Here is a 57252-nt window from a genome sequence, read left to right as displayed (position 1 = left end):
GAAATGTCGTAAGAGTTGATCAGATCAGGCGACAGCAGGGATTTCGGCGGCAATCAGGCCCTGACCGGGCAGACGGGCGGCCTGCTCGGGGGTACACAGGATCGGACGAACCGCGCCGGGCGTTTCAAACAATGTGCGCAGCAGCGTGTTGGTCATGGAATGGCCCGACTTGTCACCGGTGAAGTGACCCAGAATCGGACCACCAGCCAGATAGAGATCACCCAACGCATCCAGCATCTTGTGGCGCACAGCTTCATCCGCGTGGCGGAACCCGCCGGGAGTCAGAACCTCGGTGCCTTGAACGACCACAGCGTTTTCCAACGTCCCGCCCAAAGCCAAACCATTCTCACGCATGGTTTCGACGTCAATCCGGCGACAGAAGGTGCGGCTATCGCTGAGCTCGCGCACGAAGGACCCGTTACGCATATCCAACGTTTTCGTTTGGCTCCCAATGGCGGCGTCTTCGAAATCGATATGGAAATCGATGATCAGCCCATCCGCAGGCTTGATCGAGGCACTGGCCCCCTCACGCGACGCCGTCACAGGCTTCAACACTTCGTAGGCCAGAACCGGGCTGGCCTGGCGGCGAACGCCTTTCGCCATGATGCCGCGCACAAAGTCGATCGAGGATCCGTCCATGATCGGAACTTCGGGCCCGTCAATTTCGATCAGGGCGTTGTGAACTCCGCACCCGGCAAGCGCTGCCATGATGTGTTCAATGGTCGAGACGGAAACACCGGCCTCATTCACCAGACGGGTGCAAAGCGGCGTACGCTCGACCATGTCGTAGACTGCAGGGATCAACGCATTGCCCAGCTCAATATCCGTCCGTTTGAACCAGATCCCGTGACCGGCGGCTGCCGGTTTCAGAACCATGACCGCAGGCTGACCGCCATGCAGTCCAACGCCGTTAAACGTAACCGGAGATTTGAGCGTATGTTGCAAAATGGGCCTCAGAGCGTGGTGTCCAGCCTATGCGGGCTGTGTTGGACCCTGAGTTAAGGAAGAGACCCCGAAGGCTCAACTCACTCTTTGCAACTGAATGAAACATGAATGTGACAGATCGGCAAAACCCTGCTCAGGGTTATTTAAGATCCTGTAAATCATGAAAAAAGGGCCGCCTTTTGGCGACCCTTTACGATGATTTTGTTACTGCGATCAGTTGGCTTGACGGCGCAGGAAGGCCGGAATTTCGATGCGATCCTGATCCGGATCAGCCTCGTCCTGGACTGGTGCCGTAGCGTCAGCCTGGCGCATTTGCGGCTGATGACGCGGCGGTTGCGCAGGCGTATCTGCCGCGTGGCCGGTCATCCGGTCGATCAGACGATTGAACCCGAAGCGGGGGCGCTCTTCGTGTTCTGCCTGCGGCTGAGGGGCCGGTTCCTGAGGCCGCGTGGCCGTCAGGCGCTGCGCCGCTGAGGGGACATTCTGAACGGCGGCCTGAAGGCGCTGCAGCGCCTCGGGCGAGGGGGTGCCGGCAGAATGCTGATGTGGCGCAGCGTAGGTTTCGGAGGTCTCTTCAACGGGTTCCGGCTGCGGCTCGAACTCGGCCACGCGCGGTTGGTAGGCCGGAGGTGGAAGACCGTCATCATCTTGCTCAACACGCGGCTGGAACTGGCTTGAGGCCGGCTCTTCCGCCGCTTCGAACAGTGATGGTTCACGGTTTTCGGTCTGAACCGGCGCCGCCTCGGCTGCGACGGGTGCCTCTTCCTGAACCGGCTCTTCTGCGGAAACCGTGCGCGTCAGAGGCTCGGACATCGAGCGGCGCGCGACCGGCTCTTCCAAGGTTTTCTCGCTCGCGTCGATGCCAGTGGCGACGACCGAAACGCGCATGCCACCTTCCATTGCTGTATCCAGCGTCGAGCCGACGATGATGTTCGCCTCGGGGTCCACTTCCTCGCGGATACGGTTGGCGGCTTCGTCCAGCTCGAACAGCGTCAGGTCGTGCGACCCGGTGATGTTGATCAGCACACCCTTCGCGCCCTTGAGGCTGATTTCGTCCAGCAGCGGGTTGGCAATGGCTTTCTCGGCCGCCTGGATCGCGCGATCTTCACCGGTTGCCTCGCCTGTGCCCATCATCGCCTTGCCCATCTCGTCCATCACGGCGCGCACGTCCGCGAAGTCGAGGTTGATCAGGCCCGGACGAACCATCAGATCGGTCACACCCTTTACACCCTGATACAGAACGTCGTCCGCCATCGAGAACGCCTCGGTGAAAGTGGTCTTTTCATTGGCCAGACGGAACAGGTTTTGGTTGGGGATGATGATCAGCGTGTCGACAACCTTTTGAAGCGATTCAACGCCGTCTTCGGCCTGACGCATGCGCTTGGCCCCTTCGAACTGGAAGGGTTTGGTGACAACACCAACCGTGAGCACGCCCAGCTCACGCGCGGCCTGCGCGATGATCGGGGCTGCACCCGTACCGGTTCCACCACCCATACCCGCGGTGATAAAGCACATATGTGCGCCCGCGAGATGGTCGACAATCTGCTCAATGCTTTCTTCGGCGGCAGCGGCACCAACGGTCGGACGGGCCCCTGCCCCCAGACCTTCGGTGACCTTCACGCCCAACTGCACCCGCGCCGAGGACTGGCTTTGCTGCAGCGCCTGCGCGTCGGTGTTCGCGACGACGAAATCCACGCCGTCCAGCTGCTTTTCAATCATGTTGTTGACTGCGTTACCGCCCGCGCCGCCAACGCCAAATACTGTAATCCGAGGCTTCAGTTCGTCGTGCCCGGGCATCGAAAGATTCAATGTCATGCTCTGTCCGCCTGTATTTTTGTTCCGCCAAAGCGGTGTTTTTCTTTACCTATCCGTCTTCGATTCTAGCGATGTGATGCGTAAAGGTCACGTCAAAAATCACGTGATTCCACAAAATATGGACGAAATAAGGCAGCAACCGGCGGCATTTCGCAGGCTTTGCCAAATATAGCGGAAACAACGCGGATCACTACAAGACACAGGAAACCCGAGCAGTGAACGACCTATGCGTCACGCCCCGGATACGAACCAAAACTAATGCGGAAAACTGCTCAATGTCCTGCCGCAAGACCTCTGACGGGTCCTGTGGATATCTTGAGGGATAAATCAGGCCTCCGCAAGGTGTTTTTCAACTGATTGGGGCACTTGGACAATTCAGGCTGTGATTGGTCATGCTGCGCACCTCCTGGATTTCCCCTTTGCCCAGATCTGCCAGCCGGACCATCAAACGGCCCTGATATTCGAACGGCCACCAGCAGACGGGAATGCCGTCTGTATCATCGTCATAGAGAAAACAGATCTGCCCATTCGGTGTTGTGATCTGACCGTAGACACATCCCCCACCCTCGACCCGCCAGACCGAGGTCTTGCGGTTCAGGAACTGCTCGGTTCCCACCAGATCTCCGCTACGGATTTCGTGGAACTGCACCGTTTTGCCAAGCACAGCATCCAGAAACGTCTCAGGTGAGATGACGGACTGCGCCGAAGCGAGGCCGGGCGCAAGCGCCACGCACAAGGCGCGGCGCAGAGTTCTACCAATTGTCACGGAACCACCGAACGGCGCGCTTGAACGGGCGCGCGGCATAGGTGTCGACCGGGATTTCGAAATCCCACCATTCGTCCTGTGGATGCGCCGCAAACAGGCTGAGACCAACGGCCGAGGAAAAGCCCGGGCCGGTCGCAGATTGCGGCAGGCCGTGAACGCGCAGCGGGCGGCCCAGTCGAACGCGCTGGCCAAGTATACGGGTCGCGAGGCCGTCCAGCCCCATGATCTGACTGCCCCCACCGGTAAGCACGATCTGCTGGCTGGGCATATGTTCGAACCCGGCCGCATCGAGGCGGACGCGCACCTCTTCCAGAATCTCTTCGACCCGAGGGCGCATGATCCCGATCAGCTCGGCCCGGCTGACGGTGCGACGATCATGTTCCCAGTCGCCGGTATCGCCGCCGATATCGATCAGGTCGCGATCGTCGGCTCCGGTCGCGTGGACACCGCCATTGAATGTCTTGATCCGCTCGGCCACGGCGGTCGGCACGCCAAGGCCCATCGAGATATCCTGTGTGACGTGATCACCGCCCATGCGCACGCAATCGGCGTAGATCATGTGCTTCTTCATAAAGATCGACACGCTAGTGGTGCCACCGCCCATGTCGATACAGGCTGCGCCCAGTTCTTGCTCATCCTCGACCAGTGCCGAGATTCCCGAGACGTAGGCTGAATTCGCAATCCCTGCGAGCTCCAGATCGCAACGCTTGATGCAGCGGACGATGTTCTGGATCGCAATCGCGTCGACGGTCAGCATATGCATGTCGACGGCCAGAGATTGCCCCATCTGCCCCCGCGGGTCGATCAGGCCCGAGCGGTTGTCCAATGCGAAATTCACCGGTTGGGCATGCAGAACCTCGCGCCCCACCCCGTAATCCGGGACATCGCAGGCGTTCAGAACACGGCCAACCTCGGCCTCGGTCACAAGCTGACCTTCCAGATCGACCTGCGCGTCCAGACCATAGGAACGCGGGTTCGCGCCCGAGAAACAGGCGATCACGTGATCGACGCGGATATCGGCCATCTTCTGCGCGGCTTGCAGGGCGGTGCGGATCGCACGCTCGGTTTCCTGCATGGCCGTGACTTCGCCAAACTGCACTCCGCGTGAGCGGGTGGTCGCAGCGCCAATGACCCGGAACCCGGTCTGCCCGGCCATCGAGCCGATGGTGTTGTCCTCACTCAGCCGCCCAGTGCCATCAAACCGCAGCACGAGGCACGAGATTTTCGAGCTACCTACATCCAGAATGGCGATAACGCCCCGCTGCATCGCTTGTCTGCGCATTTGTCGCATGGCGCGTTGGGACTGATAAAGATCGGTCATCATGGTCGTTACTGCCCGTTACCCACTGTCACTTTTGTATTCCACCAGTCTTCGCTGGCGGCTTTGGTCATTCTGATAGTTGGCCGCTGTCCGAGGCGCATATCCACCACGGCCACGTCACGCTCCAACAGGTCCTGCACTTCGTTCACGGCCAGCACCCGCTCGAGCGCGCGCACTGACCGGTCCGTCGGCAGCATGATGCGCTGGCCGCGATCCAGCACCAGATCCCAGCGCCGCTCGCCAATACGCACCAAGCCCCGAACACGGGTGCCGAGGCTGCGCGAGGTGCGGAAAATCTCAAGCGCTTCGGCGACATGCTCATCCGCGCCTTTGCCCGCGATCAAAGGCAGGTCGCTGTGATCCTTGCGTGAGGTGATCAGGTCGACATGAACGCCGGTCTCATCCAAAAGCTCGACAGACTCTCGGGTGCGCCACACGATGACAGGCTGACGCTCGACAACGTCCACCTGCAGGATGCCACCGGGCCGAATGCGCACTGTGGCCGATTTCACCGGATCAAGCCCGGTAATCGTGTCGCGCATCTGTTCGACATCCAGATCCCAAGAGCTGATCGGGAAATCCAGCGGCACCACTTCGCGAATGTCATCCGACAGGCCGGGACCTGCGCCATCAATGGCCATCAGATTGACCATGAACTCAGGACGTTCCTGAATCGAGGTGCGTATGTCGGCGATATAGGTATTGAGCGCCTCGCGCCGCTCCTCGGACGCAAAGTAAAGACCAACGGCAGCCGCAACGGCGCAGACCGGTAAGCCCAGCTTGACGCCCATGCGGATGCCCGGTGTCAGCATCCAACGCTGGAACCGGTAGCTGAGGCGCGAGGGTGCCGGGTCAGACCGCCGCGCGGTGCGGTTGAACAGCTTCACACCGCCCAAACGCAGAACAGGCTGCGTATCATGGGATTCGGTATCGGCGGATTCGAAATCGGCATCCGGCCCGGCCAGAGGTTTGGCCCGATGGATCACTGGCGCGCGGGTGGCTCTTAGCGGTCGCATGAGGCGTCCTCCACCATCCAGGCACAGAGCTGGCCGAACGTCATACCGCAATGTTCCGCCTGTTCCGGCACAAGAGAGGTTGGCGTCATACCGGGCTGCGTGTTGGTTTCCAGCAGGAACAAACCATCCGCGCCCATGGTGTCGTCCCACCGGTAGTCGGTCCGGGTCACGCCGCGACAGCCCAAAGCGTTATGCGCTTTCAAAGCGTAGTCCATGCAGCGGTCGAAGATATCCTGCGGAATGTCCGCGGGCAGCACATGCCACGAGCCGCCGGGCTTGTATTTGGCATCGTAGTCGTACCAGCCGCCGTCGGTCATGATCTCGGTCACGGTAAGGGCGCGATCACCCATAACGGTCACCGTCAATTCACGTCCGGCAACGTATTTCTCGACCATGATGTGATCGGGCATATCCTCCGACAATTGCGGAGGACCATTCGACCCTTCGTGGACGATGTAAATACCGACGCTCGACCCTTCGTTGTTGGGCTTGGCGACGTAAGGCGGCTCCATCACGTGAACCTCAACCACCTCGACCTTGGGCACGATCACGCTGGGGACAATGGGCAGCCCTTCGGCCTGATAGACCTCTTTGCTGCGCTGCTTGTCCATCGCCAACGCCGAGGCCAAAACGCCTGAATGGGTGTAGGGAATACGCATCCACTCCAGCAGACCCTGCACGCAGCCATCCTCGCCCCAGCGGCCATGCAGAGCGTTGAAGACCACATCCGGCTTGATATCCAAAAGGCGCGCGTAGAGGTCGGGACCTGCGTCCAGCTCAACCACTTCAAAGCCTTCTCCCACAAGGGCGGCTGCGCATTCGCGCCCAGAGCTGAGAGACACCTCGCGTTCCGCCGAGGGGCCGCCCATCAATACCGCCACTTTGGGGTTTGTCCTGCTCGACATACCCAACGTGCGCCTCAATGTCCCCGGACCTTATGTGGTGGTCCGTACTGCGTTTATGCCTTTGATCCGTCGCCGTTAATTGCCTGTTTTGGTCTGACGGTTGGGGCTTTATTCTTTCAGCGGATCACCGACCCGCATGATTTCCCACTCTAGCGTGATGCCGCTTGTTTCGTAAACCTTTTTTCGCACCTCTTCACCCAAACCTTCGAGGTCCGCGGCGGTCGCCTCGCCCGTATTGATCAGGAAATTCGAGTGCTTGGGGCTCATCTGCGCGCCGCCTTTCATAGCCCCACGCATGCCCGCATCGTCAATCACTTTCCATGCCTTTAGGTCATGCACATCATCCGCCTTCCCGGTCGAGGAGAACCCGGCCGGATTGCGAAAGGTCGAACCGGCGCTGCGGTCTTTGGTGGGCTGGGTCTCGTCACGCTTTTGCAACTGCGCCGCCATTCGGGCATGAAGCGTGTCGGGTTCACCTTCAGGGCCTTCGAAACTTGCCGAGATCAGCACTGCGCCGTCAGGCAGATCGGATTGACGGTAGCGAAAGTTCAGGTCCTCGGGGCCAAGGTCCATCACCTCTCCCTGCCGCGTCACTATGGTGGCCTTTTTCAGAACATCCGCCGTGTAGCTGCCATAACACCCAGCATTCATCCGAACGGCCCCACCGACCGAGCCCGGAATCGTGCGCAAAAAGGTTAGATCCACACCAGCATCCGCCGCTTTACGCGCCACATGCGCATCCAACGCCGCAGCACCTGCGGTGACCGAAGTGCCCTCGATCTCAATCCCGTTGAAGCCCCGCCCCAGCCGGATCACCACGGCGCGCAATCCGCCATCGCGTACAATAAGGTTCGACCCGACGCCCATCGGGAAAGTCACGACATCATCGGGGAGTTCGCGCAAAAAGCCCTGCAGGTCTTCAACATCCGCAGGTTGGAACAAATAGTCAGCCGGACCGCCGACACGCAGCCATGTCAGGTCGCTGAGGCTTCGGTTTTCGGTTAGTTTGCCGCGAGGAACAGGAAGAACAGTCATAGCTGCTAACTCGCGGATTCAGAGGGAGTTGGCAACCTGTATCCGCAGTGAAGCGGTCAAATCCGCCGACGCAGCCACCGCCCCAGATAAATCACCGGCCAGCGCAAGATCGACATACCCATCACCAGCACGATCAGCCCGACCCAAGGGCCGTTCTCATAGGTGACATATCCAAGCAGAGGGATCCCGACCGCGATCAGGACGTAGGCGCGGGTCCAGTGGTTGTCCCTGCTGGGGATCATCGCCAGCAAGTTCGCAACAATGCCCCAAAGGGCTGCGAGGGCGAGAGAGAAGCTCATTCCATCACCTCTCCGCGCACCCATTTGCGCCAGTAAAAGCGGATCGGTCTGCGGAACATCGAGACGAATCCTCCAAAGGCCAGAACCGACAAGACCCATCCATGGTCATAACCCAGCCAGATGATCATCACCGGCGCGCAGAGCAACAGGACAATCCCCGGAGGGAATTGCAGTCGCATCGGCAACAAGGCCACGATAGTGGCGCTGATCACCCAAAGGGCGGCAAATATGGTCGAATAGTCCATTGTCCCCTCCTGTGACGTGGTCTTGGCAATAGGTCACACACCCTCAGGTTGTGCAGTAAATAAGATCAGCCGTCAAACAGCCTGTTTTCGTTGCAACCGCTCAGGCAACCCGTTCGCCCATGCGCTGATGGTCCCGGCACCGAGACACACGACCATGTCGCCCGGGCGGGCTTGTTCGCGGACCAGACGCTCCAGATCGTTTTCGTCCAGCAAGGCCCGCGCATGGCGGTGACCGTGACGGATGAGGCCCTGCACCAGATCATCGCGCGACGCACCCTCAATCGGATCCTCTCCGGCAGCGAAGATATCGGCGATGGCAACAACGTCAGCGTCGTTGAAGCAGGTGCAGAAATCATCGAACAGGTTGGACAAGCGCGAATAACGGTGCGGTTGGTGAACGGCGATCACGCGGCCCTCGGTGGCTTGGCGGGCCGCTTTCAGGACGGCAGCGATTTCGACCGGGTGGTGGCCGTAATCGTCGATGATGGTGACGCCGTCGATCTCTCCGACCTTGGTGAAACGGCGGTTGACGCCGCCGAAATTGGCCAGAGCCTCGCGAATTTCGGATGCTTTCATGCCCAGATGACGTGCCACCGCAACTGCCGACAACGCGTTCGAGACATTGTGATCACCTGGCATCGGCAGAGTGCAGCCTTCTATCACCTTGTCTTCGTATTGCAGGTGGATATCGAAATGCGCGACGCCGCCCTTGTAGGTCAGGTTTTCGGCCCGCACATCGGCCTGCGCGTTGAAGCCATAGGTGCGCACGCGGCGGTCGGTGATGCGCCCGACTAGCGCCTGCACTTCGGCATGATCCGTGCAGCACACCGCCAGACCGTAGAAAGGCAGGTTCGATACGAACTCATAGAACCCGTCGCGCAGCGTATCGAAATCACCCCAATGCTCCATATGCTCGGGGTCGATATTGGTGACGATGGCGATGGTTGCGGGCAGGCGGTTGAAGGAACCGTCGGATTCGTCGGCTTCGACCACCATCCATTCGCCCTGCCCCATGCGCGCGTTGGAGCCATAGGCGTGGATGATGCCGCCATTGACGACCGTAGGGTCGAAATCTCCGGCCACCATCAGCTCGGCCATCATCGTGGTCGTGGTGGTTTTGCCATGCGTCCCGGCGATCGCGATGTTCGAGCGCAAGCGCATCAGTTCCGCCAGCATGTCAGCGCGACGGACAACCGGCAGGCCCTGCGCACGCGCTTCGTCAAGCTCCGGATTGCCCGGTTTGATCGCGGTGGATGTGACGACTACGGCAGCGTTTTGCAGATTTTCGGCCTTCTGCCCCACAAATATCTCGGCCCCCAGAGACGCCAACCGATCCGTGATCTTCGACGCTTTCAGGTCAGACCCCTGCACCCGGTAGCCAAGGTTCAGCAACACCTCGGCGATCCCCGACATCCCGATCCCGCCGATCCCAACGAAATGGATCGGTCCTACGTCCTGCGGCAGTTTGGTTGCGGGGGTCATGTGGTCTCCTTCTGCGCCAATTGCTCGACAAGGGCGACCAGACGCTCGGTGGCGTCGGGGGCTCCGGTCGAGAGGGCGGCATGGGCCATTTTCTGTGCGGCTTCGGGGCTGGTCAAAACCGTGGTCATTTGCTCGGTCAGTGAGGGAACGTCAAGCGCCTTTTCGGGGATCATGATCGCCCCACCCGCTTGCACCAGCCCTCGGGCATTGGCGGTTTGGTGATCCCCTGCAGCGGCGGCAAAGGGGATCAGGATCGACGGGCGGCCGATGACCGAGATATCGGCCACGCTCGATGCGCCCGAACGGCTGACGATAAGCTGCGCATCCGACATGCGGCGCGGAACGTCATCAAAGAACTGCTGAACATCCGCGCGAATACCGTGATCGGCGTAGAAGGCCGTGACCCTCTCTCCATCCTCGTCGCGGGCCTGATGCGAAACGCGAATGAACCCGCGTAGGAATTCGGGCAAAGCGGCAATTGCTTCGGGCACCACGTCGCTTAGGATACGCGCGCCCTGGCTGCCACCCATCACCAGCACCGACATCGGATACTCGCCCGGCGGGATATAGGGCGCACCGGCCCGCTCCAGCACCGAGGCCCGGACCGGGTTACCCGTGTGAATGCCGCTGGACCCTTCGGGCAGATCGGTCGGCCAAACACCGCAGGCCACTTGGGCCACGCGTGTGGCGAAGAGCTGGTTCACACGCCCCAAAACGCCGTTCTGTTCATGGATCATACGCGGCAGTTTCAGCAGTGTTGCCGCGCCCAGCGCCGGGATCGACGGGTAGCCGCCAAAGCCCACAACCACATCCGGACGGTCGCGCAACATCTGCATCGCCATGCTGGTCACGCCGCCCGCAATCTTCGGCCCCACCAGCGCCTTTGCGGCCAAGCCGCCGCGTGCGAAAGTGGCCGATGACGCCTCGACAATCTCGGTCGTGTGCGGGAAGCCCCCAGTATAGCGAGCACCCCGGGGATCGGTCGACAGACGCACGCGCCAGCCTTTTTGCAACATCGCTTCGGCCATAGCCTGCGCCGGGAACATGTGGCCCCCGGTGCCGCCAGCCGCAATCAACAGGTAAGGTTTGCCCATCAGCCTCGTCCGCGCAGAATATCACCAAGCTCACCCTGTGGGCGCGAGCGTGTGAAGGCCAGCAACATGCCGACCGCAATACCGCCCGCAATCAGGGATGAACCGCCATAGCTAACAAAGGGCAGCGTCATGCCCTTTGCGGGCAACAAGCGCACGGCCACACCCATATTGATCATCGCCTGAACGCCAAACATACACGCCAAGCCAGTGCCAGCCAGACGGATGAACATGTCCCGCTCACGCATCAGGCGCATCAGTGAGCGCACAACGATAATCGAATACAGCGCGATGATGATCAGCACCAGGATCAGCCCATATTCCTCGGCCGCCACAGCGATGATGAAATCCGTATGCGCGTCGGGTAGAGACCATTTGACCTGCCCCTCCCCCACGCCAACACCAAACAAACCGCCCTCGCGGATGGCGTTGGTCGCGTAGCCCAGCTGAGTGGTCGGATCGACCTCTTGGTTCAGAAATCCGTCGATGCGGCGGGCAAAGTGGTCCGAGTTGGAATAGGCGAACATCCCACCCAGAACGACCACTCCGGCCATGCCAACCAGCAAAAGCATCGGCGCTCCGGCCACGAAATACATCACGCCCCAGCCAAAGAGGATCAGGCAGGCTTGCCCGAAATCAGGCTGCATCACCAGCATGCCAACAATCGCCATACACAGCGCAAAGGACCACAACCGCCCCGGAGGGCCGTTAATCTCTTGCGAGGCTGCCAGCAGCCACGCCGCAACGACCACAAATCCGGGCTTTAGAAACTCGGACGGTTGCAATGAGGCGAAGCCCAGTGAGTACCAGCGCACGGCCCCTTTTCCGAAATCCGTCCCGAAGACCGGCAGGAACGCCAGCGCCACGAAGGCCCCCAGAAAGCCCAGCACCGCCAGACGGCGCAGCAGTGTCGGAGACATCATCGAAGTCAACAACATCGCGATCAGCGCCAATCCGCCGAAGAGCGCCTGTCGTTCGACATAGTGGAACGGATCGAACCCGTTGCGCCCGGCCAGAGGCGGCGATGAGGCCAGCCCCAGCAACAATCCGATGACAAACAGAATCAGAACGCAGGACATCGTCCAGCGATCAATCGTCCGCCACCACTTTGGTAGAATCGGTTCCCCGCGCTGGTCCTGGACCGCGCCATACACCATCTCAGTCATGAGATACCGCCACTTACTGCCTCACTCGCGTCCCGTTTTCGGGATCTGTGTGAGAGTCTACAGGGAAATTGGCGTTTGGGCTAGGGAAATGAGCCGTGCAAACGAAAAACCGCGCCTTAACGAGATGTCATCCGCCCCTGCTAGCCTGAGCCTTTCTTTGAACCACTGGCTTACCGTTTTTCACGTGACGCTGCACCAGATTGCGCATTTGGCGCCCACGTCTAGGGACCAGTCGCGCATGTTCAGGCTCGTGGGTGTCTAAAAACAATTGCGGGAAAATTTGCCGCAATTCTTCGACCCCATCCTTCCCGATCGCCCTAAGCGCTTCGGGACCCGTGAACAAGCTTTCCGTCGGCGCGCCCTCGGCAAAGATGACCTCATGGCGGTCAAGGAGAAGATGGATATACGTAACCGTCGCGCCGCTTGTCTGCACTGAAACACCGGGCAGATCGAGCAGTTTGCAAGCCGGAACGAAGACTTCATTTTTGGAGAACATGCGCTCAGCAATGGCTGACCTGACCAACATGCGGTGTTGTGGCGAGACGCAAAGATCACGCGCAGGCACTCCCTGCCCCAAAGCACCCTTTGCGATATGGATCGGCCTTAGCTTGGGTTTCAGCGTCAGATCTATTTTGTCGAGGCTTTGCTTGCCAATCCAACGGATCGGTTGAGCGCCGTTGTCCTGGGTAAGAACAAAATCACCCGGGTCAAGATCGTCAATTAATCGCGGGCCGTCGGGTGTATCGATCAAGGTGCCCGAAACGAAACAAGGTACTACCGTATCGACATCAATATCGGGGCCGTTATCGATAACCCCGTTGACCGTCAGAGGTGTGTTCAGCGGTGGAACAGAGCCATCAAGAAACCCAATGAAGAAACCGGATTCCGCATTGATGACGTTCGAGTTTCCATTGCCGTCGATGTCATAGTCGAAAATACCGATCTGGTACGTATTGGTGCCGTCAGTGACTTCGATGGTAAAGTCCCAGAAGATCACATTGCCGTTGAAGGTCTGCGTTGGATCGTTTGGAAACTCGTTGTTCTGATCATCACCATCGATGATTGTAGCGTCGGCCCCATCCCCGATGGTGATCTGGCTGTAGGCCGAAATCTCGAAGACAACGCCTGTCGGATCGAAGGTAACGTCATTCGCAGACAGATCAGTATCGGTTCGGAACGCGCCGAAAACATTGGTCGGCATGGTTTGGATACACTCCGTAATACGGGAAACAACTCGGAACTTGGCACTTTTCTACCGTCACATAGGCCAATGTAACAGATGGTAGACCTCACACTGACTCAAAATACACGAATCTGTTGCTGTTCAGGCGCTCTCGGCTGCGGAAACTGCGCCTTTCGCCTGATACAAGCTGGCCTTTGTACACGCTCTATTTTTGCGCAGGTGTCTTACCAGAGCTTGCCATCCGGGCTAATCCGCGCCATGCGCAGCGCATGACTTACAATACGATCATCCTTGGTGCCGGAGCAGCTGGCATGATGTGCGCCGCGCATTGCGGCGGGCGCGTGTTGGTGATCGACCACGCGAAAGCGCCGGGCGAGAAGATACGCATCTCGGGCGGCGGGCGTTGCAACTTCACCAATATGTATGCGGGGCCTGCCAATTTCCTGTCGCAAAACCCGCATTTCTGCAAATCCGCTTTGGCGCGCTATACGCAATGGGATTTCATCGATCTGGTCGGGCGTCACGGCATCGCATGGCATGAGAAAACGCTGGGGCAGTTGTTTTGTGACGATTCCTCGAAGCAGATCGTTCAGATGCTGCTGGATGAGATGACCCGCGCAGGGGCTGACTTATGGCTACGGACCGAGGTCAAAGCGCTGCGCAAGACCGAAGCCGGGTTTGCGCTGGAGGTCGATCGCGAAGGTGCGCGGCACAGCCTGACCTGCCACAACCTAGTGCTGGCCACCGGCGGCAAGTCGATCCCCAAAATGGGTGCAACCGGTCTCGCCTATGACATCGCGCAGCAATTCAATCTGCGCGTCACAGATACCCGTGCTGCGCTGGTTCCGTTCACTTTCTCGGACGGGAGGTTCAAGGAACTGTCTGGCGTCTCTCTGCCCGCGCGGCTGTCCAACGACCGCAACAGTTTTGACGAAGCACTTCTGTTCACCCATCGCGGCCTCAGCGGGCCATCAGTGCTGCAACTCTCGTCATATTGGCATGAGGCAGAAGCGATCCGCGTCAATCTGATCCCGGACCTGCCCTTGTTCGATCTTCTGCGCGATCAGCGACAAGCCGGAGGGCGCAAGGCTCTGACCACCGAACTCGCCCGGCACTTGCCATCGCGGTTGGTGGATCACCTCGCCCAACATATCCCGATGAAGGGCAACCTTGCCGATCAGTCGGACGCGGCGCTGAACGATCTGATCTCGGCACTGTCAGAATGGCAGCTGACCCCTTCAGGGACCGAAGGCTACCGCACCGCCGAGGTCACTCTAGGCGGGATCGACACAGATGACCTATCGTCAAAAACGATGGAGGCCAGAGATGTCCCCGGCCTCTATGCGATTGGTGAAGCGGTGGATGTCACCGGATGGCTTGGCGGCTATAACTTCCAGTGGGCTTGGTCCTCGGGCCATGCCGCCGGAAAGGCCATTTCCGCGCGTTAGCCGACGCGATCGATTGCGCGGCCCTAGCCGACGACGTTATAGCCGCGTCCGCGCATGCAGTTGCGCACGATGACTTCCTTGTTCTGGTTCTTTGCGATCACGTCAGCCCCGGCCCCGATCAGAGCCCCCGCCGCAGCAGCGCGACCCAGATTGTCACTGCTGTCCTGAATGATCGCCGTGGTCGCCGCAGCACCCGCCGCACCGATCGCTGCGTTGCCAGCCGTCGCCCCGTCAACCGCCGCCTGAGAAGCCGCCAGTTGCTGACACTGCAGCAGGTCTGACTGATAATTAGGGCCAACCGGGCCATCAATAACGGGCACGTAGTTTGCGCCTGTATTCGTGCAGGCCCCAGCCAGCAGCAGCGCCGGGACGATCAGAAGGGATTTCGGGTTAGGCATATCCATGACCTCTTTTTGAATTTCCGAGCAGAAAAGCAAATTCTTAAACGGCTTCAAGCCGATACCCGCAAACTGTCGCCCAATCGGCAAGGAATTGCAAACGGGCTAGGCGTTAAGGTGTTTTTGAACCTGCGCCGCGAAGTCATCCCCGCGTTGCTCAAAATTGTCATATTGGTCGAAACTGGCGGCTGCAGGGGCCAGCAAGACGGTCTCCCCTGCCTTGCTGTCGGCTATGGCCTGCTCAACGGCAGCGGCCATTGTGGTGCAGACTTGCGCCTCGACCTTTAGCTGCATGGCGAAACCCGCCGCCTCGCGCCCAATCACATAGGCCTTGATCACCTGATCCGAGGCACCGTTCAGGGCGTCGATGCCGCCTTCTTTCTCCAACCCACCGCAAACCCAGCGGATCTTCTTGAACGCGCTCAGAGCTTTCACCGCACTGTCCACATTCGTCGCCTTGGAGTCGTTCACGAACGTCACCCCACCCGCTTCGGCGATGATCTGACTGCGATGCGGCAGGCCCGGATAGCTGTGCAAGGCATCCTCGATCACGCGCGGCGCAAGACCCAGAGACCGGCAAGCGGCATAGGCAGCACAGGCGTTTTGGTGGTTATGCGCCCCTGGCAACCCCTTTATGCCGCGCAGATCAATCGAGCCGGTCTGCCGTCCTTTGCGATACTCCGAAAGAAAGCCTTTGCGGGCAAAAACCTGCCATCCCGGACCGGTCAGTTTGCGCTCAACCGAGATGCGGATCACCCGATCATCCGCCGGACCCTCGGCCAATTGCCCCGCCAGGAATGCGCCTTCGGCTTCATCAATGCCAATCACAGCACGGTCTGGCCCGCCCTCGGCAAAGAGGCGTCTCTTGGCGGCGAAATACCCACCCATTCCACCGTGTCGATCCAGATGGTCCGGCGATAGGTTGGTGAACACCGCTACGTCAGGCGTCAATGCGCGGGCCAACTCGGTCTGATAGCTCGACAGCTCCAGCACCACGACCGATCCATCGCCGCCGGGGTCTATATCCAACACGCCACGCCCGATATTGCCCGCCAACTGCGCCTCACGCCCCGCCTCGGACAGGATGTGATGGATCAGGGCTGCCGTGGTCGATTTGCCGTTCGACCCGGTCACCGCGATCACGCGCGGCGGCGTGTCGTAGTTGTTCCACTCCGGCCCCGCAAAGGATCGAAAGAACAGGCCGATATCGTTGTCCACCGGCACGCCAGCCTCCAATGCAGCGGCGACCACCGGGTTCGGTTGAGGGTAAAGATGCGGAATACCGGGCGAGACGATCAGCGTGGCGATCTCATCAAACGCCCCGTGGCGCCGCAGATCGAGGCATTGAAACCCCTCCCCTTCAGCGGTTTCGCGCGCTGCCGGATTGTCGTCCCAACAGATCGCCTCCGCCCCACCGGCACGCAACGCACGCGCGGTCGCCAAACCCGACCGACCAAGGCCCAAAACGGCGACCTTCTGCCCTGAGAAACCTTTGACCGCGATCATGCCGCCCTCTTCTTTTCAACTTGAATGCGCGCCACACTGCACCGAAGAAAAACCCGATGGCAAGGGCGCTTTCAGGCTCGCGCGCCAGCGCGAGCCATGCCCAACAGGTGGCAAGAGGGCCGCAGGCCCTCTGAACCTGGCGGGAGGGCTACCGGACCTTCAGCGTCGCCAGACCGATCATCGCGAGGATCAGCGAAATGATCCAGAACCGGATCACGATGGTGGGTTCCGCCCAGCCTTTTTTCTCATAGTGATGGTGAATCGGAGCCATCAGGAACACGCGCTTGCCAGTGCGCTTGAAGTAGAGAACCTGTATGATCACACTCAGCGCCTCGACCACAAAAAGGCCGCCGACCACGGCCAGCACCAACTCGTGCTTGGTCGCCACGGCAATCGCACCCAGCGCGCCACCCAAGGCGAGCGACCCGGTATCGCCCATGAACACAGCCGCAGGCGGGGCGTTATACCACAAGAACCCAAGGCCACCGCCGAACAGGGCCGAGGTGAAGATCAGAATCTCGCCCGTTCCGGGTACGTAGTGCACATCCAGATACTCAGTAAAGTCGACGCGACCCACCGCGTAAGCGATAATCCCCAGCGTCGTGGCCGCAATCATCGCGGGCATGATTGCCAAACCGTCAAGGCCATCGGTCAGGTTTACAGCATTGGCAGAACCCACAATCACGATAACGGCAAACGGGATATAGAGGATCCCTAGATTAACCAGAGTATCCTTGAAGATCGGCACCGCCAGCTGGTTCTGCAAAGCCTCCGGATGATGCAAAGACGCCCAGAAGGCGGCCAAAACGGCAATGATTATCCCCAGTGCCAGGCGCATTTTGCCAGACACACCCTTGGTGTTCTGCTTGGAGACCTTGGCATAGTCATCCGCAAACCCGATCGCCGCGTAAGCCAGCGTCACGAACAGCACCATCCAGACGTAGGGATTGTCCCAGCGCGCCCAAAGCAGCGTTGACGTGACCAGCGCGCCTACGATCAGCAAGCCACCCATTGTTGGCGTTCCGGCTTTGGAGAAATGCCCCTCGGGCCCGTCATCACGGATAGGTTGGCCTTTGCCCTGCTTACGGCGCAATACGTTGATCAGTGGTTTGCCAAACAGAAACCCAAAGATCAGCGCCGTCAAAAAGGCCCCACCCGCGCGGAACGTGATATAGCGGAAGAGGTTCCAGAAATCCCCTCCGTCCGACAGGGCGGTCAACCAATACAGCATTACAGTACCTTTCTCACACGAGGCGCACGGGCGCGTTACCCGTCAAGCGCGCCCCCTTGCCCCATTTTCCGCAGACCGTCAACAATCCGGGCCAACGCCATGCTGAGCGAGCCTTTCGCCAGCACGGTATCGCCGCTTTCGATCAAATCCGGCAGGTGTTCGGCCATCTCGGCGCTGGTTTCAAACCACAGGCCTTTCTTTGTATCCGGCAAAGCCTCGTGCAGCGCTTTCATCAACGGACCAATACAGTGAACCTGATCGACCTGCGCCATCGCGCTTACCTCGGCCATGCCAGCATGCATTGCGGCCTCTTGCGGGCCCAACTCCTTCATGTCGCCCAAAAAGGCGATGCGGCGCCTTCCGTTCGAGGCGGCCAAGACGTCCAGCGCAGCCTCCATCGAGGTCGGGTTGGCGTTGTAGCTGTCATCCAGCAGTTCGATCTGACCGCCACTCGCCAGCGGCAGAGTTTCCCGAACCCCGCGCCCTTTGACCGGGGACCAGCTGCGCAAACTGTCTATTGCCTGATCCAGATCGACACCCATCTCAACACAGGCTGCCAACGCGCCCAGCGCATTCATCGCAAAATGAGTACCTGCCGATTGGACGTCGAAGTTAAACAGGGTGTCACCAACTTCAGCCCGTGCATGAACGGAGTCTGGTCCAGCTGTCACGTTGGTCAGCTTGTAATCTGCAGCCTGCCGACCGAACTCAACGATTCCGGCGCCGAGGCCTTGTGCTGTCTGACGCAATATACCCGCATGTTCGACATCAGCGTTCACGATGGCTGCACCACCGGGCTCCAACCCTTCAAAGATCGCCGCTTTCTCATGCGCGATGCCAGCGACAGACTCGAAAGCTTCGAGGTGCACAGCCGCCACGGTCGTCACCAAACCCACATGCGGGCGCGCCTGACGGGCCAGAGGCGCAATCTCGCCCGGATGGTTCATCCCGATCTCAATAACCGCAAATTCAGTGTCTTGCGGCATCCTCGCGAGCGTCAGTGGCACACCCCAATGGTTGTTATAGCTGGCGACACTTGCATGGGTTTTTCCCTGCGTTTCCAGAATGGTGGCCAGCATTTCCTTGGTTGAGGTCTTGCCAACACTCCCTGTCACTCCCACCACACGCGCCTCGGTCCGGGCCCGGGCGGCCTGTCCGAGTGCTTCCAGTCCGGATTGCACATCGTCGACAATCAACAGAGGCGCATTTTCGGACACCCCTTCAGGGATATACGACACCAAGGCGGCGCCAGCGCCCTTCTCCAGCGCCTGAGCTACAAAATCATGGCCGTCACGCGCGGCCTTCAACGCGACAAACAGGTCTCCCGGTTGCAAAGTCCGCGTATCAATCGACACGCCATCCACAGTCCAATCACTGGTGGCGCGCCCGCCGGTTGCAGAGGCGGCCTCCGCCGCAGTCCAGAGCGTCATGCGACCCTCCCGTCCAGAGCGGCCACGGAAATGCTCGCCTGTTCCACATCATCGAAGGGTAGCACCTGATCACCTACGATCTGGCCGGTTTCATGGCCTTTGCCTGCAATCAGCAGCGCATCGCCGGGTTGCAAAGCGTCAATACCCCGCAAAATAGCCTCAGCCCGGTCACCTACTTCGGTCGCCTCTGCCGCGCCCTCCATCACAGCGGCGCGGATAGAGGCCGGGTCTTCGCTGCGCGGGTTGTCGTCAGTGACAAAGACGATATCCGCGTGATTGGCGGCGGCCTTTCCCATCAGCGGGCGCTTGGTTGCGTCGCGATCTCCGCCCGCGCCAACAATAGCGATCAGACGGCCCATCACATGCGGGCGCAGCGCTTTCAAAGCCGTGGCGACGGCATCAGGCGTATGGGCATAGTCCACAAACACCGCCGCGCCGTTGTCGCGGGTTGCGGCGAGCTGCATGCGACCCCGGACCGTTGTCAGATGCGGCAGGGTCTCGAACACCCGCTCAGGGTCGTCACCTGCTGCGATAACCAGTCCACAGGCCAGCAGGATGTTTTCGGCCTGGAACCCTCCGATCAAGTTCAGGCGCGTCTGGAAGGTCTTGCCCTGCCACGAGAACCGCAAATCCTGCCCGGTCGAGTCAAACCGCTGGTTCATCAAGCACAGGTCGGCCTCGCCCAGTCCGACGGTCAGAACAGACTGTCCCCGCGCCTCAGTGATCTTGCGCACCTGCGCACCCTTCGGGTCGCTGAGATTGATGACTGCGGTGCCGTCCTGCGGCAGAACCCGGTCGAACAAGCCCATTTTGGCCGCGAAATAGGCCTCGAACGTCTCGTGATAGTCCAGATGATCCTGCGTGAAGTTCGAAAAGCCCGCTGCGGCCAGATGCACCCCGTCCAGTCGCCGCTGTTCCAACCCATGCGAGGACGCCTCCATCGCCGCGTGGGTCACGCCATTCTCGGCGGCCTCAGACAGGCAGCGATGCAGGGTGATCGGTTCGGGCGTGGTATGGGCCAGCGGCGCGGTCCATGCGCCTTCGACCCCGGTGGTGCCAAGGTTGACGGCGGCGTGGCCAAGCTCAGCCCAGATCTGGCGGACGAATGTAGCGACCGAGGTTTTGCCATTGGTCCCAGTGACCGCAACAATCGTCTGCGGTTGCGTCCCGAACCAAAGTGCAGCGGACCCAGCCAATGCTTGGCGCGGGTCTTCAACCACCACCAAGGCAGCGTCGGATGCGGCCAGTTCGGCCTCGGCGATCTGCGCGCCTTCAGCGTCGGTCAGAATAGCAGCAGCGCCCATGCGCAGAGCGAATTGGATAAACTCACCCCCGTGGACGCGCGTACCGGGAAGCGCTGCGAAAAGGAAACCGTCTTTGACCTCACGGCTATCGACGGCCAATCCGGTGATGTCTGGATTCGCGCCTCCGCGTGCTGTCAGGGCCAGTTGGCTGAGTTTCTTTGTTCTTGCGCCCATGACCCACCTGTTCTCTGGCACCCTAATTCGAGGTCAGGGTTATAGCAGCGCTCGCCTCAGGCTCAAGCCGGGGACGCAGGCCTAACAAGGGCGCGACACGGCCGATCAACTCAGCCGCCACAGGCACCGCGGTCCAACCTGCAGTCCGACGCTTTTCGCCATAGGCCAGAATGGATGGCTCGTCCAAAGTAACGACCAGCACATATTTCGGGTCGTAAGCCGGGAAAATGGTGGCAAAAGTGGCGATCACCTTGTCATCATAATACCCGCCACGCGGTTTGGGCTTATCGGCGGTGCCGGTCTTGCCCGCAACGTCATAGCCTTTGACCTCAGCAAAACTGGCCGTGCCGTCGGTCACCACTTTGCGCAGCATCTTCTGCGCCTGACGCGCGGTGTTTTCGGACATCACACGTGGGCCGTATTGAGGGCCATTGCGGCGTAGGATCGTCGGGCTGACATAGTGCCCGCCATTGGCAATCGCGGCATACCCCGCCGCCAGATGCATCGGGCTGGTCGACAGGCCGTGACCGTAAGAGATGGTGACCGTGCTCAACTCACCCCATTTCTTGGGCTTGAGGGGCGCACCGCCTGCGGCTTCGACAATCTCGAACGGGGTGGGTTCGAACATGCCCAGCGCTTCCAGAAAGCTCTGCTGGCGTTTTGAACCGATTTGCAAAGCCAGCCGCCCAGTCCCGCGGTTCGAACTGTGAACGATCACATCCGCCACGCTGATCTTGCCATAGTTCTTGCCGTTGAACTCACCAATTGGGAAACGGCCGATCTTCATCGGACCGGAGGTGTCGATGATAGTCTCGGAATTCACCAATCCAAGTTGCACCGCCTGCGCGGCAGTGAAGATTTTGAAGACCGATCCTAGTTCATAAACACCCTGCACGTAACGATTGAACAGAGGGCTATCCGACGGATCAAAGCCCGAGGTCGGCGGGCGCGGACGGTCATTGGGGTCAAACGAAGGCAGAGACGCGGCCGAGATCACCTCGCCCGTATGCGCGTTCATCAGAACAGCCGAGGCCCCCTTGGCGTTCATGATCTTCATCCCGCCATACAGCACCTGCTCGACTGCGGCCTGAATGGTCAGGTCGAGCGACAGTTGCAGCGGTTTGTTGCCGTTGGCCGGGTCTCGCAAATAGTCGTCGAACTTCTTCTCGACCCCGGCAACACCGATCACTTCGGCCGCGCTCACACCTTCGCGGCCAAAACCCGAGCCGCCAAGAATATGCGCTGCCAGCTTGCCATTCGGGTAGAGGCGCATTTCGCGCGGGCCGAACAGGATACCTGGATCGCCGATGTCATGCACCGCCTGTTTCTGCTCGGGCGAGATGCGTTTCTTGATCCACAGGAACTTGCGTTTACCGGTGAAGTCCTTGACCAGACGCTCTTTGTCGAGATCCGGGAAAATCGCGACCAGCTGATCGGCTGCCGCAATCGGATCAATCATCAAAGGCGGTTGGGCGTAGACTGAGTAGGTATCCAGATTGGTCGCCAGAATGCGCCCTTCGCGATCAACAATGTTGGCGCGTTGCATGGCGATTGAGGCACCGGGCGCGCTGGCCAGCGGCTCTTGCGCCTCGGACGTCGCCAGCATGCCCATGCGGACACCCACAACTGAAAAGGCGCAAAAGAAGAACAGGCCCAAAACCAAAAGACGCCCCTCGGCGCGGGCGCGAGCGCGGTCTTTCATCTTTTCATGACGTTGGCGGATATTCTCGCGCTCGATGACCTTTGGGTTTTCACCCTTGGCGCGGGCATCCAGAACACGGGCCAGAGGGCGGAGGGGAGTGCGGGTCATGGAATCTGCACCTCACCCAAGGCCTGAATATCGGTGATCGCCTGCAGCTCGATCGGCTCAACAACCGGCAGGTCGGGGTCCTCGGCATAGGCGATTTGATCCGCACGTCCGAATTGCTCGGCGCGCAAGGGCAACAGGCCCATGCGTTCGAAATTCAAATCGGCCAGTTCACGCAAACGATCGGGGCGGTTCAAATAGGCCCATTCGGCGTTCAGAACCGCCAGCTTGACCTGCGCTACGCCGATCTCACCCTGCAGCGCCTGCGTTTCCTTTACAACTTGCTGGGTCCGGTAGTTCTCCTGATAGGCCCACAAGGCCAATCCGAACACGGACAGAGCGGTCAACACATACAGAATACTCTTCATCTTGCCCTTCCCCCAAGTTGCGGCATCCCAATGGCGCGGGCCTCAATTTCCCCCGCCGGAGCCTCAGTACGGATCGCGACACGCAGCTTGGCCGATCGCGAACGCGGGTTTTCCTGCAATTCCTTCTCATCCGGCCCGACGGCCTTGCGGGTCTTGAGCGTGAATTGCGGCAGTTCCTGTTCCATCTCGGGCGCATAGCGGTTGGCCCGCCCAGTCTTACCAGCCCGAGACTGGAAGAACCGTTTAACCATGCGGTCTTCGATGGAATGAAAGGTCACAACGGCCAGTTGCCCGCCGGGCTTCAAAGCCCGCTCGGCAGCCATAAGACCCTGAAACAGCTCGTCATATTCCGCGTTCACCGCAATCCGCAGGCCCTGAAAACTGCGCGTCGCAGGGTGCGATTGTCCCGGCTTGGGGCGCGGCAGGCAGGATTCGATGATCTCGGCCAGACGCAAGGTCGTGGTGATGGGTTCCTCGGCGCGGGCTTTGACAACAGCCTTGGCGATACGCCGACTTGCACGCTCCTCACCGTAGTGGAACAGGATGTCGGCCAATTGCGCCTCAGTCGCGGCGTTGACCAGATCGGCGGCGCTTTCACCCTCTTGGCTCATGCGCATGTCGAGCGGGCCGTCTTTCATGAAGGAAAAGCCGCGCTCGGCCAGATCCAGCTGCATGGACGAAACCCCGAGGTCCAGTACAACCCCTTCAAGATCCTGCGCGTATTCATCCATGCGCGAGAATACACCGGGCTGCATCACAAGGCGGTCGCCATAGTCACCCGCCCAGTCTGCAGCCATCTCAAACACCAGCGGATCGCGATCCACGCCGATCACCTTCTCGGCCCCAGCCTCAAGCAGACCTCTCGTATACCCACCTGCACCGAACGTGCCGTCTAGCCAAGTGCCCGCCACCGGAGATACCGCCGCCAGTAAAGGGCGCAGCAAGACAGGAATATGTGGGTTCGAAGATGAAGAGACCGCGCCGGACATGCCGTTACGCGTCCCCAACGCCATCGAGATAGACCATCGGGTCGAAATCATCCGGCAGATCGTCCATCCATTCCTCGGCTTTGGCCAGTTCTTCGACCTCATAGGTCTCGGGCTTCCAGATCTGGAAGGTGTCACCGGCGGCTATGAAGAAGGCCTCATTCTCAAGGTCGATCTTGTTGCGCAGCTTGGCCGGCAAAACCAGACGTCCGGTTTCATCCACATTAGTCGGAAAGGACTGACCATGGAACATACGCTGAAGCATCTTACGCTCCATCGAGCCTCGCGGCAGAGCGTCGATTTTGTCGTCGACCTCATCAATCGCCTGCATAGTATAGCATTCCAGGTATTTGCGGCGGTGGTCGCCATAGACAATCACAAGCTCAGGATTGTCACCGGGCTGCCAATTGGGATCAGACGATTCAAGCACACGGCGAAACGAGGCCGGGATCGAGACCCTGCCCTTCGTGTCCACCTTATGGTGGCTTTCACCTCTAAACCTGCGCGCCAAGACGACTGTCCCTTTCGCTTGCGCCCCACTTGAATTTCACGTTCCCCCCGGATGAAAAACGGCGGGTTGATCTGCTGCCACTGATCAACCCGCCGCATTGGCCCGCTTTGCGGGATGTCCAGCTGCACGCGCCACCTGGGGGGATGTCTGCTCGCCCGCGCGCCGGATCTCTTGAGTGATGAAAGCGAGATGCCTGTATGAAACCTGATTATTTTTGGTTGGGGTCGTTTGCTGCCCCTGCTGCCTCGTCCTCATCGGATGCATTAGGGATGACATGGGAATTCATGGAAATCAACAGGAAATTTTGGGCACTTTCTAATACGGGCTATGAAAACAAGGTGGATTTTGAGCCAATTTTAGAACCAACACACCTCATATCGACGTTCAAAGTCAATCGATAGCTATATATGGTGACCCCAAGAACCTCCCGCGATCACCCATGAATTCCCAAAAAAATTTAAATTCTCGGAGTTTTTGCCAACTGAGACCCATCAGCAACGCCAAAAACAAAGAATCATATGGAAGGAAACCGCGCGGAATGTGGTCATTTTGATCTAGGCCCGCGAATTCCCACGCCAGGATTCCAGATCGCTTTCTCGTGATCGAGTTGAAACAAATCGTCCACCAAACGCACAAACTTTCGCAGCTGCGCTCAAACTCCGGGCAAGCCGAACGGCACGACAGGAATTTGCTTCAACCGAAACGTTGCTTTCAAGGTCCCTCAAACCCCAAAAAATCATGGGTCATTTCAAATCGAGACTAGCAAGGCCCTGATATCCATGCATTTGCTGCATAGCAGCATTGACGTTGCAGGCTATTGTGCATTCGCAGCATTTGCCTATTTTCATCCTCAAGCAGACGCTGACACCGGTCAGCAAGGCAAGAATGAACGGAACGGTAAGATGGCAATGGCAACGAACACTACGGCACTCAAAGGGACTCATTTTGGCGGTATCACCACCATGATCGAGGCCGCAAAGACACGTTTTGCCCGTTACCGCCTGTACCGCCAGACGGTAGCTGAGCTGTCCGCGCTGTCAGACCGCGAGCTGGCCGATCTCGGCCTGAGCCGCGCAATGATCCGCGGCCTGGCCCGTCAGGCGGCTAACGACTTCACAGCGCGCTAAGCGCAAACGAATAAACGAGATCAGACCCTTCCTCCTCCCTTTAGGGTCTGTAATCAGCGGCGACGTCTCTCCTCCTCCCTGACGTCGCCGCACCTAATACCGGCCTTGCAACGCCGGACCAGGACACACCGGGCTCTCCTCCTCCCTGCCCGGTGTTGAAAGCGCGCGGTGACGTCTCTCCTCCTCCCTGACGTCACCGCGTCTTCCTCATACCGGGCTCAAACCCGGGTTCAGATACATCGGGGCTCTCCTCCTCCCTGCCCTGATGTAGAAAAGAACGGCGGTTTCCCTTCCTCCTCCCTGGGAAACCGCCGTTTTTCATTCGCGCAACAAGAAAGGGGACGCAAAACGCCCCCTGCTTCTTCTGTTCAAAAATACCTCGGAGCGCGAGGCAGAGCCTCGCAAATGCTCAGAACGGCACGTCATCCTTTGCCGTGAGAAAGCGCGAGACCACCTTTTTCACCCCCGCCTTATCGAAATCGACCTCGACCTTGTCGCCTTCGATGCCGATCACCGCGCCATAGCCGAATTTCTGGTGAAACACCCGCTCACCCAAGGTGAAACTGGCAATGGCCGTGGCATCAATCACCGTATTCCGGCTTTCTTTGGGCTGGGACATCCCATACTGCCCCTGCCGCGCCTGCATCCGTTTCCAGCCCGGAGAGTTGTAGACATTCGCCTCGGCCGCGCGGGTTTCGATCGTCGCAGCTGTTTGCCCACCGCCATACAGCCCCGGAGGCGTCAGAACCTCCACATGATCCTCGGGCAATTCGTCGATAAACCGCGACGGCATCGCGTTTTGCCATTGCCCGAACACCCGTCGGTTGGCTGCGAAAGAAATCGTGCAGACCTCCTCTGCGCGGGTAATGCCCACATATGCGAGCCGCCGTTCCTCCTCGAGGCCCTTGAGGCCCGATTCGTCCATGGAGCGTTGTGAGGGGAACAAACCGTCCTCCCACCCCGGCAGGAACACGGCGGGAAACTCCAACCCCTTTGCCGCGTGCAGCGTCATGATCGAGACCTTCGCCCCGTCGCCCTCTTGTTCATTGTCCATCACCAGGCTGACATGCTCCAAAAACCCTTGCAGGTTCTCGAAATTGTCCAGCTGGTTCACCAGTTCCTTGAGGTTTTCCAACCGGCCCGGAGCCTCGGGCGTCTTGTCGTTTTGCCAATGCCCGGTATAGCCGGATTCGTCCAAGATGATCTGCGCCAGCTCGATATGCGTGTGCTCCGGCGCACCATAGCGAATGGGCGACACCCCATCGTCGATGACCGTTTCGTCATCGACCTCGATCCGTGGCCCGCGCGTCAGCGCATTCCACCGCGCCAATCCGTCGATCAATTCGCGCAGCGCTTTGACACCTCTCGCGCCGATCAGTTTTTCTTCAACGACAATCCGAGCGCCTTCTACCAGCGACACCCCATGTTCCCGCGCCGTCATCTGAATCGTCTGTTGCGCCTTGTCGCCAAGGCCGCGTTTGGGTGTGTTCACGATCCGCTCGAACGCCAGATCGTCCTCGGGGCTGACCACCAACCGGAAATAGGCCATGGCATCGCGAATCTCCATCCGCTCATAAAACCGAGGGCCTCCGATCACCTTATAGGGCAGACCAATCGTCAGAAACCGATCCTCAAACGCGCGCATCTGATGCGAGGCGCGGACCAGAATGGCGATCTGGTCGAGGTTCATCGGCCGCACACCGCGCGTTCCGCCCTGCATCGCATCGATCTCTTCCCCGATCCAGCGCGCCTCTTCCTCACCATCCCAATGGCCGATCAGTCGAACCTTCTCACCATCCTCGGCATCGGTCCAAAGCTCTTTGCCCAAGCGGCCTTCATTGCCACGGATCACATTCGACGCAGCCGCCAGAATGTGAGGCGTCGAGCGGTAGTTCTGCTCTAACCGCACCACAAAGGCGCCGGGAAAGTCCTTTTCGAACCGCAGGATGTTGCCCACCTCGGCGCCGCGCCAGCCATAGATCGACTGATCGTCATCGCCCACGCAGCAGATGTTCTTGTGCCCTCCGGCCAGCAGACGCAGCCAGAGGTACTGAGCGACGTTGGCATCCTGATACTCATCCACAAGGATGTAGCGGAACCGGTTTTGATAAACTTCCAGTACATCAGGTCGTGTTTGAAAAATCGTGACCATATGCAGCAGCAGGTCGCCAAAATCCACCGCATTCAGATCACGTAAGCGGCCTTGGTACTGGGTGTACAGTTCGATGCCCTTGTGGTTGAACGCCTCCGCGTCAGTTGAGGGCACCTTGCCTGGCGTCAGTGCGCGGTTTTTCCAATCGTCGATGATTCCGGCCAGCATCCGTGCAGGCCAGCGTTTGTCGTCAATATTGTTGACCTTAAGCAACTGTTTGAGCAACCTTAGTTGATCATCGGTATCCAGAATTGTGAAGTTCGACTTTAGGTCAACCAATTCGGCGTGACGACGCAACAATTTTGCACTAAGGGAATGAAACGTGCCCATCCATCTGATTGGGTGATCCAATTCAAACGGGGTCTTCGCCAAACGGTCTGCCATCTCACGCGCAGCTTTATTGGTGAACGTTACAGCCAATATCTGGTGCGGAGATGCGTGACCATATTTAACGAGTTGCGCAAGTCGCGCCATCAGAGTTTTTGTTTTCCCCGTCCCGGCACCAGCGAGAATCAAAACCGGCCCAAAAACCTGTTTGGCGGCTTCCTCTTGGGCCTGATTCAAGCCTTTCAAGTGACGGTCGTCCAGCGGAGCCCTGCGAGCCATGGCCCGCGCTGATAGCGATGCGCCCTCGAAGGCGTCCATTTCGTCAAAACTGCTCATATCGGCAAACTACGCTGGATGGTCCAAAAGGAAAAGAGTTTGTTCACGCCTTGTTCGCGCGAATTTTCCTTCGGGGTCATACAAATCTTAATCACTTTCACACCCCCACATGCAAGGAAGTTAACACTCTGTCAAAACCTCTTGCCGATGCTGCTCTGCACTTTGTGGGAGAACGCGGGTATGGAACAGACAGCAAAAGCACGCCTTATGGGCAAGCTGAAGGTCTTTGTCAGCACGGCAACGCTGATCGCTCTGACAGCTTTGGCCGGTTGGGGGATATATACGCTGCCTGCCCCGCTTGTGGATCGCATGCTGGAATCGGATCTGCGCCATCACGCCGTACGCCTGGAAAAGAAGGTGGAAAGCCAGCTTTTTGACGTCAAGACCAGTTTCGAGCGGCACATCCTCAGCCAACATGATGAGGCTTTTCTAAGCTTGCTGCCTGAAACCTCGGATATCTACCGCTTCAAACTGTTCGATTCCTCGGGTGAGGTGTTCTGGTCAACCCGCGATGGCGATGTCGGTTCGGTGAATACCAAACCGTATTTCAAGGACGTGGTGGCCATGGGCAACCTGTTCTACAAGCATGAAGAAAAGCCCATCGCCGAGGTGGATTCGCTGAACGCCGGCCAGTTGGAGAACCTGGACAGCAACACCCGCCACGTCGCCGAAATTTACACGCCTGTGATTCAAAGCGGAAAATTCCTCGGCGCGATTGAGTTCTATTCCGACATCACGGATGTGAGGAACCTGTTCATTGATCGGGTTCGCATGTCGCTGATCGCGATCAGTGCGGTAGTCCTGCTAGCCTTGTCGGCGGTGATCCTGATCGTGCATCGCAACAATCGTCGGCAATTGGGCGTGCTGCGCGTGCGTGCGGAGAAAGAACGAGAGTTGATGGACGACCAACTGCGCCTCGCGCGCGAAGTGCGGCTGCTAGGCGAGTTGAATGAATGGCTGCAATCCAGCCGCTCACTGGACGAGCTGTTCGACATGGTCTCACGTTTCATGACGCATATCCTGCCCGAGGCTGAAGGCAGCGTTTATGTCTATTCCAATTCACGCGATGTTCTGGACGGATGTGCCAGTTGGAACGGTGGCACCCATAAGGCGCATATCCACCCCGAGGGCTGCTGGGGCTTGCGCCGTGGACGGACCTATGAGTTCGGGGCGTCGGAGATTGATTTTGTCTGCGAGCATGCCGAACCCCATGACGGGCGGGCCTATTTCTGTTTTCCGATTCTCGCTCATGGCGAAACGGTCGGTCTGTTGCACCTGCGCGCGCACGAGGGGAAGTGTGAGGCCTTTCACGCCAGCAAGAAACTGGCGCAGCTTTGTGCGGAACAGATCAGCATGGCGATTGCCAATGTGCGGATGCGTGATCAATTGCATGACCAATCCGTGCGCGATCCTCTGACAGGATTGTTCAACCGACGCCACATGACCGACAGCCTCCGCCGGGGAATCAGCCGCAGCCAGCAAACCGGAGCACCGCTCAGCCTGATCGCAGTGGATGTGGATCATTTCAAGAAGTTCAACGACACGCATGGGCATGACGCGGGTGATATGGTTCTGCGTGCCGTGGGCGCCGCTTTGGAACAGGGGTGCGACCGCGATGAGATCGCCTGCCGCATCGGTGGCGAGGAATTCATGCTGATTCTCCCCGACAACACGCCGGATGATGCGGTGACACGGGCTGAAACCCTCCGCCAAGCGGTTGAGGCCGTCTCGGTCAGATATGGCGACAAGTCCCTCCCGCGGATCACGATCTCGGTCGGGGTAGCGCATTACCCTGCACATGGGACGATGCCGCAAGACTTGATGCGAGCGGCCGATGATGCCCTCTATTCAGCCAAGGACAACGGTCGAAATCAGGTGCGCGTTGCAAGTGTTCCTGCCGACTCGGCGGCTGAACGTCCGGGGCATAAATCGCTCAAACATAAGCCTGACGCGGCGTGATCCCCTTGCCGAATCGCAGTGTAGGTCGGATCAAACGCCATGGACCTGCACAGCACCTATCCCGGCATTGCCGACCTGAAACGACGCGCCCGACGACGGCTTCCGCATTTTGTTTGGGAGTATACCGAAAGCGGAACAGGGACCGAAACGGCCATGCTTCGAAACCGAACGGCACTGGACTCGGTACGGCTACTCCCCGCGATTCTAAAAGGTGAACTGGAATACGACACCAGCACGCGTTTCCTGGGGCAGGAGTGCCCACTTCCGTTCGGAATCGCGCCGATCGGCATGTCGGGTCTGATCTGGCCGGACGCAGAAGGCATCTTGGCGCGTGCAGCTGCGCAGGCCTCTCTGCCCTACACATTGTCAACGGTGGCCAGCCAATCCCCGGAGGATCTGGCCTCTCATCTAGGTGAAAACGCCTGGTTCCAGCTTTACCCGCCTAGGGATCCCGAGATTCGAGCAGATTTTCTGGCCCGCGCCCGACAGGCAGGATTTAAAACTTTAGTCCTGACAGCAGATGTTCCTGTCGCGTCCCGCAGAGAGCGTCAGACACGCTCAGGGCTGACCCATCCGCCAAGGCTGACGCCGAGATTGCTGGCCCAAGTCGCGCGGCGCCCCGCTTGGGCGTTTGGGATGCTGCGACAGGGCATGCCCAAAATGCGCACGTTGGACAAATATATCGACAACAAGAAATCGATGCCGGTCACGGCCCATGTCGGATACTTGCTGCGTATGTCACCGGACATGGAGTACGTCAAACGGTTGCGCGATCAGTGGGATGGGCCCTTCGTGATCAAGGGAATCATGCGCCCCGACGATGCCGAAATGCTTGAACAAGCCGGGGTGGACGCGCTTTGGGTTTCGAACCACGGAGGCCGTCAATTTGACGGTGCCCCCGCCAGCATCGAAGTTCTACCGGAGATTCGCAGCGTCACCGGCCTGCCTCTGATCTTCGACAGCGGCATCGAAGGCGGGTTGGACATCCTTCGCGCATTATCCAAGGGGGCCGATTTCGTCATGCTTGGACGGGCCTTTTTGTATGGGCTGGCGGCACTTGGCTCCAAAGGACCAGCTCATGTGATTGACCTGTTGCGGCAGGATATGCTCGCAAATATGGGACAGATGGGCCTTGCCGACCTGACCCAAATCAAGACGATTCATCACGAAGATTGATGCTGCGGCGCAGCAACGCTACAAGAAACGCGCGAACAATGGCCGTTTGCGAGCGTTAACATGCCGGTTATACCCAGAACCACTGATACACCTGCGCGTATTCTCCGCCTATGAACACGGCCGAAACACCAAGACCGGGACCCAATATGACCGATTTCAAGAAGATCCTGATCGCCAATCGCGGCGAGATTGCCATTCGCGTGATGCGCGCAGCCAACGAGATGGGGAAACGCACCGTTGCGGTCTTTGCCGAAGAAGACAAGTTAGGCCTGCACCGCTTCAAGGCGGACGAAGCCTACCGAATTGGCGAAGGTCTTGGCCCCGTCGCGGCATATCTGTCGATTGACGAGATCATCCGCGTTGCCAAGGAATCGGGTGCGGACGCGATCCACCCCGGTTACGGCCTGCTATCCGAGAACCCGGACTTTGTGGATGCCTGTGTTCAGAACGGCATCACCTTCATCGGTCCTAAGGCCGAAACCATGCGCGCCCTGGGCGACAAGGCCAGTGCCCGAAAGGTTTCCATTGCCGCCGACGTGCCGGTTATTCCCGCAACCGAAGTTCTGGGCGATGACATGGCCGCGATCAAGAAAGAGGCGGCCGAGATCGGCTACCCATTGATGCTGAAGGCCAGTTGGGGCGGCGGTGGACGCGGCATGCGCCCGATCCTGTCCGAGGACGAGCTGGAGGAGAAAGTTCTGGAAGGTCGCCGCGAAGCCGAGGCCGCATTTGGCAACGGTGAGGGTTATCTGGAAAAGATGATCACCCGCGCCCGTCACGTTGAGGTTCAGATCCTCGGTGACAAACACGGTGAGATCTATCACCTCTATGAGCGTGACTGCTCGGTCCAGCGCCGGAACCAAAAGGTCGTTGAACGCGCCCCTGCCCCGTATCTGACCGAAGAACAACGCGCCGAGATTTGCGAACTGGGCCGCCGCATCTGCGCCCATGTGAACTATGAATGCGCAGGCACCGTCGAATTCCTGATGGATATGAACACCGGCAAGTTCTACTTCATCGAAGTGAACCCGCGCGTTCAGGTGGAGCACACCGTCACCGAAGAAGTCACTGGCATCGACATCGTGCAGGCTCAGATCCTGATCGCTGAAGGTAAGACGCTGGCCGAGGCCACTGGCAAAGCCAACCAAGATGAGATCCGCCTGAACGGCCACGCGCTGCAGACCCGTGTGACCACCGAAGATCCGCTGAACAACTTCATCCCGGACTATGGCCGCATCACCGCCTATCGCTCGGCCACAGGTATGGGCATCCGTCTGGACGGCGGCACCGCTTATGCGGGCGGCGTAATCACGCGCTACTATGACTCGCTGCTGACGAAGGTCACCGCTTGGGCACCGACGCCCGAAAAGGCGATTGCCCGGATGGACCGCGCCCTGCGTGAATTCCGCGTGCGCGGCGTCTCTACCAACATCGCTTTCGTGGAAAACTTGCTGAAGCACCCGACCTTCCTGTCGAATGAATACACCACCAAGTTCATCGACGAGACGCCGGACCTGTTCGCCTTTAAAAAGCGCCGTGACCGGGGCACCAAGGTTCTGACCTATATCGCGGACATCACCGTCAACGGTCACCCCGAAACCAAGGATCGCCCTGAGCCGCGCGCCGATCTGAAAGAGGCGAAAGCTCCCGCTCAGAAAGCCGAACCCCAGATGGGGACCCGCAACCTGCTGGAGCAAAAGGGCCCACAGGCCGTGGCCGACTGGATGAAAGCCCAGCGTCAGCTGCTGATCACCGACACCACGATGCGGGACGGTCACCAATCGCTGCTGGCGACACGGATGCGCTCGATCGACATGATCAAGGTCGCGCCCAGCTATGCCGCGAACCTGCCGCAGCTGTTCTCGGTGGAATGCTGGGGCGGCGCGACGTTCGACGTGGCCTATCGCTTCCTGCAGGAATGCCCGTGGCAGCGCCTGCGTGACCTGCGCGAGGGGATGCCGAACCTGATGACCCAGATGCTGCTGCGCGGCGCAAACGGTGTTGGCTATACCAACTACCCTGACAATGTGGTGCAGGAGTTCGTGCGTCAGGCCTCGCAAGGGATCGACGTGTTCCGCGTGTTCGACTCGCTCAACTGGGTTGAAAACATGCGCGTGGCGATGGATGCGGTCGTTGAAAGCGGCAAGATCTGCGAAGGCACCGTTTGCTATACTGGCGACATTCTGGACCCGGATCGCTCGAAATACGACCTGAAGTACTATGTCGGCATGGCGAAAGAGCTGCGCGATGCAGGGGCGCATATTCTGGGCCTGAAAGACATGGCAGGTCTGTTGAAACCGGCCTCGGCCAAGATCCTGATCCGCGCATTGAAGGAAGAGGTCGGCCTGCCGATCCACTTCCACACGCATGACACCGCAGGCATCGCCAGCGCCACCATTCTGGCGGCGTCTGAAGCGGGCGTCGACGCGGTCGATTGCGCGATGGACAGCTTCTCGGGCAACACGTCTCAGGCCACGCTGGGCACTGTGGTCGAAGCGCTGCGCCATACCGAGCGGGATACCGGCCTGGACATCAAATCGATCCGTGAGATCAGCGACTACTTCGAGGCTGTGCGCGGCCAGTACGCGGCCTTTGAATCAAGCCTGCAGGCCCCGGCCTCTGAGGTGTATCTGCACGAGATGCCCGGCGGTCAGTTCACCAACCTCAAGGCGCAAGCGCGTTCTCTGGGGCTGGAAGAGCGTTGGCACGAGGTCGCCCAGACCTATGCTGACGTGAACCAGATGTTCGGTGACATCGTGAAGGTAACGCCGTCCTCCAAGGTTGTCGGTGACATGGCACTGATGATGGTCAGCCAGGGCCTGACACGCGAAGAAGTGGAAAGCCCAGCAACAGATGTGGCCTTCCCCGACTCGGTCGTGGATATGATGCGCGGCAATCTGGGGCAGCCTCCGGGCGGCTTCCCGCCTGCGATCCTTCAGAAGGTCCTCAAGGATGAGGCCCCCAATACCGAGCGTCCGGGCAAGAACGTACCCGCCGTCGATCTCGAGGCCACTCGCGCCGACCTGTCCAAGCAACTGGACGGCAAAGAGGTCGATGACGAGGATCTGAACGGCTACCTGATGTATCCAAAGGTGTTCCTCGACTATATGGGCCGTCACCGCGCCTATGGTCCGGTGCGCACCCTGCCGACCCGCACCTTTTTCTACGGAATGGAGCCGGGCGAAGAGATCACGGCAGAGATTGATCCGGGCAAGACGCTGGAAATCCGCTGTCAGGCCATCGGTGAGACCGACGAGAAAGGCGAAGTCAAAGTGTTCTTCGAACTCAACGGCCAGCCCCGTGTCATTCGAGTGCCCAACCGCCTCGTGACCGCCACCACGCAGGCCCGACCAAAGGCCGAGGTCGGCAATGCCAACCACATCGGCGCGCCGATGCCGGGTGTTGTGGCGACCGTTGTTGTCACCGCAGGCCAAGAGGTCAAGGAAGGCGATCTGCTGCTGACCATTGAGGCGATGAAGATGGAAACCGGCATCCACGCCGAACGCGACGCCGTGGTCTCTGCCATCCATGTCCAGCCCGGCGGCCAAATTGACGCAAAGGACCTGCTGGTCGAACTGGAATAACCGGTTTAGTTTTCAAAAGCACAAGGGCCGCTCGGGGAACCGGGCGGCCTTTTTCATACTCAGGAGGAACACGATGCTGTCCATCACCCCAATCTACGCCTCTTTACTGGCGATCCTTTACATTGTTCTGAGCTTCCTGGTCATAAGTCAGCGCCGCAGTGACAAGGTTTCCTATGGCGATGGTGGCAAGCCGGACATGCTCAAGGTGATCCGGACGCACTCCAACTTCATCGAATACACGCCCCTTGCACTGCTGTTGATCACCATGGTCGAGCTTCAGGGCGCCGGAGCGCTGATGCTGAACCTGTTGGGCCTCTGCCTGCTGGGCGGTCGCTTGTCGCACGCCTACGGCTTTGGCCGCAGCCCGCAGATCGTGATTCTGCGTCAGATCGGGATGGTCCTGACCTTCACAGCTATCCTCGTTGCAGCAATTGCGAACCTCGTGTTGGCGCTTTGATCCAAGCATCCGTTTTTTGGCGAACGCCTATATTTTTCGACCCGATGCGATCAAGCTGCGACGGACGGATGCCAACGGTTCCATTGGCCGCATCCAGTTAAAATCGGAGTGTATGAACAACGTTGCAAACTGAGTAAATTAGCGGGTTGCGGGCCAAAAAATTTTGCCATATACGCCTGCTCATCCAGTTGGCCGTTGCCCAACGAACATAGACCCAAATGTTCAAGGTAGCGCCCTAACTTTTGGAACTTAGCCTTTCGTGGCTTGATCTGAACAAAAAGATCTGGCTTTGCACTGAAGGACCAAGTTCAAAAAGTGCCCCTATAGCTCAGCTGGTAGAGCAACTGATTTGTAATCAGTAGGTCCGCGGTTCGAGTCCGTGTGGGGGCACCACTTTTACCCACATCCAATTGATAAATAAAGGCTTCTCAAAAAAACCCTACTGTATCCCCTGATTTGTCCCCCGATTTGTCACTGATACAGATTCGGCTTTTGAGCCTGGGTCGCATGCGCTCCGCCCATTTTCTGCCTTTATAAAATGGCTGGCCTAATGTCAGGTTTTGTCAGGTCCCCCCCCACCCGGCACCCATCAGAAACCAGCAAAAAGCCACAAAGTGATGCTATTCCCGCTATTCGACTTTCCTTGATACTGGAAAGCTCGACCCAGTTTGACCCGCCCTTGATCCAGTATCCATAGCGTCGTTAGACTCAATACTGCCTGCTGTGAAATGGGTTCAGATGCACGAAACTGTTAAGAAGATGCTTCAAATGATGGCCGGAGGATTCCCGTTGAATCAACCAATCATCATCGACGACGGCAGCGGAGTACCGTCCGTAGTCGCATTCTTTTCGGACTTGGAACTGGATGTCGTTATGCTGCGATTTGCAGACGAAGGCGCTGTCGAGATGGTCACGGACGACTTCGAACACATCACGTTTTCCGCAGACATACTGTCCAATATAGAATTCATGATAGAGAAAGCCGACGAGCTATGGCGCAGACTGGATCTATTTTGGAGTGAGAAAGAGCAAAACTGGGTAGGCTGGGAGCATCTGGCTACACAACCTGAGACTATTGAATGAAAGCCCGCTAAATTCCGCTAGAAAGCGGGCGCGACATGAAACAACCGGCCCATTTCTAGACCGGCTGCAAGCTGGAGCCTTCTAAAAGCGTCGGCAGTAAATCGGACAAATGCCGACTTGAATTGCAGATGTGGCGAAGACAGTTTGATGGCCGTTTATTCGAATGGCGACTTCCTCAATTCTGGAATGGCAGCGGCCAATAGATGTCGTAGTTTTCCTCAACAAGACTCAAGTCTTTACCTGTGCATTTTACTCTGTCTGTCTCAAAGGTTGATTTATTAGTTTTGGGGATCAGCTTGCCCCCATTGATTTCGTAAGTCATGACCCTTTCGGTCCAACACTTGTCAGTTAGTTTTTGCGGCTCGGTATGAACCCACTTAATCCAAGCGCTGGTAGGGGAGATGCGACCATCGACTGCTTCATATATCACGTTGGTGCTGCCAGATAGTGTTTCACCACGTTCGCCGGAGGCGCTGACTGTTTCGAGCGTGTTGTTCCTGGTTCGGTCCTCACCACTCACCACTCGTCCATTTCGATCTACCAGTATTCTAAACTCACGTTCTGCTTGCGAGGGGTGTTTCATGTATATTTCTCTTGGAAATATTGGGAGAAACGATACCGAAGAGGCGACCATCATAATCGGTGCACACCATAGAACGATGCGCCTCACTTTGCTGCCCATCCCTTCAAAACCTGCTGGCCCTATTGTGACCTTTTCAAAAAAAAGTGCCAGCAAGGCACCTGTCGAAACGGAAAACACTAAAATGCCAAGCTCTTCTGTAACACCATAGTATTCAAAAAAATTCATTTTTCCCTCCGTTGGCCAGCCCTTGAAGAAATACGTTTTTGCTTAATGTACAGTGAGGCAGATGCAGGAAACATAGAGCGGTCTGGCCAAGTTAACTAGTAAAGCGAAGATAAACTGGTGTTTGAAGCCGTTTGTTAAAAGCGACCCACATACAGACCCCAGCACCATGCAGATAGAGACCCGACTGGTCATCAACCAAGAGGACACCGCCCGTTTGAAGGGGCGGTCTCTATGAAGATGGTACACGCCCGTTCAAATGTTCACTGGTCCCAGCAGCCTATCTGCATCTTTGCGAATGTGCTGATGAAATTTGTCATCAATAACCCCGTCAGAACGAGCTGATATCCGGCCTTTGATAGCTAGGTCTTTGAAGTCCCGCGATGGAATTTCCATCATCTTGTCTTCTAGTGCCATGAACTCGTCGCAGAGAGGCTCAACGCACTCTTTGTAGTGGTCCTCTACCAGCCCGTGGCGGTCGGGATGGTTCTGGGCCTGTAGGCGCTCTGCGTGCGCGTTGTTCTCGTCTATTGCACCTCCATAGCGGTTGCCGAGGTCTTGCCACTTGGAATAGAGGCGCTGGATTTCTGTTGCTTCGGTGTTGCCGGTCATGGTGTTGGCGACTGCGCCAGTTGCAATTGCCCCGGCCAGAACGGGCAGGCTCGATTTCAGCATTGTTCTACGATGAATAGTCATGTGCTTTCCTCTCAGGTCAGGGATTTCAAGGTGGCGAGAACGTTGCGCAGGACTTGGCCGTCCAGATCCCCGGCGACACCGCCCGTCAGGTCAAAGTTGGCCTCATTGCTCATGGCAAATTCCAACTGCGCCGCTGCACCGTCAGGCGTCGTTGCTGGTACTGTACAGATGCGCCTTTCGATTTCCTTGCAACGCACCCAATCAGGGTTGTCAGAATCAAGGTCAGGTGCGCTCGGGGCGAACAGTCGGTCGAACATTTCTTTATGTTCATTGGCCCAAGCGCGATGAGGATCAGCCCCTATTGCACTGGCAGTCGAACAAGTAGCTAAGGCTGCAAGGGGTGCGGCCTGAAGTAATGTGCGGCGGTCAATCATTGTGGAACCTTTCATGTTGCGGAGGGTTGGGAGTTCACAGCGTCCAGAGCCGCATTGAGTTTGGCTGAGCGCTGATGCGCCATTTCGATCAGCAGGATTGCTTCGTCATTGGGATCAGGCGCGTTGCGCAGAGCCATCGTCGCGTTCAACAGGCTTTTGATAACCAGCGCCTCTGATTGCATTTGGTCACGGGTCATTGTGTTCTCGGTTGCCATCTAAGGCCCTCCTATTGAGTGAATGTGTGAATGTGTCCGTCAGCCGCGATGCGGGACACGGTTGCGAGGTTCACAGAGCGTGGGGCCTGTGCCTCAGCGTCCCAGACTGACAGCAGGTGAGGATGGCGACGTGTGCGGGTCTCGATGGCCTTGCGGGCCGCTTCTGACGCAGCATCGCCCTTGACGTGCTGGCGCAGGGTGGCGGGCTGTACGCGCATCGTGCGTTCGGTCCCGTCTTTCTTGGTGAAGGTGACAGAAACGAACCGGCCCTTTGCCTTGGCAATCAGGTCACGCTTTTCAGCATAGGCCTCTGCCTGCGCTTCGTGGTCCAGCGCGGCCTCTAGTGCCGCTACCAGTTCATTGCGCTTGCGATAGTCTGCCTCGGTCCATGTGTCTTTGTTGTCCAGCATGTTCATGGCTTCGCGGATGTAGTCCGCCTCGGTCATGTTGGCGCGGCGTACCGCCTCTTTGGCTTCGCCCCATGCCTGCCACAGTGCATTGCGCCAGATGATCCGGTTGAACTTACGTCCTGCCATGATGGCCCAAGCGCGGTTCATGATGTTCTGACGGTCATACATGGCGGAAACCCTTACCTTGTTTGTCAATTCCTACATGTTATATGTAAGGTGCTACGCCATTAGTGTCAACATTATTTGTGTAGCTAGAAACAAATTTTATGTAGGAAATGGCGATATGGAGCTTACACAGGAGCTTTGCAAAGCAGCCCGAGGACTCAAGCAGTGGTCAGTAAAAGAACTGGCTGAGGCGTCCGGGCTTTCAGTGGACACGTTGCGCAGCTTTGAGAGTGGTCGAACAAAGCGTCTCAGTGTCGGCAATCAGAATGCCGCAGTAACTGCCTTTGAGGCCGCTGGTATAGAGTTCATCCCCGAGAATGGCGGGGGCGCGGGCGTCCGGTTCTCAGAACGGGGTGTGGACGGCCAGTGAGCATAACTCGCCACCCCAAGCGGGGCACGATTGTTTCCGCTGATTTTGACAAGGGGTTCAAGAGTCCCGAAATGGTCAAAAAGCGCCTTTGCGTGGTGATTTCACCGCCAATAAAGGCGCGGGTTGGATTATGTACCGTCGTACCTCTCAGCACCACAGAACCTAACCCCGTGATGCCGTATCACTATGAATTGGCTATACCGTTCCAGTTGCCGCCAAGGTGGGGGCATAAGTCTCGATGGGTCAAAGGTGACATGGTTTGCGCCGTGGGCTGGCATAGGCTTGATTTGCTCATGCTGGGGAAGGATCGAACCGGGAAGCGGCAATATCAGTTGAATACTCTATCCAGCGTTCATTTAGAGAATATCAGTAATTGCGTGTTACGAAGCCTGGGTCTGTAGGTTTGACAACAAGGCCCGTCATACTTATTTATGATTGCGTGGCGGCACTGCTGCAAAGCATCCGCATTAAGACCCTACCAAGGGCCACTGGCCATTCAGACGAAAGCAAGTCCCAGGCCAGTGCTGAATACGGCCCCGCTTCGGCGGGGCCTTTGCTTTGATGGCGTCCGTGATGCGAGGGCAACGATAACGCCTACCATTGTTTTCTTAGTCGAACGGATCTTTATCATTACCGCTTGAGGCAAATGGATCAATTTCGGGGATGCTTTCAAACATCTGCCTTTGGCACTCCATTACTTCCAACATCGCGGCGTAAGTTCCGCTGAGCTTCAAAGTGGCTATGCTTTTTCCCTCATAGCCTATGTCCACAACAGAGAGTCTCATAAACTCGTCAATAAACTCCGCTGCTTGTCCACTTTCAAAGGGAACTTGCAAAGACAGGAACGGGGATTCGCCAATCCAGAACCCATGCGCCTCACCCTTCCATGGCGTTCGGCTACCGAAGGTAGCAGTCAGGTCATAGAGTTTTCCCGACTCAATAGATCGCCAGTCTGTATTTCCAATCATAAGCGCAAAGGCCTGCTCAGACGGGAGTATTTGGCCGCGTAGATAGGTGCCACCTTCGTAGGCCGTAACCATGAAACAGCCATCGCCGGTCGTCCTATCAACCGCTATGTGCCAACCTTTTATATTGTCGCTCCAAACCACCGTTTCCTCAGCAACTACAATTGAGGCAGGAAAAGGAAATTGAAGCGCTACAAACGTGGCCGCAAAGCAGGTCCAGATGAAAAAACGTCTCATATCAAATCCTTCAGGTATTCTTCAATCATGCCCAGCGAAACCGCTCAAGGCAACACTTCCTCCCTTTTTAGTTCATGGCGCGATTTAGGGCTGCGAAGCGTGCAAGTCGTACGAAGCAGAAAGCTGAAATTGACGGCCTACCCCTGCTAAAACCGCTAAACGGCTGCAGGGGGGGTATCCAATTTTGGAGAGGCCTCAATAGAAAGCCCCACACCAGACGCAACTGGTGCAGGGCGGGACCCGTGGGTACGGGTAGTGGTTCACATGGCAAGCAATAACACAGCGAGAAAAATTCCGCAACATATGGAGGCCAAAAGTGGAACGTATGCTGGACAAATGCGGATTATCGGTGTATCTGGATGATACCTTGCTGGGTGGTTCACAGACGTTGGCGGCAAGGAACAACGGGTTACCAATGGGCGCAACCAAAACCCAACCGCAGTCCGAAAGATTGAAGCGGGGTTGCCGGAGGCCAGGGAAGGCTTTCGCAAGTAGCAATCGACCGGCGGCGTTTCCCCTATGCGACCAACGGGCCTCTGACTGACCGACGGCGACCGACGCTATGGTACAGGCAAGGCAGCGGGACCAACTCTAGCCAAGCGCTAGGGCTGGTCGTCCTATGCCTCTTTCCCTCACTCAGGCTCCCTCTGCTATGGTCCGCGTTGCACTGAAACGAATGTACCACTGACACGGCTACAAGCTGCCTCGGGCGATTTTGCACACGAAAACCAAAACGGCGGATTTGAAAACCGCTTTCGAGCATGAATTGGCGGGTGTTGGGTATTCGGATCTGACGAAAACCTGATGCGTTCGGAACTGACGCCAACGCAGATGGCAGAGCACTTGGCGAAGCGAAAAGAACTTTGGATTGCCCGTCAAGATCGGGTGGAACAACTTGTTCCAGTCGAAATCGGATACAAGAAGCCGCCCAAAAAGGAAAAGGGTTTTGCTGCCGACACCGCCGAAAAGACGGGCGTGAACAAATCGACCATAACGCGCGCCATTTCCCGCGCTGAGGGCGTCACCCAGGAAGCCAGAGACGCCATTAGAGGTACTGAGCATGAGAAAGTTAGAGCTTCGGAACTCAGCGTTCCGATTTCCGCCGCCGCACCCAAAGCTGCTTTCGCCTAGCCACGTGTTCGGCTCTACCGTTCAGCAATTTTCTCAAGTGCTGGTCCCACAGCACTAGCCAGCCCGACAAAGTACACCTCCAGATGTGTGCAGAGGGCCGATGTTCTGGGATAGCCGCAAACGCTGACAATCACCTTCGCGTGCTCGAATTCTTCAAGCTGCTTCTTCACCGAATCGTTGATTGGCACAAGGCGGATACCGCCAAATGTTGCAGTCTAAATGATGTGCGTAGCACCATCCTGGCAAAACGAAAAGCCAGCAGGAATTATCCCGCCTGAAACGCAAATTGGAACTTCAGCAATCTTTTCCATTACAATCTCCAAAGCAAAAAACGTACCGCAAAGTAACATATTTCGCCGAAACAGTCGAATGAGTGGCCTCTTGACCATCGTCAACTTTGGGGCGGTTGACTTGAGGAAGGGGTGCACAAATCGTTCACCCCTCGATTCAATCTAGGGTACGTCCGCCATTGGCGGTTGGGCCGGAATACCATCAGCCAACCTTAGGGTAATCTTAGGGTGAGCGAATCTCGCACCTCGGCCCCGTAGACCGGCTCGGAAAACGGTTCATTGGTTTCAACAATCTTCAACAGATGCTGCGTCACTATCTGCCACTACTTTAGTGGATCGAGGTTCTTTCCGGCTCTGGAAAAAACCATGATGCTACATGGCAAGGTGTTGGAATCATTGATTTCAGCTTCTTGCGGCCCTACGTTCTCGCCGTTCCCGTGCCGCCCGCTTCCTGCACCCCTCAGAGCAAGACTGTGCATCTACCCTGAGATAGTCGGGCAGTTCATCACCGCACCAGCGGCAAACCCATGTGCCTTGCTTTACACGGCGCAGCATAGCATTTGCCCGCTTGGCTCGGTTGCCTGTGTTCCCGCTCCAAAAGTAGCATTGAAACATGGCATGCAGCCGACCGTCCCACTCCTCTATCCAAACGGTTCCGGGTTCCGGTCCTGGCATGTCTAGAACTCCTGTTTTTTTTGGCATTCATAGGCGGGTTAAGCTGCTGAAAAGATAGTGCTACTAGAAACTAACCCCCCTCGCGGACTTTACAGCGCTTTCGGCAGCGTCCATCTTGATGGCATGACAGTGGCTGATCTATCCATTTTCCAACTCTATTGCGTCGTGATGGCTACGGCGGCGCTATTCACTGTGGCCTGCTGGGCGGTCTGGGGTGTGGCAACGGACACCGAAAGACAGCTTTCTCCGCTTGGCTGGTTCGCTATCGGCTTTGCCTCACTCGGAATGGTAGTAGGCCCCGCGCTGTACGGAGCCTATATCCTTTATTCGGGTTTCAACTGAGGCCCTACGCCGTTCAGCATCAGCGCCCGCACTATCGCTTCCTTCACCTTGTCCGGGGCCTTTGTGGCCGCATTCCGAACACTGGCGGGCAACCCCGCGTCTGTAAGGATCTTTGCGATGACAGGGGCAACCTTTGCCTCACGACCAGCCGTTGCACCCCTCAGAGCCGCTGCGCCGCCATGACGGGCCAACAGGGCCGCTGCTACACCACCCCCTGCGCCTGTAACGTCTCCAGTGGTCGCAAGGCCCAGTCCGCCACCAGCGCCGCCTATCAGGCTCTGTTCAATCAACTGGCGCGCAGTGGTCGAATTGCCGGTCAAGGCTCGATGGGTCTCCCCAAAGGTTCGTTCTTTGGCAATCTGTTTTTGGACTGCTGCTGCACCATCTGGACCAAGAGCGGCTTGCATGGCGTCCTGCTGGCGGCGTGGTCCAAACAGGGTATCAACAACACCCGGTGTGTCCCTGCGGTTCTGAAGTTGGTCGATTTTACCGGACGCATAGCCCTGCGCAACTTCGTCAGGGTGAGCGAATGCTGCCTTTTCCGCACGGCGGGCGTAGTCGACTGGTACTCGGGGCTTTGCGCCCTCTGCACCGATGTTTACGGCGTTCATGCGGGTATGTGCGCTAGCCGCCAACTCACGGGCACCGCCATATTCAGGCATAAGGTCATCAATGCGCTGACGAACCTGCTTGGACAGCATCCCCGCAATGCTTTGCTGATTGTTCGGACCCTGACCCAGAGCAGGTCGCGCCATGTCATCCAGCGCTTTCTTGGCTTCATCCAGAATAGCCAGGGAAGACGGTTCGCCTGCAATGCCCTCTGCAGCCATCCGGTCCCTTGCAAGCCGCTGACCTTGTTCCAACGCCTTTCGACCCATGTCCGTCTGAAACAGGTCATCAAAGGCACTCATGTCGATGTCATGGCCCAGCGACCGGGCCTCATCATAGGCCGCGTTGATACCTGGGCGGGTTTGCTTGCGAATACCAGACACCAAGTCATCAACCGATTGCGGCGCATCCATACGGGAAGCCGTTAATAGACTATCGGTCAAACGGTCGCTCTGGCCCGCCATACGGGCGCGTGAGGCCGTTTCAAGCATTTCGCGGGCCTCTGGGCTGGAATTGGCCGCAGAACGCCCCAGAGCGCGCCCACGCTCGCCCAGAGCGTCAATAACCATGCCATCGGGGCCGAGTTCATCCAACTTGGCCGCAGCGTCAGGTGTCAGGGCCTGTGCAATGCGGGCCTTTGCCTGTGATTCAGGTTGACCCACACGACGGGCAAGGTAGCCACGTGCAGCAGGTAAAGCGGCTGTCAGGCCTGATGCTGTACCACCCACGGCGGCACCAATGGCCGCGCCCTCTACGAAGCCCTCTCCACGGTCCGCAAGGTCGCCATCAGTGTGACCGAACCCGGCAAGTCCTCCATATAGCCCACCGTCCAAAACAGACCCACCTATCACCTTACCCGGCGTGGTTGCCTTTGCGGCCATACTCAGCCCAGCCTTGCCGATACCCGCAACACCTGTTGCAAGGCCTGCCACGTCGCCAATTGTGGAGGCTGTTGGGTTTTGAACCCGCGCCGATTTTGAACGCGCCTGTTCCTCGGCAAGGTTTTCGCTGAAGCTTTCCGGTTCATGTCCGAACAGCCCAGGCGGCAAGCCGTAGGCCGCAGGACCGGCGGTTTTAACCAGTGCTTGTGCTTCGTCGCCAAACCCGAACAAGGCTGTATCTACTGCGGCACGCGCACCAGCTCCGATGGCTTCGAAGTCCCGGATATTGGCTCGCGGAACAATCCCACCTTGACGCAAGCCGGTCATCGCTCGTTCGAACAGAGACGGCTCATATGGGGCGACGGTAGACCCATCGCCTAGAGGCTCTGAATTGTCGGCATATTTTTCCCAAGGCTTACCTTTCGGTTTGCTCGGAGCGTTTTTGTACTTTTCCCAGGGTCCAGCCATCAGTTCACTTGCTCCCAGTTGTCAGGGTATTGCGGATCACCACCGAGGAAGCGGTAGCCGTCTTCGATTGCTCCGACTTGCGGCCCGCCGGTATTCGGTTGTGTCGCGTCAGAGCGTGGCTGCGTGGCGTCTGTCTGCCCCGATCCGTCGATAGCGGCCTCAAAGTCTGCAATCGTCCACTGATGCCCCTGCCAGCCCGTCAAAGTGCCGTTTTGCTGGTAGTAGTCCACCTGGGATTGCGTATCCTGTGCGGCGGCGTTCATAGCCAGAGACAGACGGCGCAAGCGTTTGGCGTTCTCTTCCTCTGGCAGGCGCGGGTTATAGGCGCGCGCAATCAGTTGCTCACCCTCTTTGGCCGTGAACTGCGCGCCCAGCAAAAGCCGTAGATTGCGCTGAACCACGTTTTCAACGGTTTCCCGAGCGGAGACTGCCTTGGGATGGGTTGCTGCGCCGATAACATCAGGCAGGCTACCGAGAAGGGGGCCTGTGAGGTTGGCGTTGCCGTTCTCCAACTGATCCGCGACGGTTTCAATCTGGGCAATCTGACTTGCCATGTCTGCCCCACCGCCTTGCGACCACGGCACATAGGTTTTCGCAAACTCTTCATCCACCTTTTTCTGCGCTGGTGTGACGGGCTGCGAATACTGTGTCTGTTCGCCGTTAGAGCCAAGGCCAACCGAGACATTCACATTCGACTTACTGCCGCCAATCTGCGAGATTTTGCCATTCGCGCCTTGTTGATAGGTTCCAGCCGGATCTAGTCCGTACTGGGTTTCCTGCTCAGGTGTCAGGACAGAGAACCCTGGTTGCGGGTTTTGCATCTGCTCAAGCTCAAGCTGAGCCTTTTGCAACTGAAGCTGACGCATCGGGTCATTCTGTTGCGACCAGCGGTCATAGGCTCGATTGTCTGCTGCCTTGCGGTCTTCCAACTCTGCCATCAGCATCGCCTTTTGGCTTTGATCCACCCATGGGCTTGAGAGGGCTTCATAGAAGGCGCTGTAGTCTTGCTGGGGTGGTTGGGCCGATTGAGCCGGAGCCTGACCTCGCGCACCCGCCAATTCCACCTGCCAAGGCTCCCAATCCATCGGGACGGCCAAACCATACTTGCCCGCGTTGGCTTTGATCCATTGCGCCTCACGGCTGTTAGCGTCGCGCAGCAGGCCACCATCAGCCCCTGCAAAATCAATTGCAGTGCCTTTGTTGTGCTGAGAATGGCCCGGAGGCGCGACCCATTTACGTGCCACCTCTGGCGAGCCATATTTTTGCAGCGCAGCCTCATATAGCTGCGCCTGAAGCTCGGGCGAACGATAGGCAGAGGTGATTTTGAGCGCTCCAGGGCCTAGTTCCCGATCCGCTGCTTGCAGGAATGGCATGAGTGCGGTTTGCATTTCTGTTTGCAGCCCTGTGAAGCTGTCACCCCGAGTTGCTGCGCCACCTACGGCATAACTGTTGAAGTCGAAGTCAGACGCGCCAACCATGTCATGCCGTCCGAGGGCCATCATGGTCTCATCGCCAATCGCCTGATCCTCAGAGCGTGGAGGAATGCCATTGATTGTCATGGGGCCGGAGCTGGATGCGTAAGGCTCAGGCTTGCGCCCCTGAAGCGCAGCCGCAATCAAGCCACGGGCCTTTTCCTGCCCCTGTGCCTCACCTCGTTCAATCTGCTTGTTGAGCTTTCGAACTGCTAGAGCGTTACCGATGGCGTGAAGACCTTCGCCAATGTTTTGAGGTGCGCGTTGCCCCAGATTTGCTGCCATCATTTGCGCAATCTGACGCTTGGTCTGTAGCTGCTTGTGGGTGATGCCTGTATCACCGCCGAAGATGTAGCCGGAATCCTGCGGCCCTTTGTATCCCTTGAACATTATGTTTTTGCCTCTGTGCCTGCATTGTGTCTGGCCTGTGCCATGGCCAACGCTTGATGAATTTCTCGCCAACGCGCTTTTGCGCCTTCTGATTGACGTTTGCGGCCCTCTGCCGTCTTAGCGCCCGTCGATGCCCCACCGTGCCTGTGGCAGCGATTCTTGCCGGGTACTGGTTCCGCCATGCATTGAGATCCGTCGGGAAGTTTCGCACCGCATATCTTGGTTTCAACTAGTGACATTGGCGATACCCCCACGACAGAACGGGGCCGTCTGCGAGCGGCAGCACCCCAATTTGACGAAACCCGAGCAACTGCATCAGCGAGATACTGGGCCAATCGGTCGCGGTCTGCCCAGTGATGTAGTCGGGCTTTTCGGCGTCCCAGAAAGCGTTGAGAACGGCTTTCAATTCTTCGTCCGGTTCGCCCTTGGCCTCAACCTCGGGGTAATAGCAATATTGAAACTGCCAAACATCAGTCACAACGCTCATTGTGAACACACCGACCGATGCGCCGTGCTGCCAATACTGAACTTGACCGCTGCGGATCAGTTCTGCCGCATCACCGGCCAACTCATCAAACTCTTCTGGTTCATACAAATCGAACGGTAAAAGACGTTTCGCCTTCTGTTCCATCCGTTGATTTACCTCTGCTGAAGCAGCCATATCTTGCCCTCACGTTCTAGAGAGGAGGTACCATATTACCCCAACAAAAGCAAGAACGGGACGGGAACATAGGTGAGGTGTGCGGCATCAAAACACGACTATGCCTACCGGATATTTCTCTTAGATTTCAGTGCTGGCTTTCCATCATTGCGGAAAGGAATATTGCTTAGTTCGGAGGCGGTTGTGCGCAGTGCATTTGGCGCGAAGTCTCAAGCATGCAAAAATGCAGTATCTGTATCTTTGTTTTATTGAGAGCTTGGTGATTAAGTACTCCATTTGGATACTCGCATTAGTCGGAGCAGTTTACTGGCTCGGGAGCCTTGGTGAACCGACCACGCAATCGCGAAAACTGCCGTCTGCTCCGGTCCAGGCGGATAGCGCTACGTATCTCTACGTGACAGGGGATCGTGTGAACCAACGCGTTGGCCCCGGCACTTTTCACGGAAAACAAGGGCAATTGAACAAAGGTGCTCGCGTTCGACTGATGTCTGACAAAGGAGAATGGACGCAAATCGTTTCGTCTTTGGGCACGGGATGGATGTCTTCAAGGTATCTCTCTAAGTCAATCCCTGCGCAGGAAAAACAAACTACGAAAGCCAACACCAGAACCGTTGCCGCTCCTACTACGCGCGAACTTCAAGCAGCTCGAAAAGCAATCATTCGGCAAAGTATCGCAGCATATCCGGGATCATGCCCTTGCCCATACAACACAGACCGTGCCGGACGCCGTTGCGGTAAACGAAGCGCATGGTCGAAGCCGGGCGGCTACAGTCCGATTTGCTACGATAGCGACGTGTCAGACCGAAGACTGAGGTCGTATCTCGCGCGGCAACGGGGAGCATCAAATTGAAGCTTTCTACCAGTGCCGTCACACCGTTCTGAACAGGGTGCAAGCAAGGTGGAGCGCCGAGGCGCGTCCGAACTGAGTTTACCACTCATTAACCAACCTTTGAGCAATCTCACTTGATAGGCGACAAGAACGGGTGCAGTGATGAAAAGCCAAATGCTTGACCACCTCAAACAGGTCATTGCCGGAGACAAGAAACGGTTCGGCAAGCTGGTCAAATACGATGGGCAGAGCGGTTTTTCGGAAGATGCTTTGCAAGGCTTGAAGGATCTGGAAGCCCGCACTCCACCACCTGACGCAGTTTTGGAACCCGCCTACGCGCCCGCCTATGTCAACCGTGACCGGCTATCACCTAAAAATGCTGCTGGTGGCGGCCTGGTCAAAGGGGATGACGGGGCTAAGAGGCCACACTATTGGGGGCACCGAGAGCGGCTGAGGCAACGCTTCCTTAAGGGCGGCCACGAGCCAATGCCTGAATACGAACTGCTTGAGTTACTGCTATTTAATGCGATTCAACGGATTGACGTCAAACCGCTGGCAAAGCGCCTCCTGGCTGAGTTTGGAGATTTAAACGGCGTAATTGCTGCGTCCAAGTATCGTATTCTTCAGGTCGAAGGTGCAACCGATTGGGTCTATTATCATCTCCGAGTGGTCGAGGCATTCGGGCACAGGATGGCGCAGGCCCAGGTTATGAAAAGGGACGTCGTGTCATCATGGGAAGCACTGGTCACCTACTGTCGCACAGCAATGGCGCATCGCGAGGTAGAGCAGTTCCGTGTTCTGTACCTGGATCGCAAAAACGTCTTGATTGCTGATGAAGAACAGGCAAGAGGAACTGTCGACCATGTACCAGTCTATCCGCGTGAAGTCGTTAAACGTGCTTTGGAACTCAACGCCAGCTCACTAATCTTGGTCCATAACCATCCGTCAGGAGATCCGACCCCCAGCAAGGCGGATATCGAAATGACTGAGCGCATACAGGACGCCTGTGACACATTGGGCATTTTGATACATGACCATGTTATTGTCGGGAAAAAGGAGGAATACTCTTTCAAAAGCAACGGGTTTCTCTAGCGAATTATGAAATACTTGATATTCACCACTGCGCTGTTTCTGGCTGTCCCAGCTATTGCGGGTTCCCTGCACGTCCGAGACGCTGACACAATCGTTGTGGACGGCACTCCGGTTAGGCTGAACGGCGTCGATGCGCCCGAGCTGGGTACACGTTCAGGGCAGGACGCCAAGCGCTGGATGGTCAATTATCTTCGTGGAAAATCTATCTCCTGTCAGTTGAACGGTGAACGCACCCATGACCGCTGGGTTGGTGTCTGCTATGCGGATGGTCAGGACATCGGAGCGGCTGTTATCGCTGCTGGACATGCGCTAGACTGCCGACGGTACTCTGGTGGCCGATATAGGCACCTTGAGACGTCAGCAGCTAAATCACGGCTAAAGAGGGCCGGTTATTGTCGATAGAACTCACCACAGCTAAACTTTGAAAGAAAAGTGTTTGCTAAACTAGTGTTTCAAGAAGTCCATGTTGTTTGAGGACGGACCTGTTTGAAAAGAAAGACTAATACCGTAACTTATTAGGGAGGAAGTTAATGCCATTTGAAATCAGGCTACCAGAAGACCCCAGCGTCGAGCTTTCAAAAAAAGCACTCTACGAATTCACTATCCAACTGGAGAAGTTTCTGGGGGATATTGTCGAAGAACAGTTTATGCCCGGAGTAATGGAGGGTGTTCTCAACGCTGAGATAGAATTGCTACGCTCAGCCTACTACGATTTGGTAAAAAACGTCCGGGCTTTCAGAATGATCGAAGAAGGAATTTCAGTCGCAGACGATAGGACGCTGTTTACTGGCGGTCTAACCGGCCCAAACCTAAGATACAAACTAAACACCCTGACAGATTCATCTCAAGAGATGCTTGAATTGGCAAATTCGACGCAACCTACCTGGTTTGGATATCGCCCAATTCGAAAGATACTCGAGTATCTACTAAAACTCGTTAATTCTATACTTGGTTCGCTTCAATCTGTAATCGCTGCGGCTAATCCAGTTTTGGGTGGGGCAGTTCACGCCGTGAAGGAGCTTAAAGACTTCATTGAAGCAAAGGTCGGACTAGTCAACGACTTAGGTTAAAGGTGCCGGGTGGAAAGGGGCCGATTCCAAAACTAGGCTGATTGCCCACCATCATCAACCAGCTTGCCAAGTACACGAGACATTCGTGTAAGCTCATTGATATCTTTCCTCATCTCCTGGGCCTCTTTGGTGCGCATCCCGTGCTTGTACGCGGGGTTCGCCTTGCCAGGACCGTGACCACCGCCCGCGCCATGCATCCGACAGACGGACCAGCCTTTAACCGCAGGATTCTTGCAAGGAAGGCCACTGCGTTTTGATGTGGCCGTGCATCGCGGGGCCGCATGAGCCTTTTGCATGGGGTTGGGGTTGTCTTTCATTTCTTACTCCCCCCGGTCTCGACATTGCCAACTATGGCTTGTCCGCCGTCCTCAACGTTGACGTGTTGAACAGTGACTGTTTGTTTTCCACCATTGCGGTGCTTGCGCAGGGTTTCCACTTGTGCTGCGAAGGTTCTTGCCAGCTTGTTGTAGCCGTTGCCTCGTCCATCGAGCTGCATTTGGTTCTCTGACCCTGCCAACCAACCGGCTTGCCGAATTGTGGCGATATGGGTTGCTGCCAATTGAACTGCCAACATTCGTTCGATTGCATCTTGGGGGCCGAGGTCAGAAATAATCGACATCATAAAGTCGCGCTCGTCATTGCCTTGCGGTCCGTCACCCGCTTCCCACTTACCCAGTACCTTCAAGCTTTGCTGAGTAAGCGCAGCTGCTAGGTTGTCGTCATCCGTGCCGAATATCTTGTTCAATGCCCCTTCGCTATGGGACACAACCTGACCCTCGCTGTTAGAGCCGCCAAACGCTACGCCAACTTTTGGAAGGTCTTTAGTCTTGACGGTCCTGTCATTTGCTTCCGTCAGTTCTTTGCTCTGCTTTGCTTTACTCATTTTGCCTGCTCCCACTGCTGAGTTTTTCCATTCCAAACGCGCCCGTTCGGGCCGTGACGCTCCCACTTTGTCAGGGTTCGCCAATCCTCCAGGCTGACAACCTTGCCTGTCCACGTGACGGGTCTGCCGCCAACGCCAACCTTGTCGGGCACTGGTCCCAGATTTGGGGGTTGCTGAGCGAGATTTAATTGAGCGGGTAGCCCTTCCCTCTCATCCACCCGGCACCCACTAGAAACCAGCAAAAAGCCGCGTTCCCGTTTCTCCCCACCCCTTTTTAATGGTTCTTGCTGGGTGCCGGGGTAAGAGCCGGGGTATTCTTTGGCCTTACGCGCTATGTCTAACCATCTGCTCATTTACCCACCTCCAGCTTGGGATTAACGGCATAGTCGACACTCGGGCTACCGCCGGTCGCGGCGCGGACCTCACGCAGCCAATCAGCTTCGATTAAGACCGATATTGCGGCTTTGACCTGCTGGGATTTTGTCAGGCCTGTGCGACGGCGATTATAGATATCACGTGCCTTGAAGACCCTCAGACCTTCCGAGCGGATCACGCTGGCAATGGATTGAGCACCTTCGACCTCAGCCGGAACCTTCGCCGCGCCATATGCTCGGTAGGCGTGATGGCGAAGGTATTCCCCTACGAAGTGGCAAGCACGACCAACGTGCGTTTCATCAATCTCAGAGGGGTACTGTGTGCCTTCAGACGCGGCCCAATCCAGATGAGCCAGAACATTGGCGACCCGAACAACAAGCCCCGGCATTTTGCCAATGTGGCTCTTGAACAATCCAGACGCGCCAGCCTCCCAGCCGCGACATTGCTCCCTAAACCCTTGCAACGTATCGGCCCCCGCTTCACTGAAGTGGACAAAGAAAGGGCGCTTGCCCCCATCTTCCTCTATCGCATGAGGCAGACTGCGAAGCCGGTTTATCGCTTCTGTCATCCGGTGTTCATCTAGGGCAGAACTGGGTCTTGCTATGGGTACGGGATCGGGGAAAACAACCATGAAACGGGCTAGCAACCCGTCGTCATCAGCTTTCACTAGGAGTTCTGCCAATCTGTCCGGTTGAGTGCCGCCGACAATGGCAACGCTCAAGTGGTCAACGACAATTGGCTCAGGGCTGTTCTTACGGTCGATGGTGTAACTACGCCCACCGTAGGCCTCTAGCCAGAAAGGACGGTCGCCGCCCCCGTTGTATCGGTCCATGCTGGAAAGCCAGCCTGATAGTTCGTCACGTGCCAGCAATAGACCGCGCCATGTAGACGACAACAGATCCGCGACCTTCTCGGTCGTGATGTCCGTTATGCTAATCCGTTCACGGACTGGTGGCCGTCCAGCGTCTGCCTCATCAGGTTTTTGTGGTGGTTCGTTGCCCTCAGCCAGCGCGGCTTTTGCGTCAGCTTTCCATTGTGCCAGCGCCAACGACGCAAGTTCATTTTCGCCGTCCCACTCATCACGTGCGCGCCGGTATTCTTCTGACAGGATGCGCTCAATCTCTTTGACAGGGTCAAGCACGCTGTCCAGGGCAGGACTTTTCCCCGCAGATGGATCTCCTACCAACATGGACCAAAGAACAGGGGGTTCCTTCCATCCATTCCACGGTACAGCCCAGCGGGTATTCCCGATTGCAGCACTCGCAACACTTAGAAGTGTCATCGCTACATAATCGCTCGGAACGTTCTTTACTTCGGCTGCTGTTTTGATCCAACCAGCCCAAGGCCCGAAGACCTCATTGAAGTCAGCGTCGTTCATAGTGGGTGCAGCCGGGCGGCTGGGCTGACCAAAGTTCATATCGGGATCGGGCCATTGCGATGTGGGGTCGAAAGGCAAAATGTTTGGGTTGCGTTTGTCTGTCATTTCACTGCTCCCTCTGTCAGGGCGTCATTCCAGTCCTGCCCGTCTGGTGCGGGCATCAACGATACATTCCAGCCAAGGGCATGCGCTCGAGATGCAAGCGCGTTGCCCGCTTCCCGTCCGGCTGGATCACCATCTGTCGCGATAGTCAGCGCCCCCGGCTTGTCCGGCAGGCGTAGGGCCTTCATTCCGCTGGTGCTGAGTGTGGCCCAAACCGTCGCAGGCTCGCTCAGAAGCCCAGACAACAGGGATAGGCCGGTTTCTATGCCTTCACACACCACAAGCGGCCCTTGAGCCTCTGATAGGGGTACTGCCCCACCAGAACAGGGGCCTAGCATCATCTTCGCGTTCTTCTGTAGGCGGTTACCCCGCTTGTCGAAAAACGTCCTGTGGATGCCGCCAGTTGATACGCTGGCAACCATTGCCATGCACCATGACGTTGACGGGCCATGGAAGATGTCAGGAGCAAAACGCAGGGATTGAGGTAAGGGGCAAGTGATGCCCCGTCCTCTTAGATACGCCTCGGCTTTGGTGCGCTCGATGGGTCTGGATGCCTCCCAAATACCACGCGCCTGATTCAGCTTTTGCTGTTCGTACTCCCGGCGTTTCTGATCCGCTTCAAGCTGCGCCTGCGGATCTACCTGCGCAGAGTTGGGAGGTAGGTTTGCCGCGTCTGCGATGTCCCGAAATCCGCACCCGGTCTTGAAGCAATACAGCAGCAGCTTGCCACCGGATTCCGATATGGACAGGGCGTTTTGATCCTTGCGGCGTTCAGGTTGGCAACAGGGACAGGGTGCTTGCCCCTTTCCGTTGCGCCACACACCTCCGAGATTGTATGTCAGGTCGTGACCATTCATTGGCGTCCCTCCCCAAAGTACAGCAGGGCAATCACCCGTGCAGCGGCTTCAGAGATGCCTTTGCGGCGCAGTACTTGGATTTGACGGCTAAAGGTACTCATGAGCGCACCTCCTGCCGGTCGATCCGGGTCACCTTGTCTTTCAGAACATAGATGCCAAAGCGTTCGCGCCCGGTGCGGGGATCATTGCTAAACCACTCGGTTTCGATGTTGATCCCGTGGTCATCGCGCAAAAGCATGATGTAGTGCGACAAACGGCAGGGCGACGCGCAATACATCGGGCCATCAATGAGGGCCTCTAGAATGCGTTTCTTGTTCTTGCCGATGAGTATCGAACGCGGCTCCGCACCCTCACTTTCGACAAGATACTCTGAAGTTCCTAGTTTGGATTTCAGGCAATGCCAGCCTGTTACCCACAGTGTGCCCGCTGGGGGGCGCTCTGATTTGAATTCACTGCCTGTATGTACAGCCATTTTTTATCTGCTCCGCTTGCGCGCGAGAGACGAACATTGTATGCTGAGCTAGTTCCAAGCCGTTACAAGATATAACGAAATAGCCCGTGCCCAATGTTGCCCCATTGGCGCGGGTTTCGTTTAAGCGCTCTGGCTTTCACCTGTGATCCACGCATCAATCTGATACGTATCTACGAACGCAGCATTGCCTACTGAATGCTTGGTAATGAAACCAGCATTGGCAGCACGGTCGAATGTGGACCGGCTCAATGAATACTGCTCAATTGCATCCTTGATGCGGATCAGGTTTCTAGGTTTCTTAGCGTCTTCTGCCATGTCTTTTTCCTTTGGACATGCAGAGGCCGGAGCAGAGATGACAGCTAATATTCTTGGCACCAATTGGATGAATGCACTGCAAAAGCGTTCGCCACGAGCGAAAATTCTTGTTTACATTCCTATCCGCAGGTGAGTACAAATAACCAGCGGGTATATGACGAATGTCATCCGCTGCACTGGGGAGATCGAAGAGAGCCTGTACGATACCGGCTTTCGCAATGCATCCCTCTGGTGTCATCTTATTCCGAGCCTTCTACTCGATGGTTTCGGTTTCAACAGAGAGGCGTCCTGGCTTTGGCGAGACAGACGCCCCTCTGTTCCTATTGCTTTCCCCTGAAAGGTACTGACCATCCCAGAGTACTGCTGCTGCATTGAGTGGTCAAGCTATCGCGTGATGCAAGATATTGTGGAAATCCAATCTTTTTGGGGATAGCTCTGGTATCTTTTGGGGATAACCCGGCGACGAAGTTTGGGGAACTCTCTCGATAGCTGTTTTGATGCCTAGACACTAGTCGCCCCCGAAATTGGTATCACCTTGGATTCCGCACCCGTGACATATGCTGCCCAACGCTCAGCCAGTAGCAACCGTTCATCGAAATAATCGGACCGTTGGTAAGCGCGTGATACGGCTGATCCGACCTTGTGGCCGATTGCTGTTTCCTTCACTTCATAGCTCGTATTGGTGGCTTCATCGGCCCACGTGCGAAAGCTGGACCGGAACCCGTGCGGGCGGGCCTCAAGCTCCAACCGCTCCATATGCCGGGACATGCTGGCATCACTGATGACGCCCTTACGTACACCCGGAAACAAGAAGCCATCGCGGGCAGTTTCTTTCGCAAGATCTACAACCCTCAGCGCCTCTACAGATAGTGGCACGCGAAATTCATCAGTTTTCCCGCGCGGCCCTTTCACCAGTTCCGCCGGAATGGTCCAGACATTCCCTTTTATCTGATTGCTTTGCGCAAAGCGGATCGGCCTTGAGCGCAGTCCAGTAAGGATCAGCAACTGTAGAGCGAGCTGAACCGTGCCGCCTCCTTCAAGGGTTTGGTAGAAGCCTGGAACTTCTCGCCAGTTCATTGAAGGAATGTTCTGAGCCTTGTGAACCTGCTTCCCCAGCAGTTCACGCGCGTCTTCTATGGCGTGTCGATCGATCTCCATTCGATTCGCGCGGGCATGCCGTAAGCACGCATCCAGCCGGGTAATCGCCTTTCGGGCTACGTCGGTCTTTGTGTGCCATATCGGGCGCAGAGCATCTGCTATGACGGCACCAGTGATTTCCTCAACCGGCTTTTCGCCCAACGCGGGCAGGATGTGCGTTTTGATTGGGCTGTACCAGCGCCCTGCCTCCCCATCGCCTTTTAGTTGGGGCTTGCGGGCCTTGAAGGCTTCGGGCGCGATGTTCTTCAGCAGTCGCCGCTCTCTGGCCTTCGGGTCGCTGGCAACCTGATCCGCCGCCGCCCGCGCTTTCTCGGCGTTGCGGACTTCAATAGGGTTGCCGCCGCGCTTGACGATCCCGCGATAGGCGTCCGCCATTTCACGAGCCTGCGCCAGTGACACGCCGGGAAACCCGCCTAGACCCATTTCCTTGCGCTTGCCCGAGATAGTGAATCGGAACACCCATTGGTCACCTGACGCCAGCCGATAGAGATACAGCCCGCCCCCGTCGCTATGCTTTCCCGGCCCAGCCTTTCGGACCGTCGCAGCGCTCAGCTTATAGAGTGACCCGGCCATTATCCCCTCTTCGCGTTCATGTCCCCCGTTTTATCCCCTGTTTTTTCTGCGGTATCAAGACGCATAGTGAGGCACCTTGACTAACAAACCGCATACTACCTTTGTTTTTGTTTGATAAAAATATCATCCCTGATGCACTCTGAGGCATAGAGAGGGCTGTGTTCAGTGCCGTGTGGGGGCACCACTTCACCTTGCAAATCACCATATTTTCAAAGAAAACAAGCCGATAAATGCCATCACGGGTCTGGAACCGCATTCCGCAGCTGATGCGTGAGAAGATCAAGGACCTGGCTCTGAAGGAAAGCGATCTGTCGCCGCGTGAGTTGGCCGTGCAGTTCACCGACACAGAAAAGTACTTT

54 protein-coding genes, 1 tRNA gene and 1 pseudogene are annotated in these 57252 nt (G+C 57.4%); 16 read left to right on the top strand and 40 right to left on the bottom strand.

Annotated features, from left to right (window positions below):
• Positions 1-24: 24 nt before the first annotated feature.
• The 13 genes from lpxC to J7394_RS00210 form a co-directional block, all read right to left on the bottom strand.
• On the bottom strand, positions 25-945 hold the full coding sequence (gene lpxC / locus J7394_RS00270; protein ID WP_209250181.1) for a UDP-3-O-acyl-N-acetylglucosamine deacetylase: 921 nt from the start codon (positions 943-945) through the stop codon (positions 25-27).
• Between the two features lie 213 nt (positions 946-1158).
• On the bottom strand, positions 1159-2760 hold the full coding sequence (gene ftsZ, locus J7394_RS00265; protein WP_209250180.1) for a cell division protein FtsZ: 1602 nt from the start codon (positions 2758-2760) through the stop codon (positions 1159-1161).
• Positions 2761-3109: 349 nt separating this feature from the next.
• Positions 3110-3526: a hypothetical protein gene (locus J7394_RS00260; RefSeq protein ID WP_209250179.1), complete on the bottom strand. Its 417-nt coding sequence runs from the start codon at positions 3524-3526 to the stop codon at positions 3110-3112.
• A complete protein-coding gene (ftsA, locus tag J7394_RS00255) occupies positions 3513-4847 on the bottom strand; it encodes a cell division protein FtsA (RefSeq protein ID WP_170483816.1) in 1335 nt (444 codons plus the stop codon). The genes J7394_RS00260 and ftsA overlap by 14 nt, the downstream gene beginning before the upstream one ends.
• Before the next feature lie 8 nt (positions 4848-4855).
• Positions 4856-5863, bottom strand: coding sequence for a cell division protein FtsQ/DivIB (locus J7394_RS00250; RefSeq protein WP_209250178.1), 1008 nt, complete (start codon positions 5861-5863; stop codon positions 4856-4858).
• Positions 5851-6768, bottom strand: a complete 918-nt coding sequence (locus tag J7394_RS00245; RefSeq protein ID WP_209250177.1) for a D-alanine--D-alanine ligase — start codon at positions 6766-6768, stop codon at positions 5851-5853. The genes J7394_RS00250 and J7394_RS00245 overlap by 13 nt, the downstream gene beginning before the upstream one ends.
• A 108-nt stretch (positions 6769-6876) precedes the next feature.
• Entirely contained in the window at positions 6877-7803 is a 927-nt protein-coding gene (gene murB / locus J7394_RS00240; RefSeq protein ID WP_209250175.1) for a UDP-N-acetylmuramate dehydrogenase, read from the bottom strand.
• Between the two features lie 56 nt (positions 7804-7859).
• A complete protein-coding gene (locus J7394_RS00235) occupies positions 7860-8102 on the bottom strand; it encodes a DUF2484 family protein (protein WP_209250173.1) in 243 nt (80 codons plus the stop codon).
• The gene (locus tag J7394_RS00230) at positions 8099-8347 is read right to left on the bottom strand and encodes a DUF2484 family protein (protein ID WP_209250171.1); all 249 of its coding nucleotides are present in this window, start codon (positions 8345-8347) and stop codon (positions 8099-8101) included. The genes J7394_RS00235 and J7394_RS00230 overlap by 4 nt, the downstream gene beginning before the upstream one ends.
• A gap of 72 nt (positions 8348-8419) precedes the next feature.
• The gene (murC, locus tag J7394_RS00225) at positions 8420-9829 is read right to left on the bottom strand and encodes a UDP-N-acetylmuramate--L-alanine ligase (RefSeq protein WP_209250169.1); all 1410 of its coding nucleotides are present in this window, start codon (positions 9827-9829) and stop codon (positions 8420-8422) included.
• The gene (locus J7394_RS00220; protein ID WP_209250167.1) at positions 9826-10923 is read right to left on the bottom strand and encodes a UDP-N-acetylglucosamine--N-acetylmuramyl-(pentapeptide) pyrophosphoryl-undecaprenol N-acetylglucosamine transferase; all 1098 of its coding nucleotides are present in this window, start codon (positions 10921-10923) and stop codon (positions 9826-9828) included. Before J7394_RS00220 ends, murC begins: the two co-directional genes overlap by 4 nt.
• Positions 10923-12086, bottom strand: coding sequence for a putative lipid II flippase FtsW (ftsW, locus tag J7394_RS00215; protein ID WP_209250166.1), 1164 nt, complete (start codon positions 12084-12086; stop codon positions 10923-10925). Before ftsW ends, J7394_RS00220 begins: the two co-directional genes overlap by 1 nt.
• Positions 12087-12213: 127 nt before the next feature.
• Positions 12214-13287, bottom strand: a complete 1074-nt coding sequence (locus J7394_RS00210; protein ID WP_209250165.1) for a Hint domain-containing protein — start codon at positions 13285-13287, stop codon at positions 12214-12216.
• A gap of 251 nt (positions 13288-13538) precedes the next feature.
• On the opposite strand from J7394_RS00210, the gene J7394_RS00205 reads away from it, so the two are divergent.
• Positions 13539-14717, top strand: coding sequence for an NAD(P)/FAD-dependent oxidoreductase (locus tag J7394_RS00205; RefSeq protein WP_209250164.1), 1179 nt, complete (start codon positions 13539-13541; stop codon positions 14715-14717).
• Between the two features lie 23 nt (positions 14718-14740).
• Here J7394_RS00205 and J7394_RS00200 read toward each other — a convergent pair whose 3' ends face one another.
• From J7394_RS00200 to mraZ, 9 genes are all read right to left on the bottom strand, one after another.
• Complete coding sequence (locus J7394_RS00200; RefSeq protein ID WP_209250163.1) at positions 14741-15121, bottom strand: glycine zipper family protein; 381 nt, start codon at positions 15119-15121, stop codon at positions 14741-14743.
• Positions 15122-15220: 99 nt separating this feature from the next.
• Positions 15221-16621, bottom strand: a complete 1401-nt coding sequence (murD, locus tag J7394_RS00195; RefSeq protein WP_209250162.1) for a UDP-N-acetylmuramoyl-L-alanine--D-glutamate ligase — start codon at positions 16619-16621, stop codon at positions 15221-15223.
• A gap of 148 nt (positions 16622-16769) precedes the next feature.
• Positions 16770-17852 carry a phospho-N-acetylmuramoyl-pentapeptide-transferase gene (gene mraY / locus J7394_RS00190; protein ID WP_170643045.1) on the bottom strand — a complete coding sequence of 361 codons (1083 nt, stop codon included), beginning with the start codon at positions 17850-17852 and terminating at the stop codon, positions 16770-16772.
• Positions 17853-17887: 35 nt separating this feature from the next.
• The gene (murF, locus tag J7394_RS00185) at positions 17888-19282 is read right to left on the bottom strand and encodes a UDP-N-acetylmuramoyl-tripeptide--D-alanyl-D-alanine ligase (RefSeq protein WP_209250161.1); all 1395 of its coding nucleotides are present in this window, start codon (positions 19280-19282) and stop codon (positions 17888-17890) included.
• Positions 19279-20760, bottom strand: coding sequence for a UDP-N-acetylmuramoyl-L-alanyl-D-glutamate--2,6-diaminopimelate ligase (locus J7394_RS00180; protein ID WP_209250160.1), 1482 nt, complete (start codon positions 20758-20760; stop codon positions 19279-19281). The genes murF and J7394_RS00180 overlap by 4 nt, the downstream gene beginning before the upstream one ends.
• 22 nt (positions 20761-20782) lie before the next feature.
• Entirely contained in the window at positions 20783-22570 is a 1788-nt protein-coding gene (locus J7394_RS00175; protein WP_209250159.1) for a penicillin-binding protein 2, read from the bottom strand.
• Positions 22567-22935: a cell division protein FtsL gene (locus J7394_RS00170; RefSeq protein WP_209250158.1), complete on the bottom strand. Its 369-nt coding sequence runs from the start codon at positions 22933-22935 to the stop codon at positions 22567-22569. The genes J7394_RS00175 and J7394_RS00170 overlap by 4 nt, the downstream gene beginning before the upstream one ends.
• A complete protein-coding gene (gene rsmH / locus J7394_RS00165; protein WP_209250694.1) occupies positions 22932-23924 on the bottom strand; it encodes a 16S rRNA (cytosine(1402)-N(4))-methyltransferase RsmH in 993 nt (330 codons plus the stop codon). Before rsmH ends, J7394_RS00170 begins: the two co-directional genes overlap by 4 nt.
• A 4-nt stretch (positions 23925-23928) precedes the next feature.
• Positions 23929-24432: a division/cell wall cluster transcriptional repressor MraZ gene (mraZ, locus tag J7394_RS00160; RefSeq protein WP_170460901.1), complete on the bottom strand. Its 504-nt coding sequence runs from the start codon at positions 24430-24432 to the stop codon at positions 23929-23931.
• Between the two features lie 779 nt (positions 24433-25211).
• On the opposite strand from mraZ, the gene J7394_RS23085 reads away from it, so the two are divergent.
• A complete protein-coding gene (locus J7394_RS23085; protein WP_371811903.1) occupies positions 25212-25559 on the top strand; it encodes a DUF1127 domain-containing protein in 348 nt (115 codons plus the stop codon).
• Between the two features lie 409 nt (positions 25560-25968).
• Here the strand turns inward: J7394_RS23085 and J7394_RS00150 are convergent, their stop codons facing one another.
• Positions 25969-28374 carry an ATP-dependent helicase gene (locus tag J7394_RS00150; protein ID WP_209250157.1) on the bottom strand — a complete coding sequence of 802 codons (2406 nt, stop codon included), beginning with the start codon at positions 28372-28374 and terminating at the stop codon, positions 25969-25971.
• A 180-nt stretch (positions 28375-28554) separates the two neighbouring features.
• On the opposite strand from J7394_RS00150, the gene J7394_RS00145 reads away from it, so the two are divergent.
• The 6 genes from J7394_RS00145 to J7394_RS00120 all read left to right on the top strand — a co-directional run bounded on the left by J7394_RS00145 (position 28555) and on the right by J7394_RS00120 (position 36633).
• Positions 28555-30333, top strand: a complete 1779-nt coding sequence (locus tag J7394_RS00145) for a diguanylate cyclase (RefSeq protein WP_247747980.1) — start codon at positions 28555-28557, stop codon at positions 30331-30333.
• Between the two features lie 39 nt (positions 30334-30372).
• Positions 30373-31509, top strand: coding sequence for an alpha-hydroxy acid oxidase (locus J7394_RS00140; RefSeq protein WP_209250156.1), 1137 nt, complete (start codon positions 30373-30375; stop codon positions 31507-31509).
• A gap of 146 nt (positions 31510-31655) precedes the next feature.
• Entirely contained in the window at positions 31656-35093 is a 3438-nt protein-coding gene (locus tag J7394_RS00135) for a pyruvate carboxylase (protein WP_209250154.1), read from the top strand.
• A gap of 73 nt (positions 35094-35166) precedes the next feature.
• Positions 35167-35550 carry an MAPEG family protein gene (locus J7394_RS00130; RefSeq protein WP_209250152.1) on the top strand — a complete coding sequence of 128 codons (384 nt, stop codon included), beginning with the start codon at positions 35167-35169 and terminating at the stop codon, positions 35548-35550.
• Between the two features lie 317 nt (positions 35551-35867).
• Positions 35868-35943 (top strand) — tRNA-Thr (locus tag J7394_RS00125).
• A gap of 345 nt (positions 35944-36288) precedes the next feature.
• Entirely contained in the window at positions 36289-36633 is a 345-nt protein-coding gene (locus tag J7394_RS00120; RefSeq protein WP_209250150.1) for a hypothetical protein, read from the top strand.
• A 175-nt stretch (positions 36634-36808) separates the two neighbouring features.
• Here the strand turns inward: J7394_RS00120 and J7394_RS00115 are convergent, their stop codons facing one another.
• The 5 genes from J7394_RS00115 to J7394_RS00095 all read right to left on the bottom strand — a co-directional run bounded on the left by J7394_RS00115 (position 36809) and on the right by J7394_RS00095 (position 39301).
• Positions 36809-37441: a hypothetical protein gene (locus J7394_RS00115; protein WP_209250148.1), complete on the bottom strand. Its 633-nt coding sequence runs from the start codon at positions 37439-37441 to the stop codon at positions 36809-36811.
• Positions 37442-37693: 252 nt separating this feature from the next.
• The gene (locus J7394_RS00110) at positions 37694-38134 is read right to left on the bottom strand and encodes a hypothetical protein (RefSeq protein WP_209250146.1); all 441 of its coding nucleotides are present in this window, start codon (positions 38132-38134) and stop codon (positions 37694-37696) included.
• Between the two features lie 11 nt (positions 38135-38145).
• Positions 38146-38508, bottom strand: coding sequence for a hypothetical protein (locus J7394_RS00105; RefSeq protein WP_209250144.1), 363 nt, complete (start codon positions 38506-38508; stop codon positions 38146-38148).
• Between the two features lie 11 nt (positions 38509-38519).
• Complete coding sequence (locus J7394_RS00100) at positions 38520-38723, bottom strand: hypothetical protein (RefSeq protein WP_209250142.1); 204 nt, start codon at positions 38721-38723, stop codon at positions 38520-38522.
• Between the two features lie 11 nt (positions 38724-38734).
• Positions 38735-39301 carry a hypothetical protein gene (locus J7394_RS00095; protein WP_209250140.1) on the bottom strand — a complete coding sequence of 189 codons (567 nt, stop codon included), beginning with the start codon at positions 39299-39301 and terminating at the stop codon, positions 38735-38737.
• Positions 39302-39416: 115 nt separating this feature from the next.
• Between J7394_RS00095 and J7394_RS00090 the strand changes: the two genes are divergently transcribed.
• Together J7394_RS00090 and J7394_RS00085 are read left to right on the top strand one after the other, a co-directional pair.
• On the top strand, positions 39417-39668 hold the full coding sequence (locus tag J7394_RS00090; RefSeq protein WP_209250138.1) for a helix-turn-helix transcriptional regulator: 252 nt from the start codon (positions 39417-39419) through the stop codon (positions 39666-39668).
• Entirely contained in the window at positions 39665-40069 is a 405-nt protein-coding gene (locus J7394_RS00085) for a type II toxin-antitoxin system PemK/MazF family toxin (protein ID WP_209250136.1), read from the top strand. The genes J7394_RS00090 and J7394_RS00085 overlap by 4 nt, the downstream gene beginning before the upstream one ends.
• 207 nt (positions 40070-40276) lie before the next feature.
• On the opposite strand, the gene J7394_RS00080 is transcribed toward J7394_RS00085, so the two are convergent.
• Entirely contained in the window at positions 40277-40870 is a 594-nt protein-coding gene (locus J7394_RS00080) for a hypothetical protein (protein WP_209250134.1), read from the bottom strand.
• Between the two features lie 804 nt (positions 40871-41674).
• On the opposite strand from J7394_RS00080, the gene J7394_RS00075 reads away from it, so the two are divergent.
• Both J7394_RS00075 and J7394_RS00070 read left to right on the top strand, forming a co-directional pair.
• On the top strand, positions 41675-42001 hold the full coding sequence (locus J7394_RS00075) for a hypothetical protein (RefSeq protein WP_209250132.1): 327 nt from the start codon (positions 41675-41677) through the stop codon (positions 41999-42001).
• 1094 nt (positions 42002-43095) lie between these two features.
• Positions 43096-43308, top strand: a complete 213-nt coding sequence (locus J7394_RS00070) for a hypothetical protein (protein WP_209250130.1) — start codon at positions 43096-43098, stop codon at positions 43306-43308.
• On the opposite strand, the gene J7394_RS00065 is transcribed toward J7394_RS00070, so the two are convergent.
• Genes J7394_RS00065 through J7394_RS00055 form a run of 4 tightly spaced genes read right to left on the bottom strand, consistent with a single transcriptional unit; the run spans position 43290 to position 47789 of the window.
• Entirely contained in the window at positions 43290-45266 is a 1977-nt protein-coding gene (locus J7394_RS00065) for a hypothetical protein (protein ID WP_209250128.1), read from the bottom strand. The two genes, J7394_RS00070 and J7394_RS00065, sit on opposite strands and share 19 nt — an antisense overlap.
• Positions 45266-47128: a D-alanyl-D-alanine carboxypeptidase family protein gene (locus J7394_RS00060; protein ID WP_209250126.1), complete on the bottom strand. Its 1863-nt coding sequence runs from the start codon at positions 47126-47128 to the stop codon at positions 45266-45268. Before J7394_RS00060 ends, J7394_RS00065 begins: the two co-directional genes overlap by 1 nt.
• The gene (locus J7394_RS23080; protein ID WP_371811901.1) at positions 47128-47367 is read right to left on the bottom strand and encodes an HGGxSTG domain-containing protein; all 240 of its coding nucleotides are present in this window, start codon (positions 47365-47367) and stop codon (positions 47128-47130) included. The genes J7394_RS00060 and J7394_RS23080 overlap by 1 nt, the downstream gene beginning before the upstream one ends.
• A complete protein-coding gene (locus J7394_RS00055; protein ID WP_209250124.1) occupies positions 47358-47789 on the bottom strand; it encodes a hypothetical protein in 432 nt (143 codons plus the stop codon). Before J7394_RS00055 ends, J7394_RS23080 begins: the two co-directional genes overlap by 10 nt.
• 223 nt (positions 47790-48012) lie before the next feature.
• Between J7394_RS00055 and J7394_RS23075 the strand changes: the two are divergent.
• Positions 48013-48336: pseudogene (locus tag J7394_RS23075) on the top strand (SH3 domain-containing protein); the annotation flags it as partial.
• Positions 48337-48445: 109 nt separating this feature from the next.
• Here the strand turns inward: J7394_RS23075 and J7394_RS22815 are convergent.
• Complete coding sequence (locus J7394_RS22815; protein WP_247747979.1) at positions 48446-48631, bottom strand: hypothetical protein; 186 nt, start codon at positions 48629-48631, stop codon at positions 48446-48448.
• Positions 48632-48792: 161 nt separating this feature from the next.
• Here J7394_RS22815 and radC point away from each other — a divergent pair, with 161 nt between their 5' ends.
• The 3 genes from radC (at position 48793) to J7394_RS00035 (ending at position 50780) form a co-directional block, all read left to right on the top strand.
• Positions 48793-49710, top strand: coding sequence for a DNA repair protein RadC (radC, locus tag J7394_RS00045; protein ID WP_247747978.1), 918 nt, complete (start codon positions 48793-48795; stop codon positions 49708-49710).
• 6 nt (positions 49711-49716) lie between these two features.
• Complete coding sequence (locus tag J7394_RS00040) at positions 49717-50112, top strand: thermonuclease family protein (protein WP_209250121.1); 396 nt, start codon at positions 49717-49719, stop codon at positions 50110-50112.
• Between the two features lie 128 nt (positions 50113-50240).
• On the top strand, positions 50241-50780 hold the full coding sequence (locus tag J7394_RS00035; RefSeq protein WP_209250120.1) for a hypothetical protein: 540 nt from the start codon (positions 50241-50243) through the stop codon (positions 50778-50780).
• 313 nt (positions 50781-51093) lie between these two features.
• Here the strand turns inward: J7394_RS00035 and J7394_RS00030 are convergent, their stop codons facing one another.
• The 6 genes from J7394_RS00030 to J7394_RS00005 form a co-directional block, all read right to left on the bottom strand.
• Positions 51094-51663, bottom strand: coding sequence for a hypothetical protein (locus tag J7394_RS00030; protein WP_209250119.1), 570 nt, complete (start codon positions 51661-51663; stop codon positions 51094-51096).
• A 349-nt stretch (positions 51664-52012) separates the two neighbouring features.
• Positions 52013-53521: a YfjI family protein gene (locus J7394_RS00025; protein WP_247747977.1), complete on the bottom strand. Its 1509-nt coding sequence runs from the start codon at positions 53519-53521 to the stop codon at positions 52013-52015.
• A complete protein-coding gene (locus tag J7394_RS00020; protein WP_209250117.1) occupies positions 53518-54375 on the bottom strand; it encodes a toprim domain-containing protein in 858 nt (285 codons plus the stop codon). Before J7394_RS00020 ends, J7394_RS00025 begins: the two co-directional genes overlap by 4 nt.
• A 97-nt stretch (positions 54376-54472) precedes the next feature.
• Complete coding sequence (locus tag J7394_RS00015) at positions 54473-54847, bottom strand: hypothetical protein (protein ID WP_209250115.1); 375 nt, start codon at positions 54845-54847, stop codon at positions 54473-54475.
• Positions 54848-54967: 120 nt separating this feature from the next.
• Positions 54968-55162 carry a hypothetical protein gene (locus J7394_RS00010; protein ID WP_209250113.1) on the bottom strand — a complete coding sequence of 65 codons (195 nt, stop codon included), beginning with the start codon at positions 55160-55162 and terminating at the stop codon, positions 54968-54970.
• A 501-nt stretch (positions 55163-55663) separates the two neighbouring features.
• The gene (locus J7394_RS00005) at positions 55664-56893 is read right to left on the bottom strand and encodes a site-specific integrase (RefSeq protein WP_209250111.1); all 1230 of its coding nucleotides are present in this window, start codon (positions 56891-56893) and stop codon (positions 55664-55666) included.
• Between the last annotated feature and the right edge of the window lie 359 nt (positions 56894-57252).

This window comes from Ruegeria sp. R13_0 (assembly GCF_017743995.1).
Classification (GTDB): domain Bacteria; phylum Pseudomonadota; class Alphaproteobacteria; order Rhodobacterales; family Rhodobacteraceae; genus Ruegeria.
Note: the sequence above shows the minus strand (reverse complement) of the source record. Positions and strands in the feature narration are given on the sequence as shown.

Coding starts and splice junctions, on each gene's coding strand:
- J7394_RS00120 (WP_209250150.1), top strand. CDS start 36,289: ATGCACGAAACTGTTAAGAAGATGCTTCAAATGATGGCCGGAGGATTC.
- J7394_RS00210 (WP_209250165.1), bottom strand. CDS start 13,287: ATGCCGACCAATGTTTTCGGCGCGTTCCGAACCGATACTGATCTGTCT.
- J7394_RS00130 (WP_209250152.1), top strand. CDS start 35,167: ATGCTGTCCATCACCCCAATCTACGCCTCTTTACTGGCGATCCTTTAC.
- J7394_RS00055 (WP_209250124.1), bottom strand. CDS start 47,789: ATGGCTGCTTCAGCAGAGGTAAATCAACGGATGGAACAGAAGGCGAAA.
- J7394_RS00015 (WP_209250115.1), bottom strand. CDS start 54,847: ATGGCTGTACATACAGGCAGTGAATTCAAATCAGAGCGCCCCCCAGCG.
- ftsW (WP_209250166.1), bottom strand. CDS start 12,086: ATGACTGAGATGGTGTATGGCGCGGTCCAGGACCAGCGCGGGGAACCG.
- ftsZ (WP_209250180.1), bottom strand. CDS start 2,760: ATGACATTGAATCTTTCGATGCCCGGGCACGACGAACTGAAGCCTCGG.
- J7394_RS00010 (WP_209250113.1), bottom strand. CDS start 55,162: ATGGCAGAAGACGCTAAGAAACCTAGAAACCTGATCCGCATCAAGGAT.
- J7394_RS00150 (WP_209250157.1), bottom strand. CDS start 28,374: ATGAGCAGTTTTGACGAAATGGACGCCTTCGAGGGCGCATCGCTATCA.
- J7394_RS23080 (WP_371811901.1), bottom strand. CDS start 47,367: ATGTCACTAGTTGAAACCAAGATATGCGGTGCGAAACTTCCCGACGGA.
- J7394_RS00060 (WP_209250126.1), bottom strand. CDS start 47,128: ATGTTCAAGGGATACAAAGGGCCGCAGGATTCCGGCTACATCTTCGGC.
- J7394_RS00110 (WP_209250146.1), bottom strand. CDS start 38,134: ATGACTATTCATCGTAGAACAATGCTGAAATCGAGCCTGCCCGTTCTG.
- J7394_RS00095 (WP_209250140.1), bottom strand. CDS start 39,301: ATGTATGACCGTCAGAACATCATGAACCGCGCTTGGGCCATCATGGCA.
- murF (WP_209250161.1), bottom strand. CDS start 19,282: ATGACGCTCTGGACTGCGGCGGAGGCCGCCTCTGCAACCGGCGGGCGC.
- J7394_RS00205 (WP_209250164.1), top strand. CDS start 13,539: ATGACTTACAATACGATCATCCTTGGTGCCGGAGCAGCTGGCATGATG.
- J7394_RS00040 (WP_209250121.1), top strand. CDS start 49,717: ATGAAATACTTGATATTCACCACTGCGCTGTTTCTGGCTGTCCCAGCT.
- J7394_RS22815 (WP_247747979.1), bottom strand. CDS start 48,631: ATGCTCCCCGTTGCCGCGCGAGATACGACCTCAGTCTTCGGTCTGACA.
- J7394_RS00245 (WP_209250177.1), bottom strand. CDS start 6,768: ATGTCGAGCAGGACAAACCCCAAAGTGGCGGTATTGATGGGCGGCCCC.
- J7394_RS00170 (WP_209250158.1), bottom strand. CDS start 22,935: ATGAAGAGTATTCTGTATGTGTTGACCGCTCTGTCCGTGTTCGGATTG.
- J7394_RS00030 (WP_209250119.1), bottom strand. CDS start 51,663: ATGAGTAAAGCAAAGCAGAGCAAAGAACTGACGGAAGCAAATGACAGG.
- J7394_RS23085 (WP_371811903.1), top strand. CDS start 25,212: ATGCATTTGCTGCATAGCAGCATTGACGTTGCAGGCTATTGTGCATTC.
- murB (WP_209250175.1), bottom strand. CDS start 7,803: ATGACTGTTCTTCCTGTTCCTCGCGGCAAACTAACCGAAAACCGAAGC.
- rsmH (WP_209250694.1), bottom strand. CDS start 23,924: ATGTCCGGCGCGGTCTCTTCATCTTCGAACCCACATATTCCTGTCTTG.
- J7394_RS00090 (WP_209250138.1), top strand. CDS start 39,417: ATGGAGCTTACACAGGAGCTTTGCAAAGCAGCCCGAGGACTCAAGCAG.
- J7394_RS00175 (WP_209250159.1), bottom strand. CDS start 22,570: ATGACCCGCACTCCCCTCCGCCCTCTGGCCCGTGTTCTGGATGCCCGC.
- J7394_RS00140 (WP_209250156.1), top strand. CDS start 30,373: ATGGACCTGCACAGCACCTATCCCGGCATTGCCGACCTGAAACGACGC.
- J7394_RS00080 (WP_209250134.1), bottom strand. CDS start 40,870: ATGAGACGTTTTTTCATCTGGACCTGCTTTGCGGCCACGTTTGTAGCG.
- J7394_RS00135 (WP_209250154.1), top strand. CDS start 31,656: ATGACCGATTTCAAGAAGATCCTGATCGCCAATCGCGGCGAGATTGCC.
- murD (WP_209250162.1), bottom strand. CDS start 16,621: ATGATCGCGGTCAAAGGTTTCTCAGGGCAGAAGGTCGCCGTTTTGGGC.
- J7394_RS00005 (WP_209250111.1), bottom strand. CDS start 56,893: ATGGCCGGGTCACTCTATAAGCTGAGCGCTGCGACGGTCCGAAAGGCT.
- J7394_RS00020 (WP_209250117.1), bottom strand. CDS start 54,375: ATGAATGGTCACGACCTGACATACAATCTCGGAGGTGTGTGGCGCAAC.
- mraY (WP_170643045.1), bottom strand. CDS start 17,852: ATGCTGTATTGGTTGACCGCCCTGTCGGACGGAGGGGATTTCTGGAAC.
- radC (WP_247747978.1), top strand. CDS start 48,793: ATGCTTGACCACCTCAAACAGGTCATTGCCGGAGACAAGAAACGGTTC.
- murC (WP_209250169.1), bottom strand. CDS start 9,829: ATGACCCCCGCAACCAAACTGCCGCAGGACGTAGGACCGATCCATTTC.
- J7394_RS00100 (WP_209250142.1), bottom strand. CDS start 38,723: ATGGCAACCGAGAACACAATGACCCGTGACCAAATGCAATCAGAGGCG.
- J7394_RS00235 (WP_209250173.1), bottom strand. CDS start 8,102: ATGAGCTTCTCTCTCGCCCTCGCAGCCCTTTGGGGCATTGTTGCGAAC.
- J7394_RS00250 (WP_209250178.1), bottom strand. CDS start 5,863: ATGCGACCGCTAAGAGCCACCCGCGCGCCAGTGATCCATCGGGCCAAA.
- ftsA (WP_170483816.1), bottom strand. CDS start 4,847: ATGACCGATCTTTATCAGTCCCAACGCGCCATGCGACAAATGCGCAGA.
- J7394_RS00105 (WP_209250144.1), bottom strand. CDS start 38,508: ATGATTGACCGCCGCACATTACTTCAGGCCGCACCCCTTGCAGCCTTA.
- J7394_RS00065 (WP_209250128.1), bottom strand. CDS start 45,266: ATGGCTGGACCCTGGGAAAAGTACAAAAACGCTCCGAGCAAACCGAAA.
- J7394_RS00200 (WP_209250163.1), bottom strand. CDS start 15,121: ATGGATATGCCTAACCCGAAATCCCTTCTGATCGTCCCGGCGCTGCTG.
- J7394_RS00025 (WP_247747977.1), bottom strand. CDS start 53,521: ATGACAGACAAACGCAACCCAAACATTTTGCCTTTCGACCCCACATCG.
- J7394_RS00180 (WP_209250160.1), bottom strand. CDS start 20,760: ATGGGCGCAAGAACAAAGAAACTCAGCCAACTGGCCCTGACAGCACGC.
- J7394_RS00230 (WP_209250171.1), bottom strand. CDS start 8,347: ATGGACTATTCGACCATATTTGCCGCCCTTTGGGTGATCAGCGCCACT.
- J7394_RS00035 (WP_209250120.1), top strand. CDS start 50,241: ATGCCATTTGAAATCAGGCTACCAGAAGACCCCAGCGTCGAGCTTTCA.
- J7394_RS00115 (WP_209250148.1), bottom strand. CDS start 37,441: ATGAATTTTTTTGAATACTATGGTGTTACAGAAGAGCTTGGCATTTTA.
- J7394_RS00145 (WP_247747980.1), top strand. CDS start 28,555: ATGGAACAGACAGCAAAAGCACGCCTTATGGGCAAGCTGAAGGTCTTT.
- J7394_RS00075 (WP_209250132.1), top strand. CDS start 41,675: ATGCGTTCGGAACTGACGCCAACGCAGATGGCAGAGCACTTGGCGAAG.
- J7394_RS00220 (WP_209250167.1), bottom strand. CDS start 10,923: ATGGGCAAACCTTACCTGTTGATTGCGGCTGGCGGCACCGGGGGCCAC.